The sequence below is a fragment of the Mesorhizobium sp. SEMIA396 genome (genome assembly GCF_024518615.1).
Taxonomy (GTDB): domain Bacteria; phylum Pseudomonadota; class Alphaproteobacteria; order Rhizobiales; family Rhizobiaceae; genus Mesorhizobium.
Genome location: NZ_JANIFC010000021.1, coordinates 1 through 44,606, shown reverse-complemented (window position 1 = coordinate 44,606; position 44,606 = coordinate 1). Strand labels below are relative to the sequence as shown.

The following is a 44,606-nucleotide window of genomic DNA, read 5'->3' as shown; positions in this document are numbered from 1 at the left end:
TAGCGAGGATTTGACCGCCTCAGCCGGTTTCGGAGACGCGGCTCTGGCCGGAGCCCGCACATGACAGGCCACGACGCGCCCGTCTGCCATTGGAACCAAAGGGGGGACTTCGTTGCGGCAGCGCTCGGGCTCCTAACTCGCCGCGAGGTTACCACTGTTGACAATCTAAGAATGCAAACAATCACTAAAGTTATTTTAAAGTTTTTTGAAGCCTTTCTTCCGGAGGGTGGGGCTTCTGATGCGAGAGTGCGACCGAAGTTGGTCGGTGATCCTGTTGCGCGACAGTCGCCCCGGCCAAAACGCTCTGCTCGTCGGCAGACTGAGCACCAGAAAACCCACGCCCCCTAGCCGATTGCCCGTGAGGCGATCCTGCACAGGTAAAAGAATCAGTACCTCACCGCCCCTCTTCCGCCGCTAGGGGCTGCTCATCGATCTATGATGGACCAATCGATCAGGTCGACCGAACGCTGAAGTATCGCCTTGGCCAGAATCGGACTGGGTGAAGCGGCAATGACGTGTCCCATGCGGTCTCTCCAATCGCCTCTCCTAACAATCAGGTCCTTGGATGCAACGTACAGTTCAACTTCTACAACACCTGGTATAGCAGCCGCTAATTTGTCGCCTTCGATCCAATCGAGAATGCCGTCGCGATCCGGAACGAGGATCCGTGTGGCCACGGTGTGCGAATGCCTACTGCGCAAGTCCCATTCGTTGCCGATGACGAGCTTGATATGTTCCGCGACGAGATCGACACCATAGGCTAGCCGGACTATCCGAGGAGTGATACCCTCCGCTAGACGCGGATTGACTTCAATGACGACTGGGCCACGGTTTGTCCACCTGAATTCTATATTTGCCGGTCCCCATCCAAGTCCGAGAGCCTCCAGACAGCTCAGCGAAACGTCGGCTATACAATTGCGTTCATCATCGCTGAGCAGGGCCGGAAAGATGCTCTCACGAAACACGAAATGTGGGGGGGCTTCGAACTCAGCGGCAGTAACACCAACTACTGACTTGCCCATTATCTCGGCTTCGTAGTATGGACCTTCTGCGAATTGTTCGACAAGCATCCTACGGGGGGGGCGCGAAATTCGCTTCCCGCTGCCCAACAAGTATGTTGTATGTTGCGTTAGCTCATCAAGGTTGCGGCACAATCTGACACCGGTGCTACCGTTGCCGACAGCTGGCTTAAGAACTACCGGCAGCCCAATCTCTGCGGCAGCGCTTTCTACCTCCGTCGCATCTGCTGCCAATCGATAAAGGGGAATGGGAACGCCAGCCTCCTCGAGGATCTGACGTTGAGTGAACTTGTCGCAGCATCGTTCAACAGACTCGGGATTCGGCCCCGGGAGACCGAAATGTCGGCAGAGCCTACCAACTGTCACATATACAATCTCCCCGCGGCTCACAAAGCCAGTAATTCCAGCAATGTCATAGGTAGTACCTAGTCGTGAGCACTCATGAACCAGCGCATTGATGTCGTCTGTATCGACGCGGACGGCATCATTCCCTTCCGCAGCAAGATATGTGTACTTAGCTGGATCAGCCGATAGTGTGACTGGATGAAGGCCAAGACGCTTGGCTGCTTGCATATAAAGAGGTCCGTTGCTTGAACCTTCGATCAGGATGAGCGCTCTTGCCATTGCTATTGACCCTCGGATAAGTGCGACACGGCGGCCCGAGCGAATTCAACCAACTGTGGGCCTGCGGTGAGGTAGCATTTTCGAGGACGTTTATTTGCAAAGAGATGGTAAAGTTACTTGAAGATATTGTTTCAATGTGGCTGAGCCAATTCACCCGCCGCCCGCCTTTCGACCAGGAAGCCCCGAGACGAAAACACGGAGGGTATCCAACCCGCGGACGAGAGTCTGGTCAACCGTCGTCTCTGAGCTCCATCCCCGACCGTGTGCAGTTCCAGCCAGTCCGACTGCTTTGCCGCCATGACGCTGGCCAACAAAGGTGGATCTGGGCCATACTGACGTCGTTAGTCGCATCATAAGCGCGCTGACCGAAGCGGGCTTCTCTAATTGCGATTGGTCTAGCGTTCTGTACCCACGCCTCGGGAACGAAGCCAAGGCAACGCGCACCGTCGAGTTGGCCGCCTCCTGTGGGCACGTCGTTGACGAGCCTCGGCCCAGTCCGCTGTACACCGGGGCTGGGCCACGGTGGGAAACTCACTATTTACGCGCGAGATGGCCGCCACGACCACGGGTAGCTTCCCACCACCTACGATAGAGAGCGAGAGCGGGATCTACGCGCCTCAGTCGCAGCGGCCTGAACTTAGCGTTATGCCAGGGTCAGCTACGCCTTGGCTCCGGCTCGAGGGGGTTGTTGCTGGGAGCGATTCGCGACATTATCTGGAAGGCGCATCGAATGTGCCATCGGCGGACGCGAAAATCTTGATCCGAAGCCTGGCGGAGCGCCGAGGTGCATCTCGCGAGTGTACATGCGCACAAATCTTTACAATAGATTCACGGAACTTTTGCGCTGACGCTGGTACTCTTCAGCACGAGCATGACAAAAGAACGCGAAAAAGGTGACACCGATTAACGCTCGTGACTTGGCCATCACCGAGAGGCAATACCAAATGACAAATAGAGCGCTCATTCTGCTAGAAGGCCACAGGAGCATCGGTCTGCCCTACGTGAAAGCGGCCCAGAGTCTTGGGCTTCATACAATTACCTTGTCGGCTGATCCAGCTCAGTACACATATCTTGCTGCGGAAGGGATTGATGCCGTCCGCGTCGATACAGACGACATCGATGCGCTGGTTCATGAATGTTCCCGACTAGGTACTACCTATGACATTCGTGGTATCACTGGCTTCTCGGGGCTCGACGAGTCGATCTATGCGACAGTTGGCAAGCTTTGTCGGCATTTCGGTCTTCCGGGACCGAACCCCGCATCGGTTGAACGATGCTGCGACAAGTTCACTCAACGTCAGCTTCTAGCGGAGGCTGGGATTGCTATGCCTGCTTACCGCTTGGCAGTGGATGCTATGGAGGTAGAAAGCGCTGCCGCAGAGATTGGGCTGCCGGTAGTTCTTAAGCCAGCCGTCGGCAGCGGGAGCTGCGGTGTCCGATTGTGCCGCAACCTCGATGAGTTAGCCAAACATACGACCTACCTGTTGGGCGAAAAGTACCTTTGCCAGTCAACCCCAAAATTACTCGTCGAAGAATTCGCGAACGGAGCCCAGTATAGCTCTTACACAATGGGTAACGACGTCATCGGAATTTGCGCCGCTAGCTTCGGACCCCTACCCCATTTCGTCTATCGCCATTTCTCCTTTCCGGCCCTGCTGACAGAAGAAGAGCACAAACTGATCGCCAGTGTTTCGTTGAGTTGTTTGCGAATTCTCGACCTTGACTGGGGTCCAGCGCATATCGAATTTCGATGGACGAAGCGTGGTCTAATGGTCATTGAAGTTAATCCGCGTCTCCCAGGTGGGACCACCCCTCGGCTGGTTCAGTTGGCCTACGGCATCGACCTCATCACCGAGCACATCAAGCTTGCTATCGGCGAGGAATGGGATTTGCGCAAATGGCATTCGAATTTTGCGGCCGCGCGATTCCTCGTTCCTGATCGCGAGGGCATGTTTGCCTCAATGAATGTCGACAGGGCCACTGCTATACCAGGTGTCGCCGAGGTGAAATTATACGTCGAACCCAAAACTCCGATCATCAGGAAAGGAGATTACCGAGATACCATCGGACATGTCATCGCTGTGTCGGCCTGCCCAACTCAAACGGAGACAGCACTTCAGCGTGCAATCGACTCGATGGAGTGGTCGATTACCCCATTTCAGCAACATGGCCAACGGGAGTAATTTGCGACCGTTCGTCAAAAGGGCCACTAAATGTAGTCTCGGAGCGAAACGGATGTCTTGCCTTGGTTGGTGCTCGTTCCATCGGGGCAGGGGTATTCGAAAGCATGCCAGAGGCGTTTTGTCATTTGCGATGGCCTCCTTGATCAATGGCACGGCCGAACCGCCGGCGTCGGGCGTCTTGACCTAAATGCCGTTGTCGGTGAGCACGGGTGTGGATCCGATAGGGAACGGCCATGTACAAGAGTAGCAAGAAGTCTCTTGAGAGGGCGGGGGTGTCCTTCCCATACAATTCGAGGACGAGCTTCGAGGTGCGATCCGCTGCTGCCCGCCCTAAACTGCCCTTCCTAGGGTTGGTGGCTCGGACGGTAGGAGCCTGGTCGTCACAACAAGAGGGCGAGCCGTGGCAGACTATAGGGAAGCATTTGCCGCTTCGATGTTGCGAAGCGGAGGAATGAGGTTCGGTTGTTCGGCGAGGTCGACGCATCTCCTAGACGGATCGCTGCATTATCCAAGGGTGCCATTGGATCCACTTCACCTAGGCAGCCCAACCGGCTTTGGCCTCTACCGGGCTGATCCGTTCCTTCGGCCATCAATGAACCGCGGTCGCGCGCCGCTGGTCCTAAGGAAGTAGGAGATCAGATGAGGACAAACGGGGATGCTCTTTCATTGGCAAGGCTGCTCCGCGCCGGCGAACTGACGGCGGTATGGGTTGCCGTGAAGCAAAGCGCGATCTCGTTCGCGCCGCCCGCCGCGGCCGAGACACCGCAGCTCCATTGCCAGCAGTGAGCGCCTTCATGCTCAAGCATGATGCGCCGCGCGTGTTCGGCGTGTCGGCCAAAGATCGTGGTTCGCTGGTCAGGACGTGGACCCTAGCCTTGCGCCGCCAGCGGTGACCGGCACCATCGCTTTGGAGGTCGGCGCCTCGCTCCACCTCTTCAGGTGTCTACTAAGGCCTGTTGAATTCATCGTCAGTTTATGACGGCGGCTGCGAGAGGGTGATTGCGTTGCAGCATTGGTCGGTTTTGTCAGCTCGCGCGGCGGATACGCTTGAGGTCCTTGAGCTTGCAGAAGACGTTCTCGATCAGATGACGACATATAGAGTTCGAGATCGAGTGGCAGAGGCAAGGCGCGCCTCGATGCTGCGAGATGACGATCTTGGCGCGCGTTCGTTCAGATCGGCAATAACGGTGTTGCTGTCGAAAATCGGCAATCGGCTCGCCGAAGGCTATGCCGTCTATTAGCGGGTGACGCCCACCGCATGTAAACGATGTCCTGGCAGGAGAACGAAGCGGACGAGATGCCGAGCGCATCGGTGAGCGCATAGTCATGCCGCCTTTGGAGCGGTCTACGGCTTGGCTAAGGGTCGCCCTTTTGAGACCTGTGGTTGCGTCGATCATGGCGAACTCATGTTAGGCTAGTCCAACAGACCTCTAACAGCCCAACGGAACATCGGCTTTGACCCAATCGCGGTGAAGACGGTGTTCCAACTTCAGAAAGAGGCTGGAAGGCCACGCCACGGACTTCCCGTGCGCACGATCAAAGCGCGGCCTTTATATATTTAGTCGAAACTACAGTCCCATTCTTCGATAAACTGAGATATGCCGTTTGGACCTATCCGTGAACGCACCGCCCGCCCAATCGCCCCAGCGTTCCACCAGTTCTAGCCCTGCGCATTGGGCCATGCTATCGAGCTCCTGATGATAAACGTAACGAACGCGCTCTGGCAATCGCCGGACAGACGTACCAGAAAACCAAAACAGGTTTGAAATCAAATTCTGGTTGAGCGAATCGTGAGCTTCCGCCTTGACGAAGGTATTCTCGGAATCCACGGTTGTGGTAGTCATAGTAACCTTTATACCCCCAAGGAAGCCATCTAATATTGGCACGCGCACCTCTATTACCAAAGCCCCAGCTTCATCAAGAGCCTGCGCCGCACATTTCAGGCAGGATATTTGGTCTTCGCGCTTTAATAGCAGGGTCAGAGTACCATATACAGAATAGATCAGATTGTATCTCTTAACAGAATTGAAATCGACAATACTCCCTTTCCACGCTTTGATAAGATCTGTGCGGTCGGCGAGAAGCTTCAACATGGCGCCCGAATTGTCGATACCTTCGACCTTTACACCACGTTCGCTCAACGGCACAGCCACGCGTCCGTTTCCTATGCCAAGTTCAAGAGCAATCCCTCCACAGGAAAACCGCTCTAAGAAAGCGGCAGTTTCGTCTGCCTCTCCGGTCTTACCTTGCATTGTCGTATATATTTCATAAACGTCTGCCCAATTCTCGTCATAGTTCGTCGCATCACACATCGTGTGTCCTCGTTATGCTTGATGTTCTATTCTCACTGTGCGCGCTTTTTAACTGCGGCATAAGATTTTGCCGCCATATACTTTTGCCCACTTACGCGGACGAGCCCAAAGTGACCGGCGCTGGAGGAAGCCGGTCAGTCCCGCTTCAGGTCCACCAGAGAACAAGATCTGGCCGCGCAAATCCGAAAAAGCAATTCAGCAGCACGCGACGCTTTCCGTTGCCTGATTGACCGGTAACCCCGTGAACGAAGCCGCCATCGATTAGGGCGATATCCCCAGTTTTGAGCTCGAACTCGCGGCAAGGGACGGCCTCCAGATAGGCTGCCGAATAGGGGTATCCAGTGGTCTCCACACCTTGCGATATCCGGTCCGCAACCGTCGGCTTGTGGCTCCAGAGCTTCAGATTGCCGCCTTCCTCAGGCATGCTGGGATAGAGGTTGAGCGCTGCGACCGTATTGTGCGCCACCGCAGAAAGCTCGTAATCATCGCCAGCACGTAAGACTTGAGCGACGTCGTCGTGGGGATCCAAGGAAAACGTGCCTGTGCCCGACCAACTGAGGCCGCGACAAACATTGGCCTGGCCGTGTTCGGAACGCGCCAGCCGCAATTCGATGCCCTGGTTGTGAAGCTCTCGCTTCAACGCCCCGAATACCGCTCGAACCGGGTCAACCAAATTCTTAAAAAGGGCATCGACGTACGGCCGCGCGTTTTCGGCGTCTGCGAAATAGGTGGCTGCATCCTTTCTGTAGTGAGATGCGCCGACATATTGTCCGGGCACACCATCTTTACGCTCTCTGAGACCGGAGCTTCCAATAAAGTTCGTAGTGATCTCCTCGGCTACTTCGGTGCTGAAAGCTTGCTTGATGTGCAGAGCGGTGAGCTCACCTTTCAGGACCGAGATGATTTCCGCAGTGTTGATCGAGCCGGTCCGTTCTTTGATCGAAACCGGCGAGATGGCTGGCACTTGAGACATCTGACTAGGCATTGTCTTGCTCCTGTAGTGCGTGTTCAAGGATGGTGATGCCACGATCGAGTTCGGCATCGGTGATGGTTATCGGTGGGAGGACTTTGATAACGTCGCGATTTGGCCCCGAGGATTCGATAAGAAGGCCATTTTCGAATGCGACATCGTGCACGCGGCCGACAACTGCCGGTGAACGGCATTTCAGGCCGGCCATCAGACCGCGGCCGCGCTTCTGTTCGATGTACCTCGGAAATTTCGCAACCAGGCGATCGAGGTGCGTTTGCAGCCTGACGGCTGTCCGCTCGACACCTGCAGTAAATTTCCTATCCGACCACATCTTGCACATGGCTCCTGCCGTCACGAAGGCGAAATTGTTGCCTCTGAAGGTCCCGCTATGTTCTCCGGGCTTCCATACGTCCAAGTCGGGTCGAATCAGAACGATGGACAGCGGACTACCTGAACCGCTTAGTGACTTGGAAAGACACACAATATCCGGTTCGATTTTCGCGGACTCGAATGAGAAGAAATCGCCAGTTCGGCCCGCACCCGCCTGAATATCGTCGACGATAAAAACAATGCCGTGAGTACGGCAAATGCGCTGAATTTCCATGAGCCAAGCTGCAGACGCGGCGTTCATGCCGCCTTCCGCCTGGATGGTCTCCAGAATGATTGCGGCAGGCTTTTCTATGCCGCTCCCCGGGTCGCTCAAAACGCTGTCGATGTAACTGGCGGAATCGAAAGCTTGGCTCGGATAGCCGTCATAGGGAACACGGATCACATCGTGGCGAGCGACGCCTCCCAGTTCCCTGGTTGAGGCCGAGCCCGACACCGCTAGAGAGCCGAGCGACATGCCGTGGAACGCATTCGTAAAGGCCATGACGCTCGAGCGGCCGGTGTATTTTCGCGCCAGCGCCAGAGCCGCTTCGTTGGCGTTCGTGCCGGTCGGCCCAGGAAACTGAATCTTGTATGAAAGGCCTCTGGGTTTCAGGATCCAATCGACGAACCCTTCAATGAAGTCACGCTTTGCCGCCGTATGCATATCAAGCGACAGAAGAATGTTCTCACCGACGAGATATTCAATCGCCGGCGCCATGATATCCGGATTGTTGTGCCCGTAATTGAGCGCCCCGGACCCAACGAGGAAGTCGATGTATGCGTTACCGGTCTCGTCCCAGATGGTGGCCCCAAGTGCCCTCGCAAAGACGGCGGGAAACGACCGACCGTAGCGACGAACGTTGGACTCATGGGCCGTGAAAGGGTCGGTGTTCATATTGAGTCCTCTGCACTTGGGTCGTTCAAAGAAGAGAGCGATTAATGGCTGGTTGCTCGCGGTAGATGTTCGTCATCTAACATTGAGAGCAGAATGCCGGAGGCAGCCTTGGTTAGTCTGGTGATGCCGGCATCCTCATCAAATATTGTTGGGTTGCGTTGCCCTCCATTCGGATGCTTTCGGAGAATGTGCTGCAACAGGATGGCTTCTAAAGCTTCCGCGAAAGCATCGCTACTATGGCATCAGGTAGTTGACGTACCCCACCCATCGCTGCCCATAGCGCCTCCGGACAAATGTCCAAGGAGATCAGCAGGGTCGCGTCGCCAGAGGTTGTGTCGCTCGGCGGTAGCGAAGCCGCTCGCGAGCGCGCTCCTCAATAGCGCCGTAGCGAGCGAGCGGCTTCGCGGCGGTCATCAATATATTCGCCGTTCAACCTCGGGCTGCGGACACCAACCTGATTCAAGAAACTATTTGATGACCGATGACACAGCGAAAGCCACGCTCTCTTTGAGAAGAATGCGGATTCCGATCTCTTGCGCGATGACTGGCCCGAGCCCCCGGATCAAGAGGGCGGGGCCGCCGTGGACCCCCTTGACGGAAAGCCCGTTCGTAGGCCAGGCGGAAGCAACCGGGAGACGCGCTGGCGAAGGGCCGCATCGGTTTCGAGAACGTCCACTACCGCGACGGCAACCATCCCCGGCCGCAGCTGCGCTGCTGCCTTCAGGCGAGTCGAAAAGGAGATCGTCCGGGAGGGTGAAGGCGTTGACGAGGTGAGCCGTGAGTAAGCAATCAAGCTCTGATCGGGATCGACTAACACTGTTTCCATCCGACCGATGGTTGACCTGTGATCGGCGTTACCTCAAGCTAGGCAGGCCGACAAGCTCGGTTGGAAGGCGAAGACCTTTCGATGAGCTCGTCTCCGAAATGCTCGAGGCCCACTGCCGCGCCTACAGGAACATACTGGCGTAACGTGAAAACACGATGGCGTCGCGGGCAGGTGCATCTGTCGTGGGGCCATCCGCACTGCCAGGCACGCCCTCTCGGCCGGCATGCACTCAGGTCCGGTCGTTTGGGTCGGCGAATTCACACATCCTGCAAAGCAGAAAACCATCTGCTCCATTCATGCGGTCGACGATTTCGCGAAAAACTGGCTTTTCAAACAGAGCGGAGTAACCCTCATATAGAAGGTTGCCCAATACGTGACGCCGTTCAAAATCCATAGAGCACAGGGTAACGTCGCCGTTTGGAAGAAGAACATTCCGATACTGTCGTGCGTCCACGCAGGTTAGGGCTCCGACCACTGGCTGACGTGGTGCAACGATCTTAGGGTCGACGCTTCCACCCCTACTGCTCATGGGCCGCGCTTTTATCAGTGCTTCGGTAGGAATAATGTCGGCTATATCTGGGTGGGGCTCGCCCAAAGCCACGAACCGGATCAAGGGGATATCCGCGTCGACGAGTTGACGAACCAGATCGCGATACTTGTCTCCGACCAGGCGGCTGTTCATGTAGGTGCCATCATCGAAAACATGAACCACGAATACGCCCAAGCGCAAGGCTTGCAATCGTTGCAGGTCCTGCCCGTTCATTCCCACCAGCGTCGTAAAAATCCTGATGCCATGGCCTTTGGCGAAGGCGTGCTCCACCATTTCGGTACAGTCCGGATTGAGCCAAGGTTCGGAGTATCCCGCAAAACCAATGTCGACGGAAGTCGGTACGCGGGCCAGACACCGCTTGAAATCTTCAAGATCCAGATGACTCGCATGAGACACTTTTCTTTGCCGGACCGCGAACTTGTCCTGGGGACAATATGAACATCCTACGACGCATCCCGTGGTCGTCGTTATCTCCAAAACCCTGCCGGCTGTGTTTGCTGAGCGAAGTTCCGGTAAAATCACTGGTGATTACTCCCATCTACTTCCTGCGAAGCGCCACGATGGTGTGCGTGTGCCTTTGGCTTTCTGATACCGCCTGCTGATCTACCGAGGCAACGCAGACATCTACCCTTTTTGGCAGCCTAAGCCGCCCGGTTCACCGACTTGCCGGGCCGACCTTCACAAACTTCCAGCGCGTCGGACCAGAGACAGCATTGCATCTTTCGAGGCATCACTCGCTCCGGAGATGTAGCCTCAACCGTTGGTCGCTGGCCCGTCGCCGAGATGCGCGCGCAGCACCCTCGAACCCGCCGGAGAGAAGCTTTCTGGATGCCGTCGATCATCCTTCATCGAGCGAGTTCCGTGTTCTCATGCGGGTCAGCCCTCACACTATATTGCCGCACATCGACCAGCAAAGGCCGAGCTAGTGCGCCTGGCGCGCAGTTACTGCGAGATAGGCTTCGAAAAGCCCGACAGAGCTAAGACGCTCCGCTGTATTGAACCCGACATGTTTTCTGACAGCTGTCAGATTTTGGACACACATCACTCATCGTCAGTCGCTTAATACGGATGGTAATTTCTTCCAGGAATCGGTGACATTGAACACCACCCTGTCATGACCGCCCAATCTCAGCGAAGCGAACTCAGCATCGCCACCAGGACCAAGCCTGAAGATAAATCCGCCATAGCAGCGTCAACGACATTTTGCTTTCGAGGCCGGATGGATTGCACGAGGTGATTCGCGCCGTGATGCAGGAGGTGCTCGAGGCCGAGATGGACGAGGCGCTGGGTGCTTCGAAGAGCGAGCGCACGCCGGAGCGTCTCGGCTATCACGCGCGCTACTACGGGCGGAGAACTAGCTGCGCACCTACGGCGGTTCGATAATCCCAAGGTTCAAAGCTTTTACAACAGCTACCGTTCTGCTGGTCGCATCCAACTTCCGCATTACATTTTTTAAATGGAAATCTATCGTATTTCGTGATCTGCCTAAAATAGTTCCTATTTCCCAAGATGATTTTCCTTGTGACACCAAATCAATGCACTCTATTTCTCTCGGAGACAGGTTATGAGCTCGTTCCGACGCAGTCGTAGTGTCGAACTTCGTAACCATCCGATGAAACCGCAGCGCGGCCATTTGCAGGTAGGTGATCGCTCTATTCTGCAATTCGCAGTCCGAGGATTGAGCAAAACTCACAAACCTAAAGCTGCCACCAGGGCCATGTAATGGGACGGTAACGCCTGACCTCAAGCCGAATGTTGCTGCTTCGTCCAAGACGCGGCGTCCATCTTCAGTTATGCTTTCATCGGTATACACCTCGCTCCATCGAAAGGGTCCCGCCTCCTTTCGACCTTTCTTGATGAGTGGGTCTATTTTGGCATAGCCCATTCTCGAGTAGCGCTCCTGCCATTCAGCAGGATAATTCCACATCACCACAGAACCCTCTCGGTTCGGCTTGAAAACCCTCTGTTCTGATGCGAGCGACCCATAGGCAATCCACGGGCAATCGAAATTCAGCGCAAACGCAGACAACAGTTCGAACAACTGTTCGGATTGAGCGACATCATCAGTCATCTTGAGGAATAGGTCTAACTCCACCGCAATCCGCCGGAGTTCCATGATGTCTCCTTCATTGCGTTCTCATTGGTGCACAGTTTGCTCCAACCCAGCCTCGCAACATCCGAAGTCAACGGGACTCGAGCCGGAGTTCCTTCCGCCACCTGGAGTACCCTCAAGAGTCGTGCCAGCTTGCGAGCGAAGCTTCTCCTTCAGGTCGTCAATCGACGGGGGAGGTACCCAGGAGGCGAACCGACAGCACTGTGTCGGGGAGCGCACAATCCGACAGTCGAGCATTCGATTGACGGAATATGGGCAGGAAAGTATTCGCGGCGCGCTTTTGAAATCAGCACCTAAGTGCCGGGCCTGAGAAAGCTGCATTGCAACTGTACTTATTTGATCGAGGCAAGAACAAGCTCAAAATTCAATCGATACATCGACCTTCTTTTCCAATCTCCCGAGTTGAGCAGCCGTAGCAATCGTATTCGACTGGATGGCGGCTGACTTTCTCCAGGCTCGGTAACCTGCTGAATTTGTCCTTCGGATGTTCCCGCTCAGTTGGCACGACTTTTGAACTCACCGTCGTGAGGCGGCAAGAGCTGCCCGCCAAAATTGATGCTGTTATGGGGGAGGTCGAAATTCCAGTTTTGTCTTTTATCGTCTTTGGGACCGAGCGTGTTGATGCGCCCGCTTGGAAACTATGAGACGTTTCCCCGTCCATGGGCGCGGCGCCACTTGTCGCGACGTTTTCGCCTTCACTGTTCGCCTCTGGAACAGGCAGCCGGCCCGGCTCGCGATCATCATGACCGCGATGCTCGCCTCCACGCTGGCTGACGTGTTGATGCCGCTCTATTCTGGCCGACTTATCGACGCTGTTTCTCGTGCTGCTAATGCGGCAGCACCAGCTTCGGCAGCTGTTGCAGCATTCTCTGTACCGATTGCATTGGCACTCGGTTCCATTGCCATGCGCCACGTCGCCTTAATTGGCCTGAACGACTTGGTGTTGAAAATGATTTCCGACGTCGCGACCGAAGCGTTCCATCATGTGCAGCGCTTTTCGACAGACTGGCATGCAAACAGCTTCGCCGGCTCGACAGTGCGCAAGATAACGCGCGGCATGTGGGCGCTCGACCTCCTCAACAGCACGATACTCGTCACGCTGCTCCCGTCGTTTGTCATCTTGATCGGCTCGACGGTGCTGCTCGGCTGGCACTGGCCGGTCATGGGCGTGATCTTTGCTTGCGGCTCTCTCGTCTACCTTGCGTTTTCGATTTCGCTGTCGCTCGGCTATGTCGCGCCAGCGGCGAGCCTTGCCAACCGATGGGACACAAGGCTCAGCGGCGCGCTTGCGGACGCGGTCAGTTGCAACGCTGTGGTCAAGGGCTTCGGCGCAGAGGTTCGCGAAGACGAGCGGCTTGCAAACATCATGACGAAATGGCGGCACCGCGCGCGCCGGAGTTGGGTGCGCGGAACGATCATCGGCTCAACCCAAGGCGTAACTTTGGTTGCGCTCAGGGTGGCGGTGGTCGGATATGCCCTGCTTCTGTGGTCGCATGGACAGGCAACGCCGGGCGAGATAGCATATGTTCTCACGTGCTTCATCGTCCTGCAGGGCTATCTGCGTGATGCCGGCATGCATGTCCGCAACGTGCAGCACTCGGTTAATGAGATGGAAGAACTAGTGGCCATCCACAATCAGCACGTGGATGTTGCCGATCGTCCAGAGGCCAAGCCGATCCGGATCACGAAGGGCCGTATCGATTTCGAGAACGTCCACTTCCGCTACGCCAACCATCCCCTGCCGCTCTATAGCGAATGTTCGCTGTCGATTGAAGCTGGCGAAAGGGTTGGGTTGGTTGGACCCTCCGGTTCCGGCAAGACAACATTCGTGAAGCTGATCCAGAGACTCTACGACCTGAGCGGCGGCCGGATCCTGATAGACGGTCAGGACGTCTCCGAGGTGACCCAAGAGTCCCTTCGTTCGCAGATCGCGATCGTGCAGCAGGAGCCGATCCTGTTTCACAGGTCGCTTGCCGAGAACATCGCCTATGGCCGGCCTGGCGCGAGCCGGGCCGAGATCGAGCAAGCGGCACGGCTGGCAAGTGCCCACGAATTCATCGCGCCCCTGCCGAAGGGCTGTGGGACATTGGTCGGCGAAAGGGGTTTGAAGCTCTCCGGCGGCGAGCGCCAGCGCGTGGCGATCGCGCGCGCCTTCCTCGCGAACGCGCCGATCCTTATTCTGGACGAGGCCACATCGAGCCTCGATTCGGAATCCGAGGTGCTCATTCAACAAGCGGTGGATCGGTTGATGGTGGGCCGAACCACACTCGTCATCGCACACCGGCTGTCGACGGTCCGCTCGCTCGATCGGCTGCTCGTCTTCGACCGTGGCCGCATCATGGAGGACGGCGATCATGCCGCGCTGATCAATCTCGATGGTGGCATTTACCGCCGCCTGTTCGAACGGCAGGCGTTGGAGCTAGCGAAGGGCCTGGCCTGAGCGCCAACCGGATTGCGCGACGCGCCGAGCCGTTGCCGGAGAGGCGTGTGGCAGTGAGGCCTTACCGACGAGCGGCGGGCGTTACGGCCGGCAAAACCAGCACGGCCGGAACTATCCGCCAAGCGGGCGAGCGGGAATGCACCACGTCTAAGCTTCGGCGAATGCGCGCAGTTACACGCGGGCACCGAATTGTCGCGCCTAACGGCGCACGCACCAAAAGGGCGGGAATGTCGACGGCCCGGCCCTCGCCGTTACCCACATTTTGCCAAAGGAAGCGAAGTCAACGCACATTGAGAGGGCGGTGCTTCCCGGCCGGCTGGGATCCCTGTCGCTGGCCCAACCTACCGCACGCCGACCACGTCAACGCTTCAAAGTCCCTTCGGTTCGCAAAGTCGTCCCCTTGGAGACCCGGAAGCGCAGGAGCTCCGACCGCAGTCTTCGCTCAACTCTGGCCATCTGCTCCGGGATTGGATTCCGTTCCCTTGCTAGCACAGTGGCAGCTGAGGACGAACTCGCCGGCCTCGTGTCTTTCTATTACGGCCAACGGGCTTAGGAAGAGATTGGATTCGCCGGCCCTCTGCGGAGCGAATGAACAGTTCTACAGATCATCGACGTCCGCGAAAAAGAGCACGCAGCCGAAATAGCAGGCCTGAAGCAGCAGCGAACAGGCCAGCGTCGTGACGACTGCCACACGGAGCGAATCCAAAGCGAAGTAAATCATCGACGCATTGCTGCACAGGACCAGCCCCACGAGCCGACAAAAAGATGAAGTGCAACGCCGTTCTCCTGGTTTTCGCCAGATCATGTTGCGAGCTCGTCGGCCGCAACATGCGTCTGGCAGTTCTTGGGGCAGACGCGGCCGCAGGCTCCGCAGCCTATGCAGCGGCCGGCATCATCGACAACCATGATCATGCGATTGAGCTTGCCGTCGAAATCGTCGTCCTCGTCATCGCAGGGGCCGAGGATTTCACCCGCATCATCAACGCCGTGAAGATGCATCACATCGCGCGAGCAGACCTTGAAACAACGGCAGCAGCCGATGCAGGTCTTGCTATCGATGGAGGTCAGGTACGACGGCATCCAAATGGAGCCGTCACGGGTGGTGAATGTGCGCATCATCCTAAATTCTTCATTGAAGCGAGTTCTCTCTTGGCAACATCCAACTCGGCATAAACGGCTTGGGTTTTCTCGGCGACTTCCTGTATGTCGGCCCACTTGCCCGGCAGACCCTCGACGAGGTCCTGCAATGCCATCTTGGCAATAGCTGCACGCAACTGGAGCTTTCAGACTTTTTTCCTCATCCTATCTAGGTCTGACATAGATCCTTCCTGGAACAATGGTTTCTTGATGCGCTCCATCTCGGGCTAGGCTTCAATGGCTGCAGTCGCATCGTCGACCAGTTTCGTACCGGCCTCAGCAAGTTTGCGGAAAGTCTCGAAGCCGAACCGGTGGACGTCTCGACAGAACGCCCAACCGCTGGAAACCCGCAGGGGCTTCATTCCAATTATTGGCGACGTCGACACGCCGGAGCGCTCCTCGATCGCAAGCGCTACGGCGGTGTAAAACATGTCGAGCCTCCACAGCGCGTCAGGATCGGGATCGCCGCCAAAGGGTACCGCACGTTGCTGTTGCCTGGTGATGATGAACTCGGCCAGCAGCTCGGCATCCGAATGGCCTTCCCATAAGCCGAAGGAATCCTGAGTACGAATGAGCCGCAGGAGGCATTTGACGAACGGGGAAGCAAGGGCCTCGTCGTCATTGTTGACAGCAGGGCCAACCGGAGGAATTTCGTTGTTCGTCATTTCAGTCTTCGTCTTCGAGGTACGATTTCCTTGCGATGCCCACTCCGGGTCCGCTTGCGTGGCCGACGAATGGCTTGGGCGGGCCAACCCCAAGAGTGCCCCGTGGCCGACCTCGACATGTCCACGAGTGCGAGACCTGCGGCGCGAATTCGCGGCGCACATCGTCTGCGCCGCGATCCGACCGGTGGTCAACGCAATTGAAATCCAACCTTCCGCAAGCCGCCGCCCTGCTGCATCGACATACTTGCTGCGAAGAGAGCTTCGATGGGCGGATTGGCCAGTGTTCAATTCCAATTGTCAGTCCCTTCGCGATTCTTGCTCAGGAAGTGACTTCGTTTTGAGTTTCGGGTGCCTTCTTTTGCGGAGCCACACAAAGATCCGCGTGACAGGCAGGCTCACCCGTGTAGTTGGCCAGTGCTTCGAGCAATGGGGTAAGATAGTACTGTTTGGTGTGGTCCGGAATTGGCCCCAGCCGGTCCACCGATTTCAGTGCCACCTCGATCAACTCGATTGCGCGATCTTTGTTGCCGCTCTCGTAATAATACTGAGCTACCGGGAGGTACCGGAGGTATTTAAACGGGCCATCGCCGTTCGGGGGATTGAGTGCCAGTATCTGTTCCGAGAGCTCGTTGCCCATCGCAAAGCGCTCCGCGCGCGGAAGATGGGAATTGTCCATCGTGGGATCGAAGAGTTGGTTGAGGGCCAAGGCCATCCACGACACCGCGTCGGACGTTTTGTCGATCGCGTCCTCGACCAATTCTCGCATGACCGGCATGCCGGTCTTGATGTCGCGCAGCTTGTGAAGCAGAAGATCCGCATGAATCTGCCGGAACTCACAAGAGTCTGGCATCAAGGCGAGGCCTTCTTCGATGGCCAAGAGCGCCGCCGTCCAATCCTCGGCCTGCATCGCCGGCTCAAGTTTGGCGTATATCGGCCCGGTAAGCGACATTTCGCGCGCTGCAAGTTGGTTATGCGCGATGCGCTTTGCATCGGCGGCTTTCGCTTCATAGCTGCTGCGCCAGCTGCCGTTAAGGACTTTCGGCAAAACGTCATCGAGTTCCGCCGGGTGGCCGATAAAAGCGATGTGGCCGTCGCGGTCGACCACGAACGAGGTGGGAATCCCAATCGAAGAGCTGGGATCCATCCAGAGCTTGTTCATTTCGCCAATGTAATCGAACCCGATACGATAATTCAGATTCGGGAACTCCTCGGTCAGCCAGGCATCCACGTTGGTCCGCGCCTCGTCTGCGGTAGGACCCTGTTCGCAGGCGGCAACTCCGACCGCCTCAAATCCGCTGCCTTCATATTTCTCCTGCAGTTCGATCAAATGGGGCATGGCGTCGACACATGGTCCGCACCAAGTCGCCCAAAACTCAACGAGGTAGACCTTGCCGGGCCGAAAGTTCGTGAGGGGCTCGCCACGCAGCCAGTTCTCCACTTTGATCGCAGGAGCCGGGGACCCCATACGCAGTTCCATCTTGGTGTCCAAAGTCATTCCACACCTTTCGTCTCTTTTGTCGCGGAATATTTTCCAGTCAAAATCGGACACGGTCTCGAGGGCATCGCTCCCTCTGGCTTGCTTCAGCGAAGCTCTCACCGTGTTGCCGCACATCAAGCTGCAACGGAGGTGCCAATTCCCTCAGCTCCGGTAAGCGGCGGGAAATGCTTTGAAATTCTCCACGAGGCCAAATGCGGCCGATTGTCGTGAACCCGACATGTCTTCTGCCGCTGTCGGGTTTCGCCCTATCACTCTTGAGAGCTTGGACGGCTCGCCTGTGATTAGACTGGCCTCGGCCCTCGAGCAGTGGCAGTTTGGCGCCAGTTCGAAAGCGCGAACTCGCCGGCTTGGTCCTCGTGCCGCCACCGCCGCGTGTGGATTCTTGCCCCGGAGTCAAAATTCGCCTCGCGGTTGCCAACGGCGGCATGCGCTCAATGCGCGTGGCGTTGAGCACCGACAGCACGTAATGGTACCAATTAGTGGATGCCCGTCGCTGCCTCCACTTCTCCAGCCAAGCGCTCGAACGACGCTACCTACCCACGTTCGAGCGCGACCGCGGAATCGCAGACTGCCGAACGTCAGCCGTTGCGAAAGGTGTAGCCGTACCCGTTGATCGCCGGTGCGCCGCCTAGATGTGCGTAGAGGACCCTCGATCCCTGTGGAAAGAAGCCCCTCTGGACGAGGTCGATCATCCCTTGCATCGATTTGCCCTCGTAAACGGGGTCCGTAATCATGCCCTCGAGCCGCGCGCACAAACGGATTGCCTCTTTGGTTTCCTCCGATGGAACGCCATAACCCGGGTACGCGTAGTCCATGAACAACACCACGTCTGCCTCGACAATTTCCGCTCCGAGGTGGACGAGCTTCGCTGTATTTTGGGCGATGCCAAGCACCTGCGCCTTGGTCTTGGCGGGCATGGCGGAGGCATCGATACCGATCACGTTGCGCTGTCGACCATCCTTGGCGAACCCGACGAGCATGCCGCCGTGGGTTGAACCAGTCACCGTACAGACGACGATATAGTCGAAGGCAAACCCAAGCTGCTCTTCCTGGGCACGCACCTCCTCAGCGAACCCCACATAGCCCAGGCCGCCGTATTTGTGGACAGAGGCGCCGGCAGGTATCGCATATGGCCTGCCGCCCCTTGCCTTGACTTCATAAAGTGCCTTTTCCCAGCTGCGGCGGATGCCGATGTCAAAGCCCTCGTCAACCAGGCGCACCTCTGCCCCCATGATGCGGCTCAAGAGGATATTGCCGACCCGGTCGTAGACAGCATCATCATGTGGGACCCAGCTCTCCTGGACCAGGAGGCATTTCATGCCGATCTTGGCGGCGACCGCAGCGACCATGCGCGTATGGTTGGACTGCACGCCACCGATTGTGACGAGCGTATCGGCATCTGACGCGATCGCGTCGGGCACAATGTATTCGAGCTTGCGCAGCTTGTTTCCGCCGAACGCGAGACCGGAGTTGCAGTCCTCGCGTTTGACGTAGATTTCCACCTTGTCGCCCAGATGCTTGCCGAGGCGGTCGAGCCTCTCGATCGGCGTGGGTCCAAAGGTGAGCGGATAACGTTCGAATTTTTCCAGCATGCTATCTCCAGCAAAAAAGTACCTGAACCTGCTACGCACCGGTCAGCCCAGGGGTATGGTCGCGTGTTAGCCGAACACAGATTCCCTATACGATCAGCTCAGTCATCAGAGGGTGACCAAAATTGGTGTGGGTCTGAGCACTGATCCTGTCATCCGCGCATCAAAGCAGCAGCACATGCTGGGCATTCGACCAAGCCGGGACACAGCTGAAAATTGCATTCCGCAGTTGATCAGAGTCAGACGACTGGTACCCGAGCTTTCCTGTAACCATCGGCATGCTGGCCCCTGTGGCGAGTTCCACGAGCGCGGCTAGAGGACTGCCAGATCAGAAAGAGCACGCGGCCGAAGTAGCCGGCCTGAAGCAGCAGCGAACAGGCCAGCGTCGTGACGACTGCCACACGGAGCGAATCCAAAGCGAAGTAAACCATCGACGCATTGCTGCACAGGACCAGCCCCACGAGCCGACAAAAAGATGAAGTGCACGCCGCTCCCCTGGTTTTCGCCAGATCATGTTGCGAGCTCGTCGGCCGGAACATGCGTCTGGCAGTTCTTGGGGCAGACGCGGCCGCAGGCTCCGCAGCCTATGCAGCGGCCGGCATCATCGACAACCATGATCATGCGATTGAGCTTGCCGTCGAAATCGTCGTCCTCGTCATCGCAGGGGCCGAGGATTTCACCCGCATCATCAACGCCGTGAAGATGCATCACATCGCGCGAGCAGACCTTGAAACAACGGCAGCAGCCGATGCAGGTCTTGCTATCGATGGAGGTCAGGTACGACGGCATCCAAATGGAGCCGTCACGGGTGGTGAATGTGCGCATCATCCTAAATTCTTCATTGAAGCGAGTTCTCTCTTGGCAACATCCAACTCGGCATAAACGGCTTGGGTTTTCTCGGCGACTTCCTGTATGTCGGCCCACTTGCCCGGCAGACCCTCGACGAGGTCCTGCAATGCCATCTTGGCAATAGCTGCACGCAACTGGAGCTTTCAGACTTTTTTCCTCATCCTATCTAGGTCTGACATAGATCCTTCCTGGAACAATGGTTTCTTGATGCGCTCCATCTCGGGCTAGGCTTCAATGGCTGCAGTCGCATCGTCGACCAGTTTCGTACCGGCCTCAGCAAGTTTGCGGAAAGTCTCGAAGCCGAACCGGTGGACGTCTCGACAGAACGCCCAACCGCCGGAAGCCCCCACGGGTTTCATTTCTATTGTCGGCGACGTCGACACGCCGGAGCGCTCCTCGATCGCAAGCGCTACGGCGGTGTAAAACATGTCGAGCCTCCACAGCGCGTCAGGATCGGGATCGCCGCCAAAGGGTACCGCACGTTGCTGTTGCTTGGTGATGATGAACTCGGCCAGCAGCTCGGCATCCGAATGGCCTTCCCATAAGCCGAAGGAATCCTGAGTACGAATGAGCCGCAGGAGGCATTTGACGAACGGGGAAGCAAGGGCCTCGTCGTCCCCGTGGACAGCAGGGCCAACCGGTTCATGAGGAATTTCGCTTTTCCCCAATTTCAGTACTCCTCTTGAAGGACGATCTCTTTTTCTGCGATGTGTGGTTCGGGCGCTTGCGTGGGCGGGGAATGGCTTGGGCGAGCCGATCCCACGCAACAGTGTCCCGTGGCCGACCTCGAGCACGTCCACCAATGCGAGACCTTTCACCGCGGCGCGAACGCCTGCGCCGCGGTTCGACCCGAGGTAAACGCAATGGAAATTCCACCTGCCGCAAGCCGCGCACTTTTGCGGCATCGACGTTATTGCTGCGAAGTGCGCCTGGGCGGGCGGATTTGCCGGTGTTCAATTCCAATTGTCATGCCCTTCGCGATCCTTGCTCAGGAAGTGACAGCGTTTTGAGTTTCGGAAGTCTTGTTTTGCGGAGCCACACAGAGACCCGCGTGACAGGCAGGCTCACCCGTGTAGTTGGCCAGGGCTTGGAGCAACGAGGTGAGGTAGCGCTGTTTGGTTTGGTCCGGCACTGGCTCCGAATGGTCCAGCGATTTGATTGCCACCTCGATCAACTCGATCGCCCGGTCCTTGTTGCCGCTCTCGTAATAATACTGAGCGACCGGAAAGTAACACCCGAATTTAAAGTCTCCATCGCCTTGCGGAGGATTAAGTTCCAGGATCTGTTCGGAGAGCTCCTTGCCCATCGCAAAGCGATCATCATGCGGAAGATGGGAGTTGTCGATCGTGGGATGGAAGAGTTGGTTCAGCGCCATCACCACCCAAGACATCGCTTCGAACTTTTTGTTGATCGCGTCCTCGACCAATTCGCGCATAAGCGGCAAGCCGGTTTTGATGTCGCGCAGCTTGTGAAGCAGAATATCCGCATGAACCCGCCGAAAATCAAAAGAGTCTGGCATCACGGCGAGGCCTTCTTCGATGGCCAATAGTGCCGCTGCCCAATCCTCGTCCTGCATCGCCGGCCCAAGTTTGGCGTATATCGGCTGACTCAGCGACGATTCGCGCACACGCGAGATTCGCTTTGCATCGACGGCTTTCGCTTCATAGCTGCTGCGCCAGCTGCCGTTAAGGACTTTCGGCAAAACGTCATCGAGAGGTGCCGGGTGGCCGATATAAGCGATGTGGCCGTCGCGGTCGACCACGAACGAGGTGGGAATCCCGAACGAAGAGCTGGGTTCCAGCCAGAGCTTTTTCATTTCGCCAGTGCAATCGAACGCTGTCCGATAATTCAGATTCGGGAACTTCTCGGTCAGCCAGGCATCCACGTTGGTCCGCGCTTCGTCCGCGGTTGCAGCCTTTTCGCAAGCTGCGACTCCGATAATCTCAAATCCGCTGTCTTTATATTTCTCCTGCAGTTCGATCAAATGGGGCATGGCGTGGACACATGGTCGGCACCAAGTCGCCCAAAATTCAACGAGGTAGACCTTGCCGGGCCGAAGGCTCGTGAGGGGCTCGCCACGCAGCCAGTTCTCCACTTTCAGCGCAGGAGCCGGGGACCCCATACGCAGTTCCATCTTGGTGTCCAAAGTCATTCCACACCTTTCGTCTCTTTTGTCGCGGAATATTTTCCAGTCAAAATCGGACACGGTCTCGAGGGCATTGCTCCCTCTCGCTTGCTTCAGCGGAGCTCTCACCGTGTTGCCGCACATCAAGCACGGCAAAGGGCATGCCAACCCTTCTTAGCTTCGGCAAGCGCCGGTACCGCCTTGAATAAGCGAGCCCTAACACGGCCAGCTGACGTTAACCTGAATGTCGGCTTTCGACGGCTCACCTTAGCGGCTGCCGTTTAGGAAGGTGAGAGTTTGGCTGGCCCGCTGGCGATAAGACCGGCTTCGGCGTCCTGGAGTAGTCGCACTTCGGCGATGGGGTCGAAAGTGCGGGAGAGGCTCGGTACCCTTGCAGCCACCGCCGCATGTGGCCCGGCGTCATAATTCGCGTCGCGGTTGCCAACGGCGGCGTTGGGCTCGATCCACGTGGCGTTGAGCCCGACAGCACGTAAAGCTGCATCGTGATTGAATGCCCTTTGCTGTTTCACGCCAAGCAGGAGTCGCGCGACGCTACCTTGCTCAAGCGCGAGCAGAGCGATCTGACGCCGTAGGAATATTGCTCGTCCCGCTTTTGCCGCCAGAGGCGGAAATCTTTCCTGAATGCCACCGCCGATCATCAATATCGACGAATCATATCCCGCTGCCCATTTGTTCGACTCCGAGGTCGGGCCAGCACTCCGTCAAGGGACGGTTGATGAACCCTAGATGCTCGGGATTGGCGCATGGCGCGCGCCGCAGAAGGCTGTCAAGGATGCGGCGCGCTCGCCAGGCCAGCAGCCCAAAGTTCGGATCAGCCAGCCCGCGCTGTCCAAGGCAGGCGTTCTGAACGAAAAGGCGTCGGTCTCGCGGTCCGTCCCAGTACACCGAAAAATCCTCGCCGATGGCGAGCTCATTGCCGATCTGTTCGAGGCGATCTGCGATCGGTTCTAGGAAACCCGGCAGCGGTTTCTCGTACCCGGTGGCCAGGATGACGATATCGGCGGTTACTTCTCCGATGTTGTCCAAGCCGCGTTGCAGCGTGAGCCTGTGCCCTGCTCCGGCATTGATGCAGCGCGACACGTTGCAACTTGGCCGCAATGTGATCTCGCATTGGTGTGGCTCGAGAAAGGCGTGGTGGTAGAGCGCCTGATAGACCGCGCGCAACTTGCTTTCTGAAATGCCCTCGGAGGCAAGCGCGAAACGCCGCAGGAACAGCTGTCGATGCACCTCGCTCATCGCAGCAAAACGATCCGAGAAGCATGGCGTGAACAGCCCGTTTGTGAACGCGTGGTCGTCGAAAGGCATCTCGCGCGTCAAGACCCATGTGATCGCCGCGGGCCGCCGTTCTTTCGGCCGGCCGACAAGGTGCAGTAGCAGCTCGGCTCCCGACTGTCCGCCGCCAACAACGCAGACATGCTTTTTTTGCACCTCAGGATTGATGTGGGCCAACTCAGATGAGTGGAACAGGTTGGGTCCAGTCCAGCCATGAAACTGAGGCGGAATTTGCGCCTGCTTGCCTATGTCGATGACGAGGTTTCTTGCATCAAGGACCGCGTTGTCCGTCCGCACGCGAAACTCGCCGTCAAAGCGGATTTCGCGAACGGCCTCGCCGCCACGGACAAGCGGATTCTTCTGGAACGCCCAGTTGAGATATTGGGCGAACTCGGCTCTAAGCACCCCGTGAAATTGCGCATTGAGGAAATTGTAAAGACGCCCGTTCTCGTGGAGGTAGTTTACGAATGTGTAGGCTGATCGCGGATTGACCAGAGTAACCAGATCCTGGAAGTGGCCGACCTGGAGCTCCGCGCAATCGAAAGCGCTGCCTGGATGTCCTCGGAAATCGACCTCCCGGTCCAGGAACAGTGCCCCTTGCGCAATCTCTTCCTGTATCTGACACGCAAGGCTCAAATTAGATGGTCCAGCACCCACACCAATACAAAAGAGGTCCACTTATCCTTACTCCTCTAGGAGTGTTTTCCAACTCAGCGGCATGTTGACGTCGATTGCCGGGCATTGAGCAATGCGAACCTCACAGGCATGCTTGAGCCGCGGTCCCGACTGAGAGGACAGCAAAAGCGTGTGCCGCCTTCCAGGTCTTGGGCTCAATGTCGGCGGCATCGACAGCGGCGCGGCGTGATCCGAACCCAAGAGCAGAAGGAAAGTGTGTGATGCTGTCGCGCGGCTCTTCCGGATCTTACGGCGGCTTCTAGCGCCGGCCTCCACCCCAGGAGTGGCTGTTTCCCTGCCACGACGGAAGCGGCTCTTTCTTTCGAGGGGCGTAACCATGGATAACGGCTCTTAATGCTTTCGGAGACTCCCATGCATGCGGCGTGCCGGATAAAGACCTGTCAAACCAACGAGTTCGCGCAGTTCCAGCTCGTCTGGAATCCGACATTGTCGCACGCCCGACGATCGGGCAGGGGAAGCTCCGCGGCAGCGGCCCTTGCACACCGCAGGCTGACAGGGACAGCCGCCGATTTGACGCGCGTCCGGGTACTGATAAGGGGCCTTCCAACAGGGTTCGCGCACGAGGCGGGGTCTCCTGGTACACCCGCCCTGTGGCTTGGCTGCGGTCTGCTGCAGCCGTTCGTCTTTACTGCCCGTTGCGGACGATCTCGCACGAGTTGGTTCACGAGAGCGTCGTGAAGCAGTCGAGGCGTCCGGTTTGGCTCTGACAAGCGTCGCAAGATGTTCGCGGATCCAGCCATGTCTCCGCAATCCGACCGGTAACCGACGACGACTTCGGACTGGTTGGCGGTCCTACGACCTGATCGGTGTTCCTACGGAGCTGATCAGCGAGCCAAAAACAGCGGCAATGTGGTCTTCCCAAAGCTCCAGCTCGGCGGACCGCCGAAAATCCGCTCACGCAGCCCACGGCTGCCATAAGCACCCATAACCATCATGTCAGCACAGATGTCGTTCGCGTGCTGGGTCAGCACTGTGCCCGCCGATTTGCCGGCGCTCTTAAGCAGGTCAACGGAGACCCGAGCACCGTGCCGAGTAAGATAGGCAGCGATGTCAGCTCCAGACTGCGCGCCTTTCCCGTTGTTTTGCGCCTTTGGATCGACCATAGCGACACAGACTTCCTTGGCAGCGGATAGGATACTAAGAGCTTCCCGAACCGCACGCGAGGCCTCTACACGCGAATCCCAGCCGACCAGCACGCGTCGAGGCGACAGCGTCGCCTTAACGCCCTTCGGCACGATGAGCACCGGCTTTCCGCTATCGAACAAGCAGCCGTTGACAACAGGAGGTCCGAGAGTCTCATCGTTGAGGAGGTCTCCTCCAACGATCGTCAGGTCAGCGCAGAGCGCCCGCTGTCGTGCCACTTCACCGAGGCTAGCCGGATCGCAATAGTCGGTGTCAACGTCACAGGAAAGCGACATAGCTTTCAGCCTTTTGAGGATATCCGCGGACCGTCTTTCCATTCTGGTCACGTCCTGTGAAAATTTCTCGATTTGCTGAAATCGATAGTTCGGTACTGCAATTGCCTGTGCACGTCCTGTATTCCATTCGGGGGGCGGAGACGACATCAAGAGCAATGGAGGCGGTATAATGAGTACCGATAGGTGCGCGCCGACCTCGGCACACAGTCCGGCAGCTGTTGTGAGGTCCTCATCAGAATGATCAGCACCCGTCACACTGAATATGCTTTTAAATTCCATTTGCCTGCTTCTCCTGGTCTTCGTTAGGAGCGCCTCAAAGCGGCAACACCGCTCTCAGGAGGAAGAGAGAGCGGCACCACGTTCGATCACCGATTTCAGTCGTCCGGCTTCTCGAGCGAGTAGCCGGCCGACCTGACGGTGCGAATGACGCTGCCGGGCAAGGCCGTTTTCAGCGCCCTCCTGATTCGGCTGATATGGACATCGACGGTGCGTGCACCGACATGAATGTTGGGCAGCCAGGCCGCCCCGATAAGCTCGTCCCGGCTGAAGACCTTGCCGGGGGCCTCAATCATAAGCCGCAGCACGTTGAAATCGATCCGTCCGAGATGGATGTCGTGGCCATTACCGCGAACCCGATGGGCATCGAGCTTCATCTCCAGGCCTCCACAACAAATCCAACTGTCGTTTTCAACCCCGTTCGGACCACGCTTGGTCAGCCCGAGCCTCGCCCGCAGGCAGTCGAGCAGCTTGGCCGGAGCCACCGGCCGCACAAAGCTCTCAACGCCTGCCTTCAAGAGATCGAGGTGCTGGTGCTCGGCGCCAGGCGCGATCAGGGCGATGATAGGCAGGTCGGTGGTGCGCGGTTCCCGCTTGAGGTGGGCGCAAATTGCGGACCCGTTTATGCTGGCTGGGTCGCAATCCAGCACTACGGCCTGAAGCTCCCGTTGTTCGGCCAAGGCCAGCGCAGCCTTCGCGCCGTCTGCCGTCTCACTGCTGAAACCGTCAACCTCCAGTATGTGGCTGTAGAGCAGATAGAACTCGGCATCTTGCGAGCAGATCAGGACCAGCGGCTTCTTCATCGGCGATACCCCAACAACCTGGTCGGCCTCGAGTCCCTGGATCGAGGGGACTGGCCAACATAGTTTCTCGGGTCCGTCATGATGGCCTTTCTCGAAAATCGCGCCCATCATGCCAGCGCCACGTGGGGAAAGGTTTCGATGACTGAAATCGCATCGTCGACCAGCTTCGTACCGGCCGTGGCGAGCTTCAGGAGCGTCTCGAAGCCAAACCGGTGGACATCGCGCAGCGTTTTGGACAAAACGACCAGCCGTCCGGTCGTGAAAAGCACCCGACCAAAACCCTCATGGCTCACCTGGATCATCGGCGATGCCATAAGGCCGCAGCGCTCCTCGATCGCAAGCCCGATGGCGGCGTAGTACTTGTCGAGCCTCCACAGCACGTCGGGATCGGGATCTCCGATGATTGGGATCCCTCGGCGCTGTTCCTTGGTAATGATGAAGTCGCCCAGCAGCTCAGCGTCCGCTTTGCGTTCCCACGAGCCATAGGAATCCTGAGAACGGATCAGCCGCACGAGGCATTTGACGAACGGGGTGCAAAGAGCCGCCTCGTCTTCGGCGACAGCTGGGGGGATTGCGGGGTCAGGCATTGGCGTCCTCCTCTTTTCAGTCCTCGTCCTCGAAGGACGGTTTCTTTTCGGCAATGCCCGCTCGCGCCAGCACCTTGCGCAGCCAAGGCGGAGGACACGTCCTGAGCATCATCTGCGTGCGCAAGAGCACCTGTGGGATCGATTGGGGCTCCGCCACTTTGATCGGGTGGATTTTTGCCGCGACAAGCTTGGCTGCCGAAGGGCCGCCAATTGCCAGACAAAACAGGATCTGACAGCCCTTGAGCGCATCCACCTTTGGCGTGATGCGATCATCGCGCTCGGCCCGATGCTCCCCGCTTTCATCGGACACGTCATCGAAGGCCACGGCTTCTACGAGATTCCATTCCTCGCGCGTCACGTCGTAGACAGCAAAGCGCCTGGCCGACCCGAAATGGGCGTTGAGGTCCTGCATGTCCTGAGTGGCGATCGCAACGCGCAATGCGCCCTTACGTCGTTCAGGCATCGGGGCGAAAACCTCACTACTGACCAGCGAGAGGCGGCGAACAGCGTTCATCGTGATATTTCTCGATTACGGAGTGGATCAAGCGCCTCAGGAGTGGGCGCGTGTTGGTTGGCCTGGAAGATGCTGGCGACCTCGAAGATCATGTCGCGGGTGCCCTGATAGAGAATTGCGAGCTTGTGCTGGCTGCCTAGTCGATCGAAGACCGGGAACCCGATGCGCATGAGCGGAATTCGGAGCCGCTCCGATGCTTGGCGCCCGTGCGAATGCGTGACAAGCAGGTCAGCACCGACGGCAAGACTTTCCAGATCGCCGAGATCGCCGATCTGAACCGAAACCGCCGGGACTTTCTCGAGAATTTTAGACCTGTCGGTCGTTGTGACGGCCGCGGCTATCTCGGAGCCGAGGCCAGCAAAGAAGGTCGCAAGTTGGAACAGCTGGTCTGGTTCGGCAGCGATGGCAATTTTCTTGCCGCCGAAATGGAAATGTCCGTCGAGCATCGCGTCCTGCAATTGCGCCCGGCGCCGGCGCACGCGGGCCGGTACCGCCGCGCCCGAAATCGCAGACAGCAGCGACACGAAGCGGTCCGTGTCCTGCAGCCCAGTCAGTGACTGGAACAACACGTAAGGCACGCCGGTCAACCCGTGCAGCGCTTTCGCCGGGCGGCGCATGTGCTCACCGATGGCGATGCATTGCATGGCCGTGCCCAACTCGCGAATGTCTTCGACGCTGGTGCCGCCGTATGTGGTCGCTACCCAGCGGTCAGGAACCGTACCGTCGAGCGAGCCTGAAATGTCGGGCAGAATAACCGGCTTGAGCCCAAAGCTTTCAACCATGTCACGCATATGCTCGATGTCGGCGACAGTGAGGTTGCATCCGGGCAGGATCGCGATCTTCTTCGGCTGCCGCGCACGTTCGCCCGAGCCTGTAATCCCTTTGATCATTGCGGTGACTGCCTTGGCCCAGCCCTCTTCGATCGCGCCGTCAAAATCCGGCGTGTTGGCCAGCACGACCTCCGTACCCGCAAGCTCTTGCGTGTGCTTCAGCTTGATGTTCGCAATATCACTCGCGCAATCTTCGCCACGCGTCTCCACCAGCGCGGTCGTGCACACCCCGATCAGCTTTGGCTTCGTGCGGTTCTTGAGGTTGAGGATGGCTTCTTCAAGATGGTCGGCAGCGCCGAGGATGGTCGCCACCTCATCCATCGCTGTTGTCTGCAATGGAATCGTTTCTTTGAAGTGCCGTACGAAGAGCACGAGCGCGAAGCTTGTGCATCCCTGGCTGCCGTGGAACAGCGGCATCGCGCCGTCGACCCCAAGAAAGGCAAAGGCGGCACCCAGCGGCTGCGACGACTTCAGCGGGTTCACCGCCGCGGATTTGGTCTGGGGAAGGATGCGGGCCATCGGTCGCCTCAACACTCGCTGAACTCGTGTGCCGTCGCGCCGGCGAATTCATCGAACAGGTGCCCGGACTCCTTCTTCGTGCATGGCAGTTCGTCTTTTAGATCAGGCTGGCAATCCCACGGGGCCGGCTGGCGCACCTGAGACCAGACCGGATTGTGAATGGCGAGGTCGATCTGGCGTACGAGTTCCACCATGCCGGCATAGCCGGCATAAGGGTGCTGGCGCTCCTGGTTGATATCGAGCCAGGGCGTCTTGGCCTTGAGCGCAATGAATTGCGTGCGACCGCCCGACAGCATGATATCGGCCCTGTGTTCAGAGAGCATGGCGTACAGCTCGCGCGCAGCCATGTATTCGAACATATGCTTGTCGTGCTTGAGAACTTGTTTGATGCGCTCCTTGTCCTGCACCGTAGATTTCTTGACCGAGGTGCCGACGATCTCGATTCCGATCTCCATCAGCGCACGGACAACCGACCAGGACTTCACACCGCCTGTGTTGAGCAGCACGCGCTTGCCTTGGAGCCTTTGCCGGTAGGATTCGAGTTTCTTCCACGCGATCGCCTCCTGCTGCGCGATCAGCGTCTCCGTGCGCTCGAGGATCTCCGGATCGGCGCCCTTCCTCACCAGCAGCCTGACAAGGTTGCGAAGAGCTTGCGATGTGTCGGAGATGCCATAGAAGGAGCCCTCGAAGAACGGGATGTCCCAGCGCTCCTCCATCTTGCGGGCAAGACTGATCAGCGCGGTCGAGCACACGATCATTGCCGCCCGGGCGCGGTGCGCGGAAGCAATGTCGCGGTAACGCGCATCGCCGGGAATGCAGGCGCGCACCCGGATGCCGAGCCGATCGAGGAGCGGCTTTACAAGCCAGAATTCGCCCGAGAGGTTGAATTCGCCAAGGATGTTGATGTCGTAGGGCCCGGGGTCGTCGGGTTCGACCGTGCCGATGACATGATCGAGCAACGCCTCGGCGGCGAGCTTGTTGCCGAGGTTCTTGGAGCCTGCCAGGCCAGGCGCATTGATCGGCACCACGGCCAAACCGAACTTTTCCGTGGCGCGTTTGCACACGGCCTCGATGTCGTCACCGATCAGCGCCGTTACGCAAGTTGAGTAAACGAAGATCGCCGGCGGCGCGTATGTGTGCTTGATCTCGCGGATCGCCTTGAAGAGTTTCCGCTCGCCCTGCCCCATCACCAGGTCGAGTTCGGTGAGGTCGGTCGTGAAGCTTGTCCGCCACAAGGTCGGCCCTGACGAAACCGCACCACGGTTGTCCCAAGAATTGCCCTCGCAGGCGAGCGGCGCATGGACCAGATGCGCAACGTCGGTGATCGGCTGCAGGACGATCTTGGCTCCGTCAAAGGCGCAGCCGCCGGCTGCCGCCCCTGGTGTCAGCGACTTCGAGCAGCCCTCCTTGCGCGCCTTGGCATCTTTGCCACGGTTCTTATCGCAGGCGGGCTCATCGAAGGCGTCCTTGATTTTGGCGCTGAGGGAGGACATCGCTCAGCCTCCCCAGTCCATTGGGCAAGGAATGGCCTCGGCGAAAAGCCGGCCACGGCTCTTAGCGCGTGAGGTCATAGGAATAATCCGTCACACCCGTCTCGCTCGTCTCGCGATCGAGTTTGTCGAAGATCTTGTCGAGGATCGTCGTCAGCACGCGCAACGCGCCCTGGTAGCCAAAGAGCGCAAAGCGGTGATGATGGTGCCGATCGAAGATCGGAAACATCAGCCGGATCAGCGGCGTTCCGGTGTCGCGCTCCAGGTACTTGCCGTAGGAATTGCCGATCAAAAGGTCCACCGGCTCGGTAAAGAGCAGCGAGCGCAGCGCCCACAGGTCCTTGCCCGCCCAAACCTGGGCAGCCTTGCCGAAAGGCGAGGATGCTAGCAGCTTCTTCAAATCGGCTTCCCATGCCGAGGTGCCATTGGTGGCGAGGCAATGGGTTGGCTCGCCGCCGGTCTCCATGACAAAGCGGGCCATTGCGTGAACGAAGTCGGGATCACCGTAGATGGCGTATTTCTTACCATGCAGCCAGGATTGGCTGTCCGCCATGGCGTCTACCAGTCGGCCGCGCTCGAGGCGAATTGCCTCGGGAATCTCCTTGCCGGAAATCGCCGCGACCTCCATCAGGAATTCGTCCGTCGCCTGAACGCCGAGCGGATAGTGGAACGAGGCCGTCGCCTGCCCGACCTCCTCGCAATAGCCCAGTGTCTTTCGGGTGTTGTGATGCTGCAGCGAAAGCGTTGCCTCGGCGTTGAGGGCCTTCTTCACCTCGTTGATCTTCGTGCCCCCGTCATACATGCGGTATTCACCGTCCGAAGGCGTATCGAACTGGTCAGAGGCATCCTGGATCAATGTATAGGACACGCCCATTACATCGAGCAGGCGCTTGAGCTCCCGGTTGTTGCCGACGCAGAAGCCGTCGAAGCCCGGAATGATGTTGATGGTTCCTTCGATTTGCGTACGCTCCTGACCTTTCCAGAAGTGCTCCAAAATGCCTTTGACCATGTTGTCATAGCCGTCGACATGACTGCCAACGAAGGCCGGGGTGTGGGCAAAGGGCACGTCGAAGTCGCGCGGGACTGAATCTTCGTCCTTGGCGTTCTGGATGAAGCTGTGCAGGTCGTCGCCAATGACCTCTGCCATACAGGTCGTCGACACGGCAATCATCTTGGGGTCGTAGAGCTGGTAGGTGTTGGCGAGCCCGTCGACCATGTTCTTCAGGCCGCCAAACACCGCCGCATCCTCGGTCATTGAGGAGGAGACCGCCGCGGCAGGCTCCTTGAAATGGCGCGACAGGTGCGAGCGGTAATAGGCGACGCAACCTTGGCTGCCGTGGACGAAGGACATGGTTCGCTCGAAGCCGGCGGCAGCGAATACCGCACCCAGCGGCTGGCAGGCCTTGGCCGGGTTCACGACAAGCGCTTTGCGGGCGAGGTTCTTTTCGCGGTATTCCCACGTCTGGGTGAAATCGCGCTGATCGGAAACGATTTCATCGGGGTGCGGACATTCGAAGTTTAGCTTCTTCTCAGCGAGCATCTTTCTGTATTCCGGCTCGCGGAACAGGGGAGCGTGATCGAGAATTTTTTCAGCCGACTGCGGCATGATGATTACCTCTTTTGCATCTGGCTGCGCGGGACGGCAGCTCAGGACGTCAAGACGTTCCAGGCTCCGGCGGATCAGAGGCCGCGGGAGTTCACCGTCTCAGTGGGAGACTGGGGCTGAAGCAAATGTTTATTCGGCAGCCATCGCCCGCTCATCGCCCCGGCTTCTTTTCCAAGGCGCGTGGAATAGGTCCCAGACCGGGTTGTTAATGGCGAGATCCACATCACGTGCGAAAATGGCAAAGCCGTCGTAGCCGTGATACGGGCCTGAATAATCCCAGGAATGCATCTGGCGGAACGGTATGCCCATCTTCTGCACCGGGTATTTTTCTTTGATTCCCGAGCCGACCAGATTTGGGCGAATCCCTTCGATGAATTTCTCCAACTCATAGCCGGTCACGTCATCGTAGATCAGCGTGCCGTTCTTCACGTAGTGGCCGGTGCGCTGATAGTCGTCGCTGTGGGCGAATTCATAGCCGGTGCCCACGATGACCATGCCGAGGTCCTCGTAGGCCGTGACGACGTGGCGGGGGCGCAGGCCGCCGACATAGAGCATCACGGTATTTCCTTCCAGGCGCGACAGGTACTTGGCGATGACCGCATCAACAAGCGGCCTGTACTTGGCAATGACCTTTTCGGTCTTCTCCTCGATTTCCGGCCCAAAATGCTTGGCTATGTTGCGCAGAGAGGCTTCGATCTGGGAGGGACCGAAGAAATTGTACTCCATCCAGGCGACGCCATACTTTTCCTCCATATGCCGACAGATGTAATTCATCGACCGGTAGCAGTGGATAAGATTGAGCTTAGCCTTCGGGGCGCGCTCGATCTCTGCGAGTGTGGCGTCACCCGACCAGTTGCCAACCACGCGCAGCCCTATCTCCTCAAGCAGTATGCGCGAGGCCCAGGCATCGCCGCCGATATTGTAGTCGCCGATGACGTTGACGTCGTAGGGGCCGGCCTCGAACTTGACATCCTTTTTGTCGAAGACCCAATCCCGGATTGCATCATTGGCGATGTGGTGGCCAAGCGACTGCGAGACGCCGCGGAAGCCCTCGCAGCGTACCGGCACGATCGTCTTGTCATACTCCTTGGTCTTTTTGCGAGAAACGGCCTCGGTGTCATCGCCAATCAGGCCGATAGGGCATTCGGACTGCACGGTGATGCCGTTGTTGAGCGGAAACAAGACTTCAATCTCGTCAATGATCTGTTCCAGCTTCTTGTCGCCGCCGAAGACGATGTCCTTCTCCTGGAAATCGGAGGTGAACTGCATTGTCCCGAACGTGTCGACGCCCGTTGTACCGACGTAGTAGTTGCGGCGCTGCGACCAAGAATATTGGCCGCAGCCGACCGGGCCGTGCGAGATATGGACCATATCCTTGACTGGCCCCCACACCACGCCTTTCGAACCAGCATATGCACAGCCGCGAATCGTCATCACCCCCGGAATGGACTTGATGTTCGATTTGACGTCGCATTCGGAAAGGACCTCGCTTTCCCCGCCAGCCTCGTTGCCGCTCTTTGCGACGTTGAGGTGCTTCTTGCGGCGCTTCGCCGCCTTGTCGGGATAATGCGACAGCACCTCTTCGATAAGCTTCGCATGAAGAGCACCGTCATTCTCGTATTCCCGGCTCATGAGTCCCCCTTTCAAGGTTGGGTGACGCCTCAAAGAATAGGCGCCGTTCTCTGCAAGGCGCGCCGATTCATGGCAGCGCTAATGTCACTACTGGGCCGCCGCCTTCGCCGCTTCCTTGGAGTGAAGCTCGGCAAGCATCTGCTCGTCGGTCTTCATGATGCCGAAGTCGAGCAGCATCTCCTCCAGCTCCTCCATGGTGATCGGCGTCGGGATCGTACCCTGGCCCGAATTGGCGTGGATCTTCTCGGCCAGAGCGCGGTATTCCCCTGCCTGCTTTGAGTCCGGCGCGTACTGGATCACCGACATCTTCCTGAGTTCGGCATGTTGGACGATGTTGTCGCGGGGCACGAAGTGGATGAGCTTGGAATTCAATCGGCCAGCCAGTGCTTCGGCCAGATCGAGTTCGCGGTCGGTTTGACGTTCATTGCAGATCAGCCCGCCCAGCCGCACACCGCCCGAATGGGCATATTTGAGGATGCCCTTGGCGATGTTGTTGGCGGCATAGAGCGCCATCATCTCGCCGGACATGACGATATAGATCTCCTGGGCCTTGCCTTCGCGGATCGGCATGGCGAAGCCGCCGCATACCACGTCGCCGAGGACGTCATAGGAGACATAATCGACATCGTCATAAGCGCCATTCTCCTCGAGGAAATTGATCGAGGTGATGACGCCGCGGCCGGCGCAACCGACACCCGGCTCGGGGCCGCCGGACTCCACGCACTTGATGCCTCTGTAGCCCACCTTGAGCACGTCCTGGAGTTCGAGGTCTTCCACCGAGCCTTCCTGTGCGGCGAGATCCAGGACGGTATCCTGAGCTTTCGAATTCAGGATCAAGCGTGTGGAATCGGCTTTGGGGTCGCATCCTACGATGAGGATTCTCTGCCCGAGGTCGACAAGGGCAGCGAGCGTATTTTGGGACGTGGTGGACTTGCCGATGCCGCCTTTTCCGTAAAAGGCGATCTGACGCAGACCTGACATAATAGCTTTCCTTCCTTCGTTCTAATTATCGCGACTGCCCGCGACACAAGTGCCGATAGGCAGCTCGTGCCGCCTCACACCAAGCATCGCAAAAAGCGTACCAGCGTGATCGGCCGATCCCAGAAGAAACTTTGTCATTAAATTCCAGCCGCTTAGACGGCGGCAAAACGCGCGAACGGGCCTTTCAGGCGTCTGTCACGGACACGACAAAGCCGACACAGATTGTCGTGCGCCATCCAAACCGCCGTGTGTCGAGCTCGAAGCGGGAGAATGGGGAAGTTAGCCCAAAGCTGATGGCGAGACCATCGGAAGACATCGGCTCTTGTCTTTCCAGCCTGCCATTGATCGGGCGGTCGCTGGATGAGCAGGAGCCTGGGGCTTGACCGCGGCGCGGGTAGTTCAGGCAGGCTTACAGAGCGGGAACGCCGGCGGCCGATAGACATCCGCGCTTAACCTTTCATAGCCCGTCTACAAGTTGGTTCCGCCGACGCGCTATATGGAAGCCAAATAATTCAGTAGCTTAGCCGAGAGCATTGATTTTTTCAGAAAGATACGTGTTATACGCGTATGAACCGCCGAACCCATGGTCGGCGCCCTCATGCGCGTGAGACCCCGTTGTGGGCGAGGCTCGCGACTGGCTGCACGATCCTAGCCGGCCTGCTTGCCATTGAGTTTGGTCCCGCCGCGGTAGGCTGCGGCATCAAGGGCAACATCAGCTACAACACTGGCAAGAAGATTATCACGTTCTTGGACAGGAATCTTACTGGGAGACACGCATCAACCTATTGAAGGGCGAGCGGTGGTTTTGTTCAGAGGAAGCTGCACGAAAGGCGGGCGGGCGGGCTTCGAGAGGTTAGTGTCGCGGCAGCTTGCAGATCTGCCCACGGGGCCGCCACGATCGCAAAGTGTGTACAAAAGCGCCCTCTCTGCCGAACTGAACAGTGCTCACGGCCATAGCCTCGGATGAGCCCGACTGGCTTGACCTCTGCATGATGAGAGCAGCTTTTACACCAGGTGCGCAGCACATGTCTTTAACGAACGCATCGTCTTCAAGAATATAGAGAGCAATTCGGAAAACCGAGTAGTTGGCGGCGAAGCTAGGAGAAGGTATACACTACCCTCTTGTTACCCCAGAGTAGAACGTGCAGCTGCGGCAAGACGCGGGCTTCGAACCACCTGTCGCTGGTCACCTTTTCTACCAGCGGTTCCATGCGCATCATATTCCGTCGGACTCGACAGAGACGTCTTCATTACCACGGCGGGGCGGCGTGTGATTGCCGGGTTGCAGACAAACCTCGCCGCGACGTATTTGGGACGAGTGGTGTCGGCACCGAATCCCTATCATTTAGACTAGCCAGCTTGGGGAGCGCCGTCAGACCGCCAGACCGGAAGAGGAGGCTTCGCGCCAACTTGTGCCAAGAATGTTGGACCGTGCGGAACCGCTGGGGCGGCGCTCAACTCTGGCGCAGGATGAAGCGTCGATTGGGTGAATGAATAGGGCGCGCGTTCGACGGGTAGAGTGAGGCAAATCGCTGGATGTCTGCCGGATCAACGTCAACCGGTTCCATCGCCACCATCCACTCGACGTTTTCGGTGCACGGCGGCGTCGTCAGTGAGCCCTCATAAGTCCAATAGCCAAGCGAGGCTGGCAGAAGCCAGTTGGGATTCACCTCGTCGATCGTCACCTCCCCATTCGGCAGTTCGGGAAAGGCCGCAGCAAGGGCAGCAAAGCTGGCATTTGTCGCGCCGGGCGTTAAAAAGACGCCCAGCACGCCCAGAGTACCACTTTGCGTGTCCTTGTGAACGAAATGCACCTCCATCGGGAAGCTCTTGCCCGCCACGTGATGTTCGCTTGGCGCATGGAAATGGAACTGTACCAGTTCGTAGACACGATCGCCGCGGGTCAGCGTGCTGCCTTGTGGCATATTGATTTGAATGGTGTGGCCGTTGTTCACCATATTGCCGCCGCCCTTGTGCCAGCCGATGGCGATATGCGGGATATCCGCCTTGACCGCGCTGTTGATATTGATCGGCGATTGCTGCGTGCCGGCAGAGCATACGAAATTTTCCTTATCCAGATCAGCCCAGTGCTCCGGTCCGACCGGACCGGTGTACCCCCAATGGGCACTGGTCGCTTGGGCGGCTTGAACGCAAATCCGGCATGCGCCGAGCGCAACCAACCCTTTGATCAGGTGACGACGATACATATTACTTTTGCTCCTCTTGCGAACTGATGTTGGTGGCTGCCCTAATGGACGCGTGATGGCCAATCGGCGCGGCCAGTATTGTCCTTTGCAACTGATAGATGCCCGCACGCCTTGGCGTGCTTTCATAAGTGCGGCTGCCGTTTCTCGGCTGGCCGGCTTCTGCAGCCCGCAACGGGGGCAGTTTCAACCAGCTAAACGATAAAAAATTTTAGCAGACCAGCGCTTGACCCCCGCCGCAAAGGCACAGGCGAAGGTGATCACTGCGCGGCTGCCGTTCGCGCCGGAGGCCGCATCGCTATACTTTACACTCGCTGCCCAAGGAGACGCAGGCGACCCCAATACGTTTTCATCGCTACTCCCGACGCAGCCGACCCACGCCACGAAAACGTTGCTATATTTCACGTTGGGCCAATGAGGAAATCGATCTTCTTTATGGAAGGCATTTGCGCAATGGATGCATTCCCATGCTGACAGTCGTGCGTCAGGCCGGACAATGAGATACATCGATAAGAGCTGGACAAGGATGAGGGGATGACGTGCTTGCGACGGAGCAGGTGGGGCGAGAAGGCCAGTTCTTGCGGATTTCAACTTTGCGTGACGACAGCTCATCGGAGTCAAGGTGACACACGCCGGCAGCGGGGTGTCCGGGCGGTTTCCAGCCGCACAATCGCGAGACCGCTGACGCGAACAAAGCTCGGCTGTACTCGGCACGCGAAGAGAGCCTGCCAAGCCGTTGGAGCCCGGCCTTCCGGTGCGACGCAAGCCACAGACTAGACCGCCCTCTTGTTACCCCAAAGCAGAACGTGCAGCTGCGGCAACACGCGGGCTTCGAACCACCTGTCGCTAGTCACCCTTTCGACAAGCCATTCCATTCGCATCATTATTCCGTCCAAGTCGACAGAGGCGTCTTCACTGCCAGGGAGCGGCGGCGTGTGATTGCCGGGTTGCAGATAGATCGGAAGGTGCGGATATCTCGCCGCGACTTCTTTGGCGTAGGCATAGTCACTCTCGTCGAAAACGACGAGCTTGAGCACGATTTGCGGCTTCTCTTGCGCCGCTTCGAGGCATGCATCAAACGCAGCCCAACGGGTCGTCATCTCGCTGGACGGCGGCTTTGGGCTAAGGGTCAGCACGTCAAGATCCGCAAACCACTCCCTCACCACGGAACCCTGCGTTTCCAGTGCAAAACGATAGCCCTCGCGATGGCCTCGTTCTATGAGGGGACCGAACGGCTGAATGGCCGGGTTGCCGCCTGACAAGGAGACCATAACCGGCCTGCCGCCGGAAAGCGCATGGACGGTTTGCCACACGGCATCGATCGGCATCGGTAGCCATTCATGGCGATACTGATTGTCCACCGCGTGAAGGCTGTCGCACCATGAACAGCGATAATCACATCCGCCGGTTCTGATGAACACCGTCGGCAAGCCGATGAGCACGCCCTCGCCCTGGATAGTCGGCCCGAATATCTCGCTCACACGGATTGCGGGATGCATGTCGGTCACGGACGGTATTCCGCCCAAGTTTTCGGTGTTTCGCTAACGCGCACGGCCGCGGTCTGCGGCAGACGTGCCTTGCACCATTCATAGAAATGTCTGGCCAGGCATTCCGCCGTGACCTTCTCATGTCCCAGCACGTCGTTGAGGTGCCGATGGTCGAAGCTCTCGTCAATGTAGCGTTTGAGCGGCGCCAGATCGTGATAGTCGCGCACGAAGCCGTGGGCGTCCAGTTCCTTGGCCGACAGCTCCACTACGACGACATAGTTATGCCCGTGCAGGCGCGCGCATTGATGGTTGGGAGGCAAGGAGGTGAGCTGATGCGAGGCCGAGAAGTGGAATTCCTTGCTGATGTGGAACATTACGCGCGCCTCCTGCGCAGCGCCTCAAGCCAGAAATCGGCGTCCTCGTAGTCGGTGGGATCAGCGTGCCCGGCGAGATGGAACGCTTCGCGCCGCTCGACGCAGGTCCCGCATCGTCCGCAGTGACGCACGCCGCCCTTGTAACAGGACCAGGTCTCAGCAAACGGGGTGCCGTATCTTGCGCCATCCGCAACAATGTCAGCTTTTCCGAGATTCACATACGGTGCATAGAGGCGTATCTGCGCATAGCCGTCGAGCGCGCGGTCTTGCATTGTCTGGAAAGCTTCAATGAAGGCCGGACGGCAATCGGGATAGATGAAATGGTCCCCACCATGCACGGCCGCCGCCACCGCTTCGGCGCTGTGGGCGGCGGCGAGACCGAAGGCGATTGCCAACATGATGGCATTGCGGTTCGGCACCACCGTAATCTTCATCGTGTCTTCGGCGTAGTGGCCGTCCGGCACGTCGATACTGCTAGTCAGCGCTGAGCCGGAAAGGCCACGGCCAATTTCGCCGATGTCGATGATCTGGTGCGGGACCTTCAGTCGCTGCGCGCAAAGAGCGGCGAAGCCCAATTCCTTCCTGTGCCGTTGGCCATAGTCGAAAGATAGAAGGCCGGTGAGTTCGTGCTCCGCTGCCACCATGTGAGCAAGGGAAACGGAGTCCAATCCGCCAGAGCAGACGGCGAGAGTCTTCATCATTGGTATCCTTGTTTTGACCGGGTAAGGCTGCGACCGGAGATTTCTCTGCGCCCCCACTACTCCAGCGACTCAGTTTTGTGAACCGGGAGAATTTGCGCTCAGCCCGATTGGAACGGGAGTGCGTCGCGTCCAACACGCGTGATCAATAAAAGTTGAGCGCTTCAGCAGTTTGTTTCGCATCGCGCCAACTTTCGCAACCTGCTGTCCGATCGTCGACTTCGAGACAAGGTGATGTTCGGCCGACATCGGCTGACTCTTAATTAAGCCGCAGAACACATGTTGGCTTTCTGGCCTTCGCTTGTGCGGTTGGCGAGGGCGACATGGATGCCAGCAAATTTGACATTGGCGACATCCGCCTGGAGAACCCTGCGCGGCGCGATTGAGGCCGCAGGCGAGCCTGCTCTAACTGCCGCCCTACAGTCCCGACTTCAATCCGATTGAGAACGCCTTCGCCCAACCTAAGGCGCTGCTGCGAGCAAAGGCCGAGATAACCATCAAGGCTCTATGGGACTGACGTTGCCCCAGCAGTTTTGAGTTCGTTTCCGGCGTGGGTTGTGCCCTGCTGGGCGGGTGAAGCGACGGGCGCTGGCGCGGAGCCTTTGGCATAGCGCAGCGCGAGCGACCGTCGCGGATTGAAGGTGCTGGCGAACTTGGCCGGGGTCTGCCAGGGGGGAGTGCGGCCGCGCGGTGTTGTAGTCGGCGTGCCACAGGGCGATGGCTACGCGCGCCTGAGCCAGCGAGGTGAACAGCGTCTCGTTGAGCAGTTCATCGCGCAGTCGGCCGTTGAAGCTCTCGATGAAGCCATTCTGCATCGGCTTGCCGGGCGCAATGTAATGCCATTCGACGCGGTTCTGATCCGCCCAGGAGAGGATGGCGTTCGAGGTGAACTCGCTGCCATTGTCGCTGACGATCATCCTGGGCCGGCCCCGCTCGGTGATGAGCCGTCCAATTCGCGGGCAACCCGCATGCCCGAGAGAGACGTATCAACGATGAGTGCGAGGCACTCTCTCGTGCAGTCGTCGACGACGGCCAGGATGCGGAAGCGGCGCCCGTCGGTGAGCTGGTCCGATACGAAGTCGAGCGACCAGCGCTCGTCGGGCCTCAGCGGCACCAGCATCGGCGCCCTGGTCCCGATCGCCCGCTTGCGGCCGCCACGGCGGCGACGGCGAGCTTCTCCTCCCGATAGAGCCGGAACAGCTTCTTGTGGTTCACGACCAGGCCCTCCCGCCTCAGCATCACGAGAAGACGCCGGTAGCCGAACCGGCGACGCTCCTGCGCGATCGGCCTTCATCCGCTCGCGAACCTCGCGGTCGTCCGGCCTGCTGGTCTGGTAGCGAACCGTCATGCGGCAACAGCCGATGGCTTTACACGCCCGCCGTTCGCTCATCCCGAAGCCTTCCTTCAGGCGAGCGACAGCTTTCCGCTTGGCGGCGGGCGTCACCATTTCTTTCCCACAAGGTCCTTCAACGCGGCATTGTCGAGCATGGCGTCGGCCAAAAGCCGCTTCAGGCGCGTGTTCTCGTCCTCCAGCGCCTTCAGGTCGCCGAGCCTCGGTGACATCCATCCCGCCGAAGCGGGCCTTCCAATTGTAGATCGAGGCGTCGCTGACCCCGTGCTTGCGGCACAGATCGCCAACCGATACCCCGGCCTCGTGTTTCTTCAAAATTCCGATGATCTGCTCTTCAGAGAAGCGGCTGCGTTTCATGTCCTGGTCCTCTGGATGGGCCAGAACGAACTTCAAACCGGATTAGATCAGAGGGGCAAGGTCAGGACGCCTCGGCGCGGTCGTCGACCTCTTCACCCCAGCCGAATGTGCCAACTACTTCAAAGCCGCAGGATATGACCTGGATCAGATAGGACGTGCTCCAATGGTTTACACCTGACACAGGAGTCCGGCCCCCACAACCGTTTCGCAATGAGGAGCAGCGCTGCCGCTGCTCCTCCAATCACACGACGGATTCACGATGCGGCAACTCGAGCCATGATTTCGGATCCAATGGCCGATGCGGTGTATAGTGAGGCATCCAGCGGCAAATCCCCAAATGCCAGTTGACACAGAAGATAATTAGCACCTGCCTCTTCCAGCTGATCAAGGAGAGCTTTTCGGACAGAATCTGCCGTTCCCACGACGCACAATTCACTTTCAATTGCTGCATCGAAGTTCAAAGGCAAGTTTGGTGGAGTGGAAATGGCATTTAGTTCGTATAGAAATTTGAAGCTATTGAGCCATCGTTCATAGGCAGGTGCTGCGAGCAAATACGCATCTGTTTCAGAACGCCCTATCACCACCATTCGGAGCAATCCAAGAAATGGCGCTTGCTGGCCAATGTCAGCATCGTGAATTCGGGCGGCGCGGAACGCGTCGGTAACGCTGCGAACAGAAGTGGAAGGTCCGACGCAGGCGATGTTTGCCCCATTCGCAGCGGCCCAGCTAGCCGGCTCGGGTCGATTGGTGGCGATCCATGTCGGCGGACGGGGATATTGGTGAGGTCTCAACGTCAGCGGAACATCTTTCAACTCAAAGTGGCGGCCCTGATAAGAAAGCGTCCCGCCTTTCATCGCATTGATGAGAATCTCACTGGCCTCCGCATACTGTTCTGGTGCTGCTTCTACAGCAACCCCGAAGTATCCCAATTCAGTGGGAGCAGAGCCGCGCCCTATGCCGAGTTCAAGCCTGCCGCCGCTCAACTGATCAAGCATGCAGATCTCCTCGAAGGCACGCAGCGGATGATAGAGCGCAAGTAGCATTACCATGGGACCAACACGAAGACTGCGGGTTCGCTGGGCGACGCTCGCTAAGAACAAATTCGGTGATGGACCTCTGCCATGCGGCGTACAGTGGTGCTCGGCGAGATGATACGCATAAAAGCCATAGCCATCGCACGCTTCTGCTAGGCTCAGCCGATCTGCATATTGTTGTGCGATGTCATCGCCGTTTTCGTCCAGATGATCGAAGATGCCGAAGGTCAGGCCCGAAGCGGAAATTTTCTTCAATTAATTGTTCTCCAAATTACCTATATTTATTCGCTAATCATCATAGCTCACGACATATCATTACTTGATGATTAATGTGAATCGACTTCATGCTTGTGAGCACCGCGATCCTTCTTAAAGTTCATACAGACGCGTTCGGCGGCAGCAAGGAATTTGTCCATCTGCTCTGTGGTGCCAATGCTGACGCGAATACAGTTCTTCAAATCTACGTCAGGAAAGCTGGCGATGAGGATCGCCTGCTCTTTCAACGCGGCTTGCCAGCATGAGCCCTCCTGTCCCGCCGGCACACGGGCCAGCAAAAAGTTTGCGTGGGAGGGTGTTACGGAAAAGCCAAGTTGCAACAGCGCCAGGGTCACTCGCTGTCGTTCATGCTTGATGTGCCTGTGGTTCTCTTCGTAGGCGTGGCGATGCGCAAGAATGCTTTTCCCGACCGCCTGCCCGATCACGTTCATGTTGAAGACATTCTGGATGTTGCGCAGCCTGCCAATGATTTCTGGGTGACCGAAACCGAAGCCGACTCGCACGCCAGCGGCAGCATAGCTCTTTGAAAAAGTCCTCAAGATCAAAAGATTCGGATGTCTATTGACGAGGCGCAGGGCATTGTCGGGTGCGAAGTCAACGTAGGCCTCATCCAAGACGACCAAGCGATCTGCTTGCTCCACAAGGCGTTCGATTTCGGCCACCGGCACGAATGTTCCGGTCGGATTGTTCGGATTAGCCAACAGAATGAACTTCGCGTCTTTTGCGGGGCCGGACAGCAGTTTTTCTATCGGCAGGGGATGAGCTTCGCTCGATGCGATTTCGAGAAACTCGGCACCCTGCAACATGGCAAGTTTACGGTTGAACGAAAATCCGGGCGACAGCATTGCCACTCTATCTCCTGGGGCGAGGAAAGCTCTGTAGATGAGTCCGAGCAGCTCCGACGAACCGTTGCCGGCAATCACCTGATCTTTGGAAAATCCGTAAGCATCGGAGGCAGCTGCCCTTAAGCTGAGATTGTCGTCTTCCGGATAAAGATACTGGTGTTCGATCGCAGCAATTGCACTTTGCATTACGCTCTTCGGCAACGGAAACGGGTTCTCGTTCGTATTTAGCTTAACGCAGTTTGCATCCGTCGCTGGTCCGTTGGACGAGAGAGCATCTAATTTGCTGGCCACCGGCGAAAAAAGCGAAAGCACGGTCTTCAGTTTTGCATCGCACATGTTCTTCTCCGTTTTTCAGTCCCGCAGGGCATGTGACATGAGGCAATCGTTGATCGTGACTTGATCGACGTTCGGCTATATCAGCGCTGCCTTCCCACCCTGGTGGGGATCGCCGACCACGGTTTGGATTTGACACCGGGAAGCTGTCGAGAACCTGATGACGACCCAACGTTTGGCCGACGGCCGATTCGGCGCAACAGACGGTGTTTCAACATCGCATCGTCCTCAAAGCCGCATGCAGGGCCTGCACGACAGCCCGTCTCCAGCGCCCGCAGATAGGTGGAAGCCGAAGTCTTGCCGAACCTCAGTTGCTCTGCCACCTTGGCCCACCGGACTGCCCTGTTTATGGGTCAGGCGCAGGATATCTCTGACGCTCGTTCGTCTTGCTTGCTTCCGTCTTGGCATGGGCTCTCTCGGTTTGCTGATGAGAGAGCCAAATACCGGCTCATCTGAGCATGAGACGCAGGCCTGACGATATGGAGCGTCGCTGGTGGCGCGCGTAGCCGAGAGGGTTCGCCTCGCTGGCGGGGCATGCAAGACGGCGCACCTCCTTAGCCATCCTGTCCCATCGTCTCAGATCGTGAGGCGCACCTTATAGTCGGTGAGGAGATCTTGCAGGGTCAGGTTACGCCCTAGCGCTTAAGGTTGTTGGTCGCACCGAGCAAGCGCGGGACCTGTCGACGGACAACAGCGGTGCCACTGCCGGCACTAGGTGTGAGCTTTCGAGAGGTTGTCCATTCGGACCGGACCGAGGAGACTGGAGTTACCACGCTTCAGCATCCATCGGAGGGTCCGAATGAACATCCACAAGAATGCCCGTCTCACACCGCTGCGT

Annotated in this window: 36 protein-coding genes and 5 pseudogenes; 4 read left to right on the top strand and 37 right to left on the bottom strand. The window is 58.0% G+C overall.

Features of this window, described 5'->3' with window-relative positions; all coding sequences use genetic code 11:
* Together NP503_RS32215 and NP503_RS32210 are read right to left on the bottom strand one after the other, a co-directional pair.
* Positions 1-126 (bottom strand): annotated as a pseudogene (locus NP503_RS32215) (oligopeptide ABC transporter ATP-binding protein); the annotation flags it as partial.
* A 299-nt stretch (positions 127-425) separates the two neighbouring features.
* On the bottom strand, positions 426-1,643 hold the full coding sequence (locus tag NP503_RS32210; protein ID WP_127266827.1) for an acetyl-CoA carboxylase biotin carboxylase subunit family protein: 1,218 nt from the start codon (positions 1,641-1,643) through the stop codon (positions 426-428).
* A gap of 944 nt (positions 1,644-2,587) precedes the next feature.
* On the opposite strand from NP503_RS32210, the gene NP503_RS32205 reads away from it, so the two are divergent.
* A complete protein-coding gene (locus NP503_RS32205) occupies positions 2,588-3,826 on the top strand; it encodes an acetyl-CoA carboxylase biotin carboxylase subunit family protein (protein WP_127266829.1) in 1,239 nt (412 codons plus the stop codon).
* A 1,568-nt stretch (positions 3,827-5,394) separates the two neighbouring features.
* On the opposite strand, the gene NP503_RS32195 is transcribed toward NP503_RS32205, so the two are convergent.
* The 4 genes from NP503_RS32195 to NP503_RS32180 all read right to left on the bottom strand — a co-directional run bounded on the left by NP503_RS32195 (position 5,395) and on the right by NP503_RS32180 (position 10,144).
* Entirely contained in the window at positions 5,395-6,138 is a 744-nt protein-coding gene (locus tag NP503_RS32195) for a class I SAM-dependent methyltransferase (protein WP_127266826.1), read from the bottom strand.
* Positions 6,139-6,283: 145 nt separating this feature from the next.
* Complete coding sequence (locus NP503_RS32190; protein WP_126104996.1) at positions 6,284-7,123, bottom strand: hypothetical protein; 840 nt, start codon at positions 7,121-7,123, stop codon at positions 6,284-6,286.
* A complete protein-coding gene (gene ectB / locus NP503_RS32185; protein ID WP_127206334.1) occupies positions 7,116-8,372 on the bottom strand; it encodes a diaminobutyrate--2-oxoglutarate transaminase in 1,257 nt (418 codons plus the stop codon). Before ectB ends, NP503_RS32190 begins: the two co-directional genes overlap by 8 nt.
* A 1,055-nt stretch (positions 8,373-9,427) precedes the next feature.
* Positions 9,428-10,144, bottom strand: coding sequence for a radical SAM/SPASM domain-containing protein (locus NP503_RS32180; RefSeq protein WP_236383545.1), 717 nt, complete (start codon positions 10,142-10,144; stop codon positions 9,428-9,430).
* A gap of 718 nt (positions 10,145-10,862) precedes the next feature.
* Between NP503_RS32180 and NP503_RS32175 the strand changes: the two are divergent.
* A pseudogene (locus tag NP503_RS32175) lies at positions 10,863-11,098 on the top strand (transposase); the annotation flags it as partial.
* A 16-nt stretch (positions 11,099-11,114) separates the two neighbouring features.
* Here NP503_RS32175 and NP503_RS32170 read toward each other — a convergent pair.
* Positions 11,115-11,864: a LuxR family transcriptional regulator gene (locus tag NP503_RS32170; RefSeq protein ID WP_127266824.1), complete on the bottom strand. Its 750-nt coding sequence runs from the start codon at positions 11,862-11,864 to the stop codon at positions 11,115-11,117.
* A gap of 637 nt (positions 11,865-12,501) precedes the next feature.
* On the opposite strand from NP503_RS32170, the gene NP503_RS32165 reads away from it, so the two are divergent.
* The gene (locus NP503_RS32165) at positions 12,502-14,301 is read left to right on the top strand and encodes an ABC transporter ATP-binding protein (RefSeq protein WP_127266823.1); all 1,800 of its coding nucleotides are present in this window, start codon (positions 12,502-12,504) and stop codon (positions 14,299-14,301) included.
* 598 nt (positions 14,302-14,899) lie between these two features.
* Here NP503_RS32165 and NP503_RS32160 read toward each other — a convergent pair.
* From NP503_RS32160 to queC, 27 genes and pseudogenes are all read right to left on the bottom strand, one after another.
* Positions 14,900-15,106, bottom strand: a complete 207-nt coding sequence (locus NP503_RS32160; RefSeq protein WP_127266822.1) for an exopolysaccharide production repressor protein — start codon at positions 15,104-15,106, stop codon at positions 14,900-14,902.
* Entirely contained in the window at positions 15,103-15,420 is a 318-nt protein-coding gene (gene fdxB, locus NP503_RS32155; RefSeq protein WP_174800308.1) for a ferredoxin III, nif-specific, read from the bottom strand. Before fdxB (NP503_RS32155) ends, NP503_RS32160 begins: the two co-directional genes overlap by 4 nt.
* Positions 15,417-15,575 carry a CCE_0567 family metalloprotein gene (locus tag NP503_RS32150; protein ID WP_224571204.1) on the bottom strand — a complete coding sequence of 53 codons (159 nt, stop codon included), beginning with the start codon at positions 15,573-15,575 and terminating at the stop codon, positions 15,417-15,419. Before NP503_RS32150 ends, fdxB (NP503_RS32155) begins: the two co-directional genes overlap by 4 nt.
* A gap of 90 nt (positions 15,576-15,665) precedes the next feature.
* Positions 15,666-16,103, bottom strand: coding sequence for a DUF269 domain-containing protein (locus NP503_RS32145; protein WP_127270505.1), 438 nt, complete (start codon positions 16,101-16,103; stop codon positions 15,666-15,668).
* Positions 16,104-16,422: 319 nt separating this feature from the next.
* Entirely contained in the window at positions 16,423-17,580 is a 1,158-nt protein-coding gene (locus tag NP503_RS32140; protein ID WP_063170386.1) for a TlpA disulfide reductase family protein, read from the bottom strand.
* A gap of 599 nt (positions 17,581-18,179) precedes the next feature.
* Complete coding sequence (locus tag NP503_RS32135) at positions 18,180-19,193, bottom strand: 1-aminocyclopropane-1-carboxylate deaminase (RefSeq protein WP_024505903.1); 1,014 nt, start codon at positions 19,191-19,193, stop codon at positions 18,180-18,182.
* Between the two features lie 236 nt (positions 19,194-19,429).
* The gene (locus tag NP503_RS32130) at positions 19,430-19,621 is read right to left on the bottom strand and encodes an exopolysaccharide production repressor protein (protein WP_127230899.1); all 192 of its coding nucleotides are present in this window, start codon (positions 19,619-19,621) and stop codon (positions 19,430-19,432) included.
* 79 nt (positions 19,622-19,700) lie between these two features.
* A complete protein-coding gene (fdxB, locus tag NP503_RS32125) occupies positions 19,701-20,018 on the bottom strand; it encodes a ferredoxin III, nif-specific (RefSeq protein WP_206521174.1) in 318 nt (105 codons plus the stop codon).
* Positions 20,015-20,173: a CCE_0567 family metalloprotein gene (locus tag NP503_RS32120; RefSeq protein WP_224571204.1), complete on the bottom strand. Its 159-nt coding sequence runs from the start codon at positions 20,171-20,173 to the stop codon at positions 20,015-20,017. The genes fdxB (NP503_RS32125) and NP503_RS32120 overlap by 4 nt, the downstream gene beginning before the upstream one ends.
* Before the next feature lie 90 nt (positions 20,174-20,263).
* Positions 20,264-20,707, bottom strand: coding sequence for a DUF269 domain-containing protein (locus tag NP503_RS32115; RefSeq protein WP_224571203.1), 444 nt, complete (start codon positions 20,705-20,707; stop codon positions 20,264-20,266).
* 320 nt (positions 20,708-21,027) lie between these two features.
* Entirely contained in the window at positions 21,028-22,173 is a 1,146-nt protein-coding gene (locus NP503_RS32110) for a TlpA disulfide reductase family protein (protein WP_063170388.1), read from the bottom strand.
* Between the two features lie 272 nt (positions 22,174-22,445).
* On the bottom strand, positions 22,446-22,823 hold the full coding sequence (locus NP503_RS32105) for a hypothetical protein (RefSeq protein ID WP_024505270.1): 378 nt from the start codon (positions 22,821-22,823) through the stop codon (positions 22,446-22,448).
* Positions 22,824-22,836: 13 nt separating this feature from the next.
* Positions 22,837-24,135 carry a lysine N(6)-hydroxylase/L-ornithine N(5)-oxygenase family protein gene (locus NP503_RS32100; protein WP_063169368.1) on the bottom strand — a complete coding sequence of 433 codons (1,299 nt, stop codon included), beginning with the start codon at positions 24,133-24,135 and terminating at the stop codon, positions 22,837-22,839.
* Positions 24,136-24,977: 842 nt separating this feature from the next.
* Positions 24,978-25,850: a universal stress protein gene (locus NP503_RS32095; protein WP_063169369.1), complete on the bottom strand. Its 873-nt coding sequence runs from the start codon at positions 25,848-25,850 to the stop codon at positions 24,978-24,980.
* Between the two features lie 95 nt (positions 25,851-25,945).
* Positions 25,946-26,761 (bottom strand): response regulator transcription factor, encoded by an 816-nt coding sequence (locus NP503_RS32090; RefSeq protein ID WP_063169370.1) that lies wholly within the window; start codon positions 26,759-26,761, stop codon positions 25,946-25,948.
* Positions 26,758-27,237, bottom strand: a complete 480-nt coding sequence (locus tag NP503_RS32085; protein WP_024505267.1) for a NifX-associated nitrogen fixation protein — start codon at positions 27,235-27,237, stop codon at positions 26,758-26,760. Before NP503_RS32085 ends, NP503_RS32090 begins: the two co-directional genes overlap by 4 nt.
* Positions 27,238-27,253: 16 nt before the next feature.
* Positions 27,254-27,751 (bottom strand): nitrogen fixation protein NifX, encoded by a 498-nt coding sequence (nifX, locus tag NP503_RS32080; protein ID WP_063169371.1) that lies wholly within the window; start codon positions 27,749-27,751, stop codon positions 27,254-27,256.
* Positions 27,748-29,100: a nitrogenase iron-molybdenum cofactor biosynthesis protein NifN gene (gene nifN / locus NP503_RS32075; RefSeq protein WP_024505265.1), complete on the bottom strand. Its 1,353-nt coding sequence runs from the start codon at positions 29,098-29,100 to the stop codon at positions 27,748-27,750. Before nifN ends, nifX begins: the two co-directional genes overlap by 4 nt.
* Before the next feature lie 8 nt (positions 29,101-29,108).
* Positions 29,109-30,593, bottom strand: coding sequence for a nitrogenase iron-molybdenum cofactor biosynthesis protein NifE (gene nifE, locus NP503_RS32070; protein WP_024505264.1), 1,485 nt, complete (start codon positions 30,591-30,593; stop codon positions 29,109-29,111).
* 61 nt (positions 30,594-30,654) lie between these two features.
* On the bottom strand, positions 30,655-32,196 hold the full coding sequence (nifK, locus tag NP503_RS32065; protein WP_024505263.1) for a nitrogenase molybdenum-iron protein subunit beta: 1,542 nt from the start codon (positions 32,194-32,196) through the stop codon (positions 30,655-30,657).
* 129 nt (positions 32,197-32,325) lie between these two features.
* A complete protein-coding gene (nifD, locus tag NP503_RS32060) occupies positions 32,326-33,828 on the bottom strand; it encodes a nitrogenase molybdenum-iron protein alpha chain (RefSeq protein ID WP_024505262.1) in 1,503 nt (500 codons plus the stop codon).
* Positions 33,829-33,915: 87 nt separating this feature from the next.
* A complete protein-coding gene (gene nifH, locus NP503_RS32055; protein ID WP_024505261.1) occupies positions 33,916-34,809 on the bottom strand; it encodes a nitrogenase iron protein in 894 nt (297 codons plus the stop codon).
* 1,097 nt (positions 34,810-35,906) lie between these two features.
* Positions 35,907-36,103 (bottom strand): annotated as a pseudogene (locus NP503_RS32050) (7-carboxy-7-deazaguanine synthase QueE); the annotation flags it as partial.
* A 160-nt stretch (positions 36,104-36,263) separates the two neighbouring features.
* Positions 36,264-37,016 carry a carbonic anhydrase gene (locus NP503_RS32045; protein WP_063169372.1) on the bottom strand — a complete coding sequence of 251 codons (753 nt, stop codon included), beginning with the start codon at positions 37,014-37,016 and terminating at the stop codon, positions 36,264-36,266.
* Positions 37,017-37,786: 770 nt separating this feature from the next.
* Positions 37,787-38,512, bottom strand: a complete 726-nt coding sequence (gene queE / locus NP503_RS32040; RefSeq protein ID WP_164548811.1) for a 7-carboxy-7-deazaguanine synthase QueE — start codon at positions 38,510-38,512, stop codon at positions 37,787-37,789.
* A 5-nt stretch (positions 38,513-38,517) separates the two neighbouring features.
* Positions 38,518-38,874 carry a 6-carboxytetrahydropterin synthase QueD gene (queD, locus tag NP503_RS32035; RefSeq protein ID WP_063169374.1) on the bottom strand — a complete coding sequence of 119 codons (357 nt, stop codon included), beginning with the start codon at positions 38,872-38,874 and terminating at the stop codon, positions 38,518-38,520.
* Positions 38,874-39,572, bottom strand: coding sequence for a 7-cyano-7-deazaguanine synthase QueC (queC, locus tag NP503_RS32030; protein WP_063170389.1), 699 nt, complete (start codon positions 39,570-39,572; stop codon positions 38,874-38,876). The genes queD and queC overlap by 1 nt, the downstream gene beginning before the upstream one ends.
* Before the next feature lie 369 nt (positions 39,573-39,941).
* Between queC and NP503_RS32025 the strand changes: the two are divergent.
* Positions 39,942-40,083 (top strand): annotated as a pseudogene (locus NP503_RS32025) (IS630 family transposase); the annotation flags it as partial.
* On the opposite strand, the pseudogene NP503_RS32020 reads toward NP503_RS32025, so the two are convergent.
* The 3 genes and pseudogenes from NP503_RS32020 to hisC form a co-directional block, all read right to left on the bottom strand.
* Positions 40,078-41,280: pseudogene (locus NP503_RS32020) on the bottom strand (IS3 family transposase). The pseudogenes NP503_RS32025 and NP503_RS32020 overlap by 6 nt on opposite strands.
* A 254-nt stretch (positions 41,281-41,534) precedes the next feature.
* Positions 41,535-42,569, bottom strand: coding sequence for an LLM class flavin-dependent oxidoreductase (locus NP503_RS32015; protein WP_063169375.1), 1,035 nt, complete (start codon positions 42,567-42,569; stop codon positions 41,535-41,537).
* Positions 42,570-42,640: 71 nt separating this feature from the next.
* A complete protein-coding gene (hisC, locus tag NP503_RS32010) occupies positions 42,641-43,771 on the bottom strand; it encodes a histidinol-phosphate transaminase (protein ID WP_063169376.1) in 1,131 nt (376 codons plus the stop codon).
* Between the last annotated feature and the right edge of the window lie 835 nt (positions 43,772-44,606).

Bases quoted from the DNA above. Each gene is read 5' to 3' on its own strand.
- NP503_RS32210 (WP_127266827.1), bottom strand. From the start codon at position 1,643: ATGGCAAGAGCGCTCATCCTGATCGAAGGTTCAAGCAACGGACCTCTT.
- NP503_RS32205 (WP_127266829.1), top strand. From the start codon at position 2,588: ATGACAAATAGAGCGCTCATTCTGCTAGAAGGCCACAGGAGCATCGGT.
- NP503_RS32195 (WP_127266826.1), bottom strand. From the start codon at position 6,138: ATGTGTGATGCGACGAACTATGACGAGAATTGGGCAGACGTTTATGAA.
- NP503_RS32190 (WP_126104996.1), bottom strand. From the start codon at position 7,123: ATGCCTAGTCAGATGTCTCAAGTGCCAGCCATCTCGCCGGTTTCGATC.
- ectB (WP_127206334.1), bottom strand. From the start codon at position 8,372: ATGAACACCGACCCTTTCACGGCCCATGAGTCCAACGTTCGTCGCTAC.
- NP503_RS32170 (WP_127266824.1), bottom strand. From the start codon at position 11,864: ATGGAACTCCGGCGGATTGCGGTGGAGTTAGACCTATTCCTCAAGATG.
- NP503_RS32165 (WP_127266823.1), top strand. From the start codon at position 12,502: ATGAGACGTTTCCCCGTCCATGGGCGCGGCGCCACTTGTCGCGACGTT.
- NP503_RS32160 (WP_127266822.1), bottom strand. From the start codon at position 15,106: ATGATCTGGCGAAAACCAGGAGAACGGCGTTGCACTTCATCTTTTTGT.
- fdxB (WP_174800308.1), bottom strand. From the start codon at position 15,420: ATGATGCGCACATTCACCACCCGTGACGGCTCCATTTGGATGCCGTCG.
- NP503_RS32145 (WP_127270505.1), bottom strand. From the start codon at position 16,103: ATGACGAACAACGAAATTCCTCCGGTTGGCCCTGCTGTCAACAATGAC.
- NP503_RS32140 (WP_063170386.1), bottom strand. From the start codon at position 17,580: ATGGAACTGCGTATGGGGTCCCCGGCTCCTGCGATCAAAGTGGAGAAC.
- NP503_RS32135 (WP_024505903.1), bottom strand. From the start codon at position 19,193: ATGCTGGAAAAATTCGAACGTTATCCGCTCACCTTTGGACCCACGCCG.
- NP503_RS32130 (WP_127230899.1), bottom strand. From the start codon at position 19,621: ATGGTTTACTTCGCTTTGGATTCGCTCCGTGTGGCAGTCGTCACGACG.
- fdxB (WP_206521174.1), bottom strand. From the start codon at position 20,018: ATGATGCGCACATTCACCACCCGTGACGGCTCCATTTGGATGCCGTCG.
- NP503_RS32110 (WP_063170388.1), bottom strand. From the start codon at position 22,173: ATGGAACTGCGTATGGGGTCCCCGGCTCCTGCGCTGAAAGTGGAGAAC.
- NP503_RS32105 (WP_024505270.1), bottom strand. From the start codon at position 22,823: ATGATCGGCGGTGGCATTCAGGAAAGATTTCCGCCTCTGGCGGCAAAA.
- NP503_RS32095 (WP_063169369.1), bottom strand. From the start codon at position 25,850: ATGGAATTTAAAAGCATATTCAGTGTGACGGGTGCTGATCATTCTGAT.
- NP503_RS32090 (WP_063169370.1), bottom strand. From the start codon at position 26,761: ATGATGGGCGCGATTTTCGAGAAAGGCCATCATGACGGACCCGAGAAA.
- NP503_RS32085 (WP_024505267.1), bottom strand. From the start codon at position 27,237: ATGCCTGACCCCGCAATCCCCCCAGCTGTCGCCGAAGACGAGGCGGCT.
- nifX (WP_063169371.1), bottom strand. From the start codon at position 27,751: ATGAACGCTGTTCGCCGCCTCTCGCTGGTCAGTAGTGAGGTTTTCGCC.
- nifN (WP_024505265.1), bottom strand. From the start codon at position 29,100: ATGGCCCGCATCCTTCCCCAGACCAAATCCGCGGCGGTGAACCCGCTG.
- nifE (WP_024505264.1), bottom strand. From the start codon at position 30,593: ATGTCCTCCCTCAGCGCCAAAATCAAGGACGCCTTCGATGAGCCCGCC.
- nifK (WP_024505263.1), bottom strand. From the start codon at position 32,196: ATGCCGCAGTCGGCTGAAAAAATTCTCGATCACGCTCCCCTGTTCCGC.
- nifD (WP_024505262.1), bottom strand. From the start codon at position 33,828: ATGAGCCGGGAATACGAGAATGACGGTGCTCTTCATGCGAAGCTTATC.
- nifH (WP_024505261.1), bottom strand. From the start codon at position 34,809: ATGTCAGGTCTGCGTCAGATCGCCTTTTACGGAAAAGGCGGCATCGGC.
- NP503_RS32045 (WP_063169372.1), bottom strand. From the start codon at position 37,016: ATGTATCGTCGTCACCTGATCAAAGGGTTGGTTGCGCTCGGCGCATGC.
- queE (WP_164548811.1), bottom strand. From the start codon at position 38,512: ATGCATCCCGCAATCCGTGTGAGCGAGATATTCGGGCCGACTATCCAG.
- queD (WP_063169374.1), bottom strand. From the start codon at position 38,874: ATGTTCCACATCAGCAAGGAATTCCACTTCTCGGCCTCGCATCAGCTC.
- queC (WP_063170389.1), bottom strand. From the start codon at position 39,572: ATGAAGACTCTCGCCGTCTGCTCTGGCGGATTGGACTCCGTTTCCCTT.
- hisC (WP_063169376.1), bottom strand. From the start codon at position 43,771: ATGTGCGATGCAAAACTGAAGACCGTGCTTTCGCTTTTTTCGCCGGTG.